General features: G+C 60.4%; 50 protein-coding genes, 1 tRNA gene and 2 pseudogenes (1 of these 53 running past the window's edge). 29 read left to right on the forward strand and 24 right to left on the reverse strand.

Annotation, left to right across the window (positions count from 1 at the left end; genetic code table 11):
- Both M2397_RS22020 and M2397_RS22025 read right to left on the reverse strand, forming a co-directional pair.
- A partial coding sequence (locus M2397_RS22020; protein WP_405046493.1) for a DUF6531 domain-containing protein occupies window positions 1-2,095 on the reverse strand: 2,095 nt, incomplete at its 3' end.
- A 199-nt stretch (window positions 2,096-2,294) separates the two neighbouring features.
- Window positions 2,295-2,909, reverse strand: a complete 615-nt coding sequence (locus M2397_RS22025; RefSeq protein ID WP_131699997.1) for a LysE family translocator — start codon at window positions 2,907-2,909, stop codon at window positions 2,295-2,297.
- A 144-nt stretch (window positions 2,910-3,053) separates the two neighbouring features.
- Here M2397_RS22025 and M2397_RS22030 point away from each other — a divergent pair, with 144 nt between their 5' ends.
- Entirely contained in the window at window positions 3,054-4,139 is a 1,086-nt protein-coding gene (locus tag M2397_RS22030) for a DUF1615 domain-containing protein (RefSeq protein WP_131699996.1), read from the forward strand.
- Here the strand turns inward: M2397_RS22030 and M2397_RS22035 are convergent, their stop codons facing one another.
- Window positions 4,140-4,934, reverse strand: a complete 795-nt coding sequence (locus tag M2397_RS22035) for a DUF4349 domain-containing protein (protein ID WP_145337092.1) — start codon at window positions 4,932-4,934, stop codon at window positions 4,140-4,142.
- A 157-nt stretch (window positions 4,935-5,091) separates the two neighbouring features.
- On the opposite strand from M2397_RS22035, the gene M2397_RS22040 reads away from it, so the two are divergent.
- Entirely contained in the window at window positions 5,092-5,511 is a 420-nt protein-coding gene (locus M2397_RS22040; RefSeq protein WP_167656649.1) for a PaaI family thioesterase, read from the forward strand.
- A gap of 102 nt (window positions 5,512-5,613) precedes the next feature.
- Here the strand turns inward: M2397_RS22040 and M2397_RS22045 are convergent, their stop codons facing one another.
- Genes M2397_RS22045 through M2397_RS22055 form a run of 3 tightly spaced genes read right to left on the reverse strand, consistent with a single transcriptional unit; the run spans window position 5,614 to window position 8,199 of the window.
- On the reverse strand, window positions 5,614-6,795 hold the full coding sequence (locus M2397_RS22045) for an acetyl-CoA C-acetyltransferase (protein ID WP_145337094.1): 1,182 nt from the start codon (window positions 6,793-6,795) through the stop codon (window positions 5,614-5,616).
- 11 nt (window positions 6,796-6,806) lie between these two features.
- Entirely contained in the window at window positions 6,807-7,466 is a 660-nt protein-coding gene (locus M2397_RS22050) for a CoA transferase subunit B (RefSeq protein ID WP_027603173.1), read from the reverse strand.
- 34 nt (window positions 7,467-7,500) lie between these two features.
- Window positions 7,501-8,199, reverse strand: a complete 699-nt coding sequence (locus M2397_RS22055) for a CoA transferase subunit A (RefSeq protein WP_131699992.1) — start codon at window positions 8,197-8,199, stop codon at window positions 7,501-7,503.
- 133 nt (window positions 8,200-8,332) lie between these two features.
- Between M2397_RS22055 and M2397_RS22060 the strand changes: the two genes are divergently transcribed.
- Complete coding sequence (locus M2397_RS22060; RefSeq protein WP_065942135.1) at window positions 8,333-9,238, forward strand: LysR family transcriptional regulator; 906 nt, start codon at window positions 8,333-8,335, stop codon at window positions 9,236-9,238.
- Window positions 9,239-9,300: 62 nt separating this feature from the next.
- On the opposite strand, the gene M2397_RS22065 is transcribed toward M2397_RS22060, so the two are convergent.
- From M2397_RS22065 to M2397_RS22090, 6 genes are all read right to left on the reverse strand, one after another.
- Entirely contained in the window at window positions 9,301-9,630 is a 330-nt protein-coding gene (locus M2397_RS22065) for a hypothetical protein (RefSeq protein WP_025854475.1), read from the reverse strand.
- Window positions 9,631-10,094: 464 nt separating this feature from the next.
- On the reverse strand, window positions 10,095-10,958 hold the full coding sequence (locus M2397_RS22070; protein ID WP_259244402.1) for an NAD-dependent protein deacetylase: 864 nt from the start codon (window positions 10,956-10,958) through the stop codon (window positions 10,095-10,097).
- A gap of 8 nt (window positions 10,959-10,966) precedes the next feature.
- A complete protein-coding gene (locus tag M2397_RS22075) occupies window positions 10,967-11,407 on the reverse strand; it encodes a CBS domain-containing protein (protein ID WP_131699988.1) in 441 nt (146 codons plus the stop codon).
- A gap of 133 nt (window positions 11,408-11,540) precedes the next feature.
- Complete coding sequence (locus M2397_RS22080; protein ID WP_131700066.1) at window positions 11,541-13,490, reverse strand: DNA topoisomerase III; 1,950 nt, start codon at window positions 13,488-13,490, stop codon at window positions 11,541-11,543.
- A 229-nt stretch (window positions 13,491-13,719) separates the two neighbouring features.
- Window positions 13,720-15,342, reverse strand: coding sequence for an MFS transporter (locus M2397_RS22085; protein ID WP_259244403.1), 1,623 nt, complete (start codon window positions 15,340-15,342; stop codon window positions 13,720-13,722).
- 65 nt (window positions 15,343-15,407) lie between these two features.
- On the reverse strand, window positions 15,408-17,054 hold the full coding sequence (locus M2397_RS22090; RefSeq protein ID WP_145337098.1) for a GMC family oxidoreductase: 1,647 nt from the start codon (window positions 17,052-17,054) through the stop codon (window positions 15,408-15,410).
- Between the two features lie 130 nt (window positions 17,055-17,184).
- Here M2397_RS22090 and M2397_RS22095 point away from each other — a divergent pair, with 130 nt between their 5' ends.
- Entirely contained in the window at window positions 17,185-18,081 is an 897-nt protein-coding gene (locus tag M2397_RS22095; protein ID WP_131699985.1) for a LysR family transcriptional regulator, read from the forward strand.
- A gap of 39 nt (window positions 18,082-18,120) precedes the next feature.
- Here the strand turns inward: M2397_RS22095 and M2397_RS22100 are convergent, their stop codons facing one another.
- The 3 genes from M2397_RS22100 to M2397_RS22110 are packed head-to-tail and all read right to left on the reverse strand — an operon-like array spanning window position 18,121 to window position 21,147.
- Window positions 18,121-19,218, reverse strand: coding sequence for a DNA alkylation repair protein (locus M2397_RS22100; RefSeq protein WP_259244404.1), 1,098 nt, complete (start codon window positions 19,216-19,218; stop codon window positions 18,121-18,123).
- Window positions 19,219-19,231: 13 nt separating this feature from the next.
- Window positions 19,232-20,578 (reverse strand): glutamine synthetase family protein, encoded by a 1,347-nt coding sequence (locus M2397_RS22105; protein WP_259244405.1) that lies wholly within the window; start codon window positions 20,576-20,578, stop codon window positions 19,232-19,234.
- An 11-nt stretch (window positions 20,579-20,589) separates the two neighbouring features.
- Window positions 20,590-21,147, reverse strand: a complete 558-nt coding sequence (locus tag M2397_RS22110) for a helix-turn-helix domain-containing protein (protein WP_131699982.1) — start codon at window positions 21,145-21,147, stop codon at window positions 20,590-20,592.
- Window positions 21,148-21,359: 212 nt separating this feature from the next.
- Here M2397_RS22110 and M2397_RS22115 point away from each other — a divergent pair, with 212 nt between their 5' ends.
- Both M2397_RS22115 and M2397_RS22120 read left to right on the forward strand, forming a co-directional pair.
- Complete coding sequence (locus M2397_RS22115) at window positions 21,360-21,668, forward strand: RcnB family protein (RefSeq protein WP_131699981.1); 309 nt, start codon at window positions 21,360-21,362, stop codon at window positions 21,666-21,668.
- A 76-nt stretch (window positions 21,669-21,744) separates the two neighbouring features.
- Window positions 21,745-22,938 carry an MFS transporter gene (locus M2397_RS22120; protein ID WP_259244406.1) on the forward strand — a complete coding sequence of 398 codons (1,194 nt, stop codon included), beginning with the start codon at window positions 21,745-21,747 and terminating at the stop codon, window positions 22,936-22,938.
- On the opposite strand, the gene M2397_RS22125 is transcribed toward M2397_RS22120, so the two are convergent.
- The 5 genes from M2397_RS22125 to M2397_RS22145 all read right to left on the reverse strand — a co-directional run bounded on the left by M2397_RS22125 (window position 22,901) and on the right by M2397_RS22145 (window position 27,661).
- Window positions 22,901-23,173 carry a DUF1652 domain-containing protein gene (locus tag M2397_RS22125; protein WP_131699979.1) on the reverse strand — a complete coding sequence of 91 codons (273 nt, stop codon included), beginning with the start codon at window positions 23,171-23,173 and terminating at the stop codon, window positions 22,901-22,903. The two genes, M2397_RS22120 and M2397_RS22125, sit on opposite strands and share 38 nt — an antisense overlap.
- A 131-nt stretch (window positions 23,174-23,304) precedes the next feature.
- A complete protein-coding gene (locus tag M2397_RS22130) occupies window positions 23,305-24,801 on the reverse strand; it encodes a PAS domain S-box protein (RefSeq protein WP_131699978.1) in 1,497 nt (498 codons plus the stop codon).
- 292 nt (window positions 24,802-25,093) lie between these two features.
- Complete coding sequence (locus tag M2397_RS22135) at window positions 25,094-26,263, reverse strand: hypothetical protein (RefSeq protein ID WP_259244407.1); 1,170 nt, start codon at window positions 26,261-26,263, stop codon at window positions 25,094-25,096.
- A gap of 14 nt (window positions 26,264-26,277) precedes the next feature.
- Complete coding sequence (locus M2397_RS22140; protein ID WP_131699976.1) at window positions 26,278-27,165, reverse strand: nitrilase family protein; 888 nt, start codon at window positions 27,163-27,165, stop codon at window positions 26,278-26,280.
- A gap of 250 nt (window positions 27,166-27,415) precedes the next feature.
- Window positions 27,416-27,661, reverse strand: a complete 246-nt coding sequence (locus M2397_RS22145) for a DUF6124 family protein (RefSeq protein ID WP_131699975.1) — start codon at window positions 27,659-27,661, stop codon at window positions 27,416-27,418.
- A 397-nt stretch (window positions 27,662-28,058) separates the two neighbouring features.
- On the opposite strand from M2397_RS22145, the gene M2397_RS22150 reads away from it, so the two are divergent.
- From M2397_RS22150 to M2397_RS22175, 6 genes are all read left to right on the forward strand, one after another.
- On the forward strand, window positions 28,059-28,403 hold the full coding sequence (locus tag M2397_RS22150) for an FKBP-type peptidyl-prolyl cis-trans isomerase (RefSeq protein WP_259244408.1): 345 nt from the start codon (window positions 28,059-28,061) through the stop codon (window positions 28,401-28,403).
- Between the two features lie 596 nt (window positions 28,404-28,999).
- Window positions 29,000-31,705 (forward strand): magnesium-translocating P-type ATPase, encoded by a 2,706-nt coding sequence (gene mgtA / locus M2397_RS22155; protein WP_259244409.1) that lies wholly within the window; start codon window positions 29,000-29,002, stop codon window positions 31,703-31,705.
- Window positions 31,706-31,721: 16 nt separating this feature from the next.
- A complete protein-coding gene (locus M2397_RS22160) occupies window positions 31,722-32,438 on the forward strand; it encodes an MgtC/SapB family protein (RefSeq protein ID WP_131699973.1) in 717 nt (238 codons plus the stop codon).
- Window positions 32,439-32,706: 268 nt separating this feature from the next.
- A complete protein-coding gene (locus M2397_RS22165) occupies window positions 32,707-33,336 on the forward strand; it encodes a response regulator transcription factor (RefSeq protein ID WP_131698893.1) in 630 nt (209 codons plus the stop codon).
- Window position 33,337: 1 nt separating this feature from the next.
- On the forward strand, window positions 33,338-36,952 hold the full coding sequence (locus M2397_RS22170; RefSeq protein WP_259244410.1) for a transporter substrate-binding domain-containing protein: 3,615 nt from the start codon (window positions 33,338-33,340) through the stop codon (window positions 36,950-36,952).
- Window positions 36,953-37,086: 134 nt separating this feature from the next.
- Window positions 37,087-37,509 carry a chemotaxis protein CheY gene (locus M2397_RS22175; protein ID WP_259244411.1) on the forward strand — a complete coding sequence of 141 codons (423 nt, stop codon included), beginning with the start codon at window positions 37,087-37,089 and terminating at the stop codon, window positions 37,507-37,509.
- Between the two features lie 164 nt (window positions 37,510-37,673).
- Here M2397_RS22175 and M2397_RS22180 read toward each other — a convergent pair whose 3' ends face one another.
- Window positions 37,674-38,750: a 3-deoxy-7-phosphoheptulonate synthase gene (locus tag M2397_RS22180; protein ID WP_167655030.1), complete on the reverse strand. Its 1,077-nt coding sequence runs from the start codon at window positions 38,748-38,750 to the stop codon at window positions 37,674-37,676.
- 624 nt (window positions 38,751-39,374) lie between these two features.
- Here M2397_RS22180 and M2397_RS22185 point away from each other — a divergent pair.
- Entirely contained in the window at window positions 39,375-40,124 is a 750-nt protein-coding gene (locus M2397_RS22185) for a carbon-nitrogen hydrolase family protein (protein ID WP_259244412.1), read from the forward strand.
- The gene (locus M2397_RS22190) at window positions 40,125-40,556 is read left to right on the forward strand and encodes a GNAT family N-acetyltransferase (RefSeq protein WP_131698888.1); all 432 of its coding nucleotides are present in this window, start codon (window positions 40,125-40,127) and stop codon (window positions 40,554-40,556) included. It begins immediately after the preceding gene.
- Window positions 40,557-40,591: 35 nt separating this feature from the next.
- On the opposite strand, the gene M2397_RS22195 is transcribed toward M2397_RS22190, so the two are convergent.
- Entirely contained in the window at window positions 40,592-40,828 is a 237-nt protein-coding gene (locus tag M2397_RS22195) for a DNA-binding protein (protein ID WP_131698887.1), read from the reverse strand.
- A gap of 82 nt (window positions 40,829-40,910) precedes the next feature.
- Here M2397_RS22195 and M2397_RS22200 point away from each other — a divergent pair, with 82 nt between their 5' ends.
- The 6 genes and pseudogenes from M2397_RS22200 to M2397_RS22225 all read left to right on the forward strand — a co-directional run.
- Complete coding sequence (locus M2397_RS22200; RefSeq protein WP_131698886.1) at window positions 40,911-41,276, forward strand: helix-turn-helix domain-containing protein; 366 nt, start codon at window positions 40,911-40,913, stop codon at window positions 41,274-41,276.
- A 150-nt stretch (window positions 41,277-41,426) separates the two neighbouring features.
- Entirely contained in the window at window positions 41,427-42,068 is a 642-nt protein-coding gene (gene uvrY / locus M2397_RS22205) for a UvrY/SirA/GacA family response regulator transcription factor (RefSeq protein WP_010566015.1), read from the forward strand.
- A gap of 1 nt (window position 42,069) precedes the next feature.
- Window positions 42,070-43,893: an excinuclease ABC subunit UvrC gene (gene uvrC, locus M2397_RS22210; RefSeq protein ID WP_131698885.1), complete on the forward strand. Its 1,824-nt coding sequence runs from the start codon at window positions 42,070-42,072 to the stop codon at window positions 43,891-43,893.
- Window positions 43,894-43,925: 32 nt separating this feature from the next.
- On the forward strand, window positions 43,926-44,486 hold the full coding sequence (gene pgsA / locus M2397_RS22215; protein WP_027603207.1) for a CDP-diacylglycerol--glycerol-3-phosphate 3-phosphatidyltransferase: 561 nt from the start codon (window positions 43,926-43,928) through the stop codon (window positions 44,484-44,486).
- 60 nt (window positions 44,487-44,546) lie between these two features.
- A tRNA-Gly gene (locus M2397_RS22220) sits at window positions 44,547-44,622 on the forward strand.
- Between the two features lie 235 nt (window positions 44,623-44,857).
- Window positions 44,858-46,094: pseudogene (locus M2397_RS22225) on the forward strand (tyrosine-type recombinase/integrase); the annotation flags it as partial.
- 161 nt (window positions 46,095-46,255) lie between these two features.
- On the opposite strand, the gene M2397_RS22230 reads toward M2397_RS22225, so the two are convergent.
- Entirely contained in the window at window positions 46,256-47,413 is a 1,158-nt protein-coding gene (locus M2397_RS22230) for a S9 family peptidase (protein WP_259244413.1), read from the reverse strand.
- A gap of 243 nt (window positions 47,414-47,656) precedes the next feature.
- On the opposite strand from M2397_RS22230, the gene M2397_RS22235 reads away from it, so the two are divergent.
- Complete coding sequence (locus M2397_RS22235; RefSeq protein ID WP_259244414.1) at window positions 47,657-48,163, forward strand: hypothetical protein; 507 nt, start codon at window positions 47,657-47,659, stop codon at window positions 48,161-48,163.
- A gap of 155 nt (window positions 48,164-48,318) precedes the next feature.
- A pseudogene (locus M2397_RS22240) lies at window positions 48,319-49,403 on the forward strand (methyl-accepting chemotaxis protein).
- A 24-nt stretch (window positions 49,404-49,427) separates the two neighbouring features.
- Here the strand turns inward: M2397_RS22240 and M2397_RS22245 are convergent.
- A complete protein-coding gene (locus tag M2397_RS22245; protein ID WP_045156204.1) occupies window positions 49,428-50,339 on the reverse strand; it encodes a LysR family transcriptional regulator in 912 nt (303 codons plus the stop codon).
- A gap of 326 nt (window positions 50,340-50,665) precedes the next feature.
- On the opposite strand from M2397_RS22245, the gene M2397_RS22250 reads away from it, so the two are divergent.
- The 7 genes from M2397_RS22250 to M2397_RS22280 form a co-directional block, all read left to right on the forward strand.
- Entirely contained in the window at window positions 50,666-51,604 is a 939-nt protein-coding gene (locus M2397_RS22250) for a VOC family protein (RefSeq protein WP_259244415.1), read from the forward strand.
- Window positions 51,605-51,619: 15 nt separating this feature from the next.
- The gene (locus M2397_RS22255) at window positions 51,620-51,982 is read left to right on the forward strand and encodes a Rieske 2Fe-2S domain-containing protein (protein ID WP_122810341.1); all 363 of its coding nucleotides are present in this window, start codon (window positions 51,620-51,622) and stop codon (window positions 51,980-51,982) included.
- A gap of 178 nt (window positions 51,983-52,160) precedes the next feature.
- Window positions 52,161-53,285: an FAD-dependent oxidoreductase gene (locus M2397_RS22260; protein ID WP_259244416.1), complete on the forward strand. Its 1,125-nt coding sequence runs from the start codon at window positions 52,161-52,163 to the stop codon at window positions 53,283-53,285.
- A gap of 128 nt (window positions 53,286-53,413) precedes the next feature.
- Window positions 53,414-55,093, forward strand: a complete 1,680-nt coding sequence (locus tag M2397_RS22265) for a DUF1302 domain-containing protein (protein ID WP_259244417.1) — start codon at window positions 53,414-53,416, stop codon at window positions 55,091-55,093.
- 12 nt (window positions 55,094-55,105) lie between these two features.
- Window positions 55,106-56,470 (forward strand): DUF1329 domain-containing protein, encoded by a 1,365-nt coding sequence (locus M2397_RS22270; RefSeq protein WP_259244418.1) that lies wholly within the window; start codon window positions 55,106-55,108, stop codon window positions 56,468-56,470.
- Between the two features lie 71 nt (window positions 56,471-56,541).
- Entirely contained in the window at window positions 56,542-57,645 is a 1,104-nt protein-coding gene (locus M2397_RS22275; protein WP_259244419.1) for a YCF48-related protein, read from the forward strand.
- Window positions 57,646-57,649: 4 nt separating this feature from the next.
- Window positions 57,650-57,671: the 5' portion of an RND family transporter gene (locus tag M2397_RS22280; protein WP_259244420.1), read on the forward strand. The gene runs 2,507 nt beyond the window's last position; the window shows 22 of its 2,529 coding nt (coding positions 1-22); the start codon lies at window positions 57,650-57,652; the stop codon falls past the right edge of the window.

A 57,671-nucleotide genomic window follows, 5' to 3' on the forward strand; every position in this document is an offset into this window, starting at 1 on the left:
CAATCCGCTGCACCAGCCGCGCCCGGTCGTCATGGACGTACACTTCCTGACTGCCATCGGCGTTGTGCACCGTGACGCGGCCGTCATCCCCCCAGGCATACCGCGTATCCATCTGCGAAAAACTGGCCCAATGCCGGACACATCGCGCAGCCTTGCCAGCCCGTTCCCATTCCCAGAAGAAACTCGCCCCACCGGCCAAGCTCCGCTCAAGAATCACGTGCTGATCGTCGTAGCGATAAACCTCGCTTTCGCCTACTGCATTGGTCGCCGAAACCAGCCGGCCAGCGTTGTCGTATGCGTAGGAAACAACGTTCTGCTCGGTCACCCACTCGAAGGGTTCATACCCCTTGGCGCGCTGAACCTGATAGTCCACCGCCACGATGTGGCCGAACGCATAGCGCAGAAACAGCGCACGCCCCACACCGTTATCCAACCGCTCGATGCGCCCAAGAAAATCCCGAGTAATCCGTAGCCGGTTGTCATACGCATCACTGATGGAGACCAACACACCGTCGCGAAAGTGATAAAACCGCGACGCCTGGGACAACACCAACTCATCCGGCGAAGCGCCCAAATAGATCGCCGCTTCGGCCAAGCTATTGGTGATCGCCGGGCGAGCAACGGTCGGCAATGGAAACGAAGTCATGCGATTCTCATGGTCCGTCCACACCACCGAATCGCCCGACACCACAAGCCGATGCGCCAGCGAATGACTCCAGCCAAACCCCAACCCGCAATCCACTTCCATCGCACTGGTGCGATACAACCGCGTCCACTCAAACGGCAAAATCCCGTCCAACGTGCCATCGGTCAGGGTCAGCAGTTCCTCCCCGGTAACCATCGACACGGGGCAGCCGTTGGTGACGGTCTTATCCGAAGAGGCCGCCGCATCGCCCTTCGGATTCGTCGATACAACAGGCACATCATCGACAGGCTCCTGCCTGACCAACACGGTCTGCTGTGTCTTGTTACGAACCGCCGGTACCGGGTTGGAAACCAACTGATCCCCAGCCTTCAATGGCGCAACCGGTACGGTCTTGATCGCTGTCGCCGGGCCACCGAGCAGCAAAGGCTTCACCGCTTCGACATGCGGCTCCAACCCCGGCTCTACAAGCTGCTTGGCCAGCAACTCCAACAACTCCCGCGCGCGCTTGGATTTAATCGCGCTCAGTACCTGGGGGCCCAGCCGCGCCGCCACCCCCATCGCACCCAATACACGAATCAACAGCAGATTGATCAGGACCTCGCCAGTGATCTCACCCCACAGTTCAGTCATCTGCGGCGGCGGCAGCATGCGCATCCAACTGACCATGGCCGACACGTAGATAAACAGCAGCGGCTCATCGCTGAGCACCAGCAAACCGTTGGCAATGGTGTCTTTGCCGAGCTTCAACAGTTCATCGAGTTCGGCCTGGGAGATGTAGGCCAGCAGCTTTTCGCTGTTGGCTTTGAGGTCCGCCAGCAAGTCATACAGCTGCGTAACGTTGTCCCACACATTGAAGAGGGCTTTTCCAAGGCCGCTGAAAAACGCTGCTTCCAGCATTCGGCGCCGATCGAGCGGCTTGGCTTCGGCATAGTCTTTCCACTGATCCTGGAAAGTTCCGGCCCACTCTTCACGCAGGCGAGCCTCCAACCCCAGGATCACCGACTGATAAGACCCATACAGCGCCTTGACGTGATCCTTGGAAACGTTGGGGTAGAAACTGATTCGGTACTGCTGGTTGCGATCACACTCGGTGATTTCGAGGATACCGCTGGGGCCGATGGTCTTGTGGATCGGCTCGCCCAACGGGCCGCCATTGGGATCGACGCGTTGCAGCATCACCGGCGTGTTGCCAATGGGCACGGACCGCGTGCTCTGGAACATATGCACCAGGGTCAGGGTGCCATTGGCGGAGCACGTGGCGACGGTGCTGCTGGGGGTGATTGAGCGATTGATCGGCGCGACCAGCGCCACCTCATCGCCGACCTTGAAGACCTGCTCGACCTCCAGTGCCGAGAAGCTCCAGAAGCTTTGCGCCCAGTCATCGAACGTATTCAGGCATTCGCGAAAGTCACGGAAGACGCTTTCAACGTCGACCGTTTTCACATCCATCGGGGTCAGGGCCAGCCTGCCAATGGCCGGGTTCAAGACGCAGCCCCATGAACCAGGGCTTTAACGAAAACAACCATCTGCAATCCCTCGCACTGTGTATTCAGGCGAGGGACTTTGCAGAGGTTTTCAGGCTGGGACTGTAGAGCTTATCTTGCCGTTACGTGGGATCTTTCAGCGGCTATCGTCCTATCAAAAGCCTTCAGCGCTGTGCAAACGCCAGGTTCAACCCCAGCCCCGCAAACGCCGCCGCAAAACTGCGGCGCAGCCAGTTCTGCACCCGTGGCGACTCGATCACCGCGCGGCGAAACCCGTTGGCCAGCAAGCCGTAGATCACAAACACCGCGAACGTCATCGCCATGAACACCGCGCTCAGCACCAGCATTTGCACGGCAGGTGCCGTGCTGCCTGGCGCCACGAACTGGGGCAGGAAAGCCAGGAAGAAAATGGTCAGCTTGGGGTTGAGAATATTCAGCAGGAAGCCGCGCAGCATCAAACTGCGCGCGGTGGCGACTGTCGGTGCGTCATTCATGGCGAAGGCCGAGCGATCACGCCAGGTGGCATACGCCAGATACAACAGATAGGCGACGCCAGCGTATTTCAGGACTTCGAAGGCCAGCGCGCTGGTATGCAGCAGTGCGGAAAGGCCGAGCACGGATGCCAGCAGATGCGGGAGGATACCGGCCGTACAACCCAGCGCGGCGAACACACTGGCGCGCTTGCCGGCGGTGAGGCCCGTGGACACGGTAAAGATCACGCCGGTACCGGGGATCAGTACGACAATCAGGCAGGTGACGAGGAAGTTCAGGCTGAGCATGGCATTCAAACTCCGTGTACGAATGAGGGATGACAGATCCTGTCACGTTCGGCCTGGGTTGGCGAGAAGGCGAGTTGGCGAACCCGCGTTAGACTTACCGGTCCATATCCGCAACGCCTGGCCCATCGTCCTCAAGGAAGCCCCATGTCCCCACGCTGCCTGATCCTCTGCCTTGCCTCCTTGCTGGTGCTGGCCGGCTGTTCCACGTCACGCGGCCCGCAGCAACCAGAGCGCAGCGAAGCCGAGGTGAAGGCCGAGATCGTGCGCCTGCTCCCGGCTAAGGTTCCAGACCGCAACGGCTGGGCCCAGGACATCTACACCGCCTTTGATACTCAAAAGATCTACCCCAGTACCGAGAATATCTGTGCCGTATTGGCGGTAACCGAGCAGGAATCCACCTTTCAGGTCGACCCGCCCGTACCCAACATGGGCAAGATCGCCCAGGATGAAATCCTGCGCCGTGCCGCCAAGGTGCATGTACCGGCGTTTGTGGTGCGCAGCGCCCTGCAACTGCGCTCGCCCACCGGCAAGTCCTACGCCGACCGCTTGAATGCCGCGCGCACGGAGAAGGACCTGAGCGGCATCTTCGATGACTTCATCAGCATGGTGCCCCTGGGCAACACCCTGTTTGGCGGCTTCAACCCGGTGCACACCGCCGGCCCCATGCAGGTCAGTATCGACTTCGCGCAGAAACAGGCGCGGGGTTATCCCTACACGGTGGATGGCACGATTCGTCGGGAAGTCTTCACCCGGCGCGGCGGCATGTACTTCGGTATCGCCCATTTGCTTGGTTACCCGGTGAGCTATGAACAGCCGCTGTACCGTTTTGCCGACTTCAATGCGGGGTGGTACGCCAGCCGTAATGCGGCGTTCCAGGCGGCGGTCAGCCGCGCGTCGGGCACTGAGTTGGCGCTGGATGGGGATCTGATTCGCTACGGCTCATTGCTGCCCGGTACCACCGAACTGGCGGTGCGCTCATTGGGTGCGAAGCTGGACATGCGCAACCCCAGCATTCGCAGCCAGCTGGAACAGGGCGAGCAGCTGGATTTTGAAGACACCACCCTCTACAAACGCGTGTTTGCGCTGGCCGATAAGGCCGCCGGCAAGCCGCTGCCCCGTGCGATCCTGCCGGGCATCGTGCTCAAAAGCCCGAAGATCACCCGCAACCTGACCACGGCGTGGTTTGCCAAGCGCGTAGATGAGCGGTACCAGCGCTGCATGAAGCGCTGATCAGCTGCGGCGCCTGACAAATTTGCGCCACAGCCACACCCACAACCACACCACCGGAAACGCCAGGATCACGAACGGCAGCACATAGCTTGCGCGCTCCAGGGCGTCTGCGGTGCCGTCCACCAGGTTAGTGCCCAGGTTGCTGAACATCCGGCTGAAGCGTGACGGTTGGTTGGCGCCGTCGGAAGAGCGGAAGTTGAGGGTGACGCGGTTGGTATCCAGGCGACGCTGCTGGCCGGCGGCAACCTGGGCGAGCTCCTGCAGTTCGTTTTCAATGCCCGCCTGCTCCTTGCTCAAGGCGATCAGGTCGCTGACGCTGATGTCCTTGCGCTTGGCCAGTTCATCGAGGCGCTGTTGCTGGGCTTGCAGGCGATCCTGGCGGCGGCGTACATCGGCGACCGCGTCGGCCAGGTCTTCGGCGGTGGTGATGCGCTGGCCGAGTTTGCCGCCTTCAGCGGCCATGGCGACCATTGGTTCGACGCCGGTGGGCGCGATCCGCAGGATGATCTCGCCGCCGTTGCTGTCCTCGGTGATGCCAAGGATATTGCACGCGCCAAACCGCGCCGATTCACAAGCCTCGCGGGTCGCCTGCATGCGCGGCGCGAGCAGGGCGCCGGGCAGGGCCAGGGTCAGTTCGTGCTCATAGGCCAGTTGCGCGCCGGCCCGGCCTTGTTCGCCATTGATCACCGTGGCGCGGGAGTGGTCCTTGGGTGAGCAGCCGACCAGGGCCAGACCGGCCAGCAGGATCAGCAGGGGCGCGCGAAGCGATTGAAGGTTGCCGTCCGGATGGCGCATTGCAGTTCCTTGAGGTGTGCGGGGGACATTGGCGGCGATTAAAGCGGGTCCGGCGAATTAACGCAAAGTATCGTGCAAGATTTGCAGGGCTGATGGTGATGGCTGCCGTTGGGCGTGTGGCGTACATCTCAAATCCGCCCCCCAAGGAAGACTCGCCATGATTGCTCACGCCGTGCCCGAAGGTTTTGTCCCGCTGCCGCGCAGCAGCCCGTTGCTGGATTTGCTTGGGCCGGCGTATTGCCGAGGTGACGGCCTGCAACTGGAGATCGGCCTGCGCGCCGACAATCGCCATGCCAATGGGCGTGGGACTGTGCACGGCGGGGTGTTGGCGACCCTGGCGGATGTCGGCATGGGCTATGCCATGGCGTTTTCCAGTGAGCCGCCGTTGCCGTTGATTACGGCGAGCATGACCGTGGATTACCTGGGGACGGTGCAGGTGGGGGAGTGGATTACGGTGCGCTTGGAACATCACAAGCGAGGGCGACAGATGGCGTTTGCCACGGTGAGCCTGCAGGTGGCGGAGAAGGTGGTGGCGCGGGCGAATGCGGTGTTTGCCGTGCCTCAAGCTGACAGGTAATGAAGATCTGATGTGGGAGGGGGCTGTGTTTCTTCAGGGAAACCGCATAAAGAAAAGGCCTGGCTTTTCGTGGAGCCGGGCCTTTTCCGTGTTGCTCTTTTATCAGTGGCGTTCGAGGGCGAGGGCTACGCCTTGGCCGCCACCGATGCACAGGGTCGCCAGGCCTTTCCTGGCATCGCGCTTGATCATTTCGTGCAGCAGGGTGACCAGCACGCGGCAGCCTGAGGCGCCGATGGGGTGGCCGATGGCGATGGCGCCGCCGTTGACGTTGACCTTGTCCGCATCCCACTCCAGCTCTTTACCTACCGCCAGGGATTGCGCGGCAAAGGCTTCGTTGGCTTCGATCAGGTCCAGGTCGCCCAGGCTCCAACCGGCTTTGTCCAGGCAGCGGCGGGTGGCCGAGACCGGGCCGATGCCCATGATCGCCGGATCGACACCCGCGTTGGCGTAGCTGGCGATACGCGCCAATACCGGCAAGCCCAGGGCCTTGGCCTTGTCGGCACTCATCAGCAGCACCGCAGCGGCGCCGTCATTCAGGCTGGAGGCGTTGCCGGCGGTGACGCTGCCGTCTTTCTTGAACGCAGGCTTGAGCTTGGCCAGGGATTCGGCGGTGGTGCCGGCGCGAGGCTGCTCATCCACGGCGAAGGCAATCGGGTCGCCCTTGCGCTGGGGAATCAGGATGGGTGTGATCTCGTCGACAAACCTGCCCGCTTCGATAGCGGCGGTGGCTTTTTGCTGGGAGGCGGCGGCGAAAGCATCCTGGGCTTCACGACTGATGCCGTATTTGTCCACGAGGTTCTCGGCGGTGATGCCCATGTGGTAGTCGTTGAATGCATCCCAGAGGCCGTCGGTGATCATGCTGTCGATCATCTTGGCATGGCCCATGCGCAAGCCCGTGCGCGCAGCAGGCAGTACGTAGGGTGCCAGGCTCATGTTCTCCATGCCGCCGGCGATGATGACCTCGGCGTCACCGCAACGGATGGCCTGGGCGCCCAGGTGCAGGGCTTTCAGGCCTGAGCCGCAGACCTTGTTGAGGGTCAGGCTCGGCACGGCGTGGGGCAGGCCGGCGAGGATCGAGGCCTGGCGTGCAGGGTTCTGGCCGGAACCCGCGGTGAGTACCTGGCCGAGGATGACTTCATCCACTTCGGCCGGGTCCAGACCGGTTTGCTCCAGCAGGCGACGGATCACGGCGGCGCCCAGCTCCGGTGCCGGAATGCTTGCCAGCGAACCTTGAAAGCTGCCCACGGCGGTGCGGGTGGCAGCAACAATCACGACGTCTTGCATGGAATCTGTCCTCACTGGAAGTGCATTTCTGGAACGTGGTCCGGGACGATCAGTTTACCGGCGGTCTTGCTCACAATCTCTTCAACGCTGACGCCAGGTGCGCGTTCCTTGAGGACAAAAGCGCCATTTTCGATTTCCAGGTACGCCAGGTCCGTCAGCACACGCTTGATGCAGTTGGCTCCGGTCAGCGGCAGGCTGCATTGGCTGAGCAACTTGGACTCACCGTCCTTGGAGGCGTGGGTCATGATCACGATGATGTTTTCCGCACCGGCCACCAGGTCCATGGCGCCGCCCATGCCCTTGACCAGTTTGCCGGGGATCATCCACGAGGCGATGTTGCCGTGTACGTCCACTTCAAAGGCACCGAGTACGGTGAGGTCGACGTGGCCGCCGCGAATCATCGCGAAGGATTCGGCGGAGGAGAAGATCGAGGCGCCGATGCGCGCCGTCACGGTTTGCTTGCCGGCGTTGATCATGTCGGCATCGATGGTGTCTTCGGTAGGAAACGGGCCCATGCCCAGCAGGCCGTTTTCCGATTGCAGCATCACTTCCATGCCTTCGGGAATGTAGTTGGCCACCAGGGTCGGAATGCCGATGCCCAGGTTGACGTAGAAACCATCCTGCATTTCGCGGGCGACGCGTTGAGCCATTTGTTCGCGGGTAAGAGCCATTTTAGGAGTCCTTATTGTTCGGGCTGGGGGCGGATTATTTGCGCACGGTGCGCTGTTCGATGCGCTTCTCGAACGTGCCGCAGATGATCCGGTCGACGTAGATGCCAGGGGTGTGGATCTGCGCCGGGTCCAGCTCGCCCGGTTCGACGATTTCCTCGACTTCGACCACGGTGATCTTGCCGGCGGTGGCGGCCAGCGGGTTGAAGTTCTGGGCGGTGTGGCGATAGATGACGTTGCCGAAGTGGTCGGCTTTCCAGCCTTTGACGATGGCGAAGTCGCCGGTAATGGATTCTTCCATCAGGTACGGTCGACCGTTGAATTCGCGGGTTTCCTTGCCTTCGGCGACCGGGGTGCCGACGCCGGTGGCGGTGAAGAAGGCCGGGATACCGGCGCCGCCTGCGCGCATTTTTTCCGCCAGGGTGCCTTGGGGGGTCAGCACCACTTCGATTTCGCCGCTGAGCAATTGCTTCTCGAACAGGGCGTTTTCACCGACGTAGGAGGCGATCACCTTGCTGATCTGCTTTTCTTCCAGCAGCACGCCGAGGCCAAAACCATCGACGCCGCAGTTATTGGAAACCACGGTGAGGTCACGGGTGCCTTTGCGCTTGATCTCGGCGATGAGGTTTTCCGGAATTCCGCACAGGCCGAAACCACCGGCGAGCACGGTCATGCCGTCTTCCAGGCCTGCCAGTGCTTCTTCGTAGGACGCCACGCGTTTATCGAAACCTGCCATATGCACCTCTTTTATTGTTTGTGGGCCAGCCAATGGATCGAGTGTTGCGCCGGCGGATTGATTTGTTAAGTTGTTTTTTAAGGTTGATTGATTTAGAAAACAGCATAGTCGACCCGCCGCCCGGAGTAGCGCCATGACCGTTAAACAGATGCGTGCCTTTCTTGCCGTGGCCCAAAGCCTGAGTTTTGCCGCTGCCTGTGAGCGTCTGCACCTTTCTCAATCGGCGCTGAGCCTGACCATCAAGGGCTTGGAAGAAGGGCTGGGCGGGCGCTTGTTCAGCCGTAATACGCGCAATGTGGCCCTCACGCCCGAGGGCGAATCCCTGCTGCCGCTGGCCCGTCGGCTGATGGCCGATTGGGACAATGCCGAGGACGAACTGCGTCAGCTGTTCACCCTGCAACGCGGGCGGGTCACCGTGGCGGCGATGCCGTCGTTTGCCGGCAACCTGCTGCCGCCGATCCTGAAGATATTCCGCGCGCGTTACCCCCAGGTGAACGTGACGGTGCATGACTTGATCAATGAGCAAGTGCTGGAGATGGTTCGCGACCGCCATGTGGAACTGGGCGTGGCGTTTGAACCCTCGGAGGGTTCGTCGCTGGCCTTTACGCCGTTGTACCTGGACCGTTTCATTGCGGTGGTGCCCGGTGATTCACGGCTGGCGCAGTGTGCCGAGGTCGACTGGAAAACCTTGCTGGAGCACCCGTTCATCACGTTACAGCGGCCTTCCACGGTGCGGGTGATGCTGGAAGAGCATCTGGGGGCCTTGAAGATGAAGTTGCCGGTGGCGTTGGAAAGCCATCAATTGGCAACCGTGGGCAAGATGGTCGCCAGCGGCCTGGGGGTCAGCGCCGTACCGGCCTTGTGTGCGCAGCAGATGCAGGAGGCGGGGGCGCACTGCATCACCTTGACCGATCCGGTGATCGAGCGGCCGATTGGCGTGTTGACCAAGCCCGGGCATGAACTGTCGGCGGCGGCGCAGGTGTTGTTTGATATTTTTCGGGATGAGGCGGGGAAGGGCAGGTTCCCGGCGGTGTTATAAAACAGGTATTAAAAAGCCCGCTCGAATAAACGAACGGGCTTAAATTTAAAGGTGCACTGTTATCAGCAGTATCTATCAATCACTTTAACTTGCGATTGGCCTTTGAGGTTCTGCCATTCGGTATTAAGTGTGTGGAACACTTGCTCGATAAAGTTGCGATCGGCCGCGGCTTTCTTACCGACATAACCCTGGCCACGGCGGTACATCTTCAGGCGCGCCGCCAGTTCACGGTTATTGCGGTCGAACTCGGCTTCTTCGGTATGGGGCGCCAGGCAGTCAATTTGCACTTCGCCCGATTTGCCAATCCACAGGATATGGTCGTCGAGTGTGTCTTTCTGCGCTGCGAACATCTCAGCCAATTCATCGATAGTTGGTTGGTTGTTCAGATTCATGTGTAAGCCCCTTGACCAGTTGGCGATCTATCAGTTGATTCCGTTAAAACTGCTTAGTTGTCTCCGGCTTGGAAAACCGGGCGTCAGTGACGGTCTGCCGAATACGGGCAGGGTCTTGAACCTGATGCATGTAGTCTTGCTGATGAACTGCTACGCAATGGTTTCATAACGAAGACAAGTCGCGTTTGAGCGCCTTGTACCGATCCTTGCGGGCCGGTCAGCTTCATCAATCTGCCTTGTGGGCAGTGCACATCCGGAAAAAACAGCTCGGCGGTCAGACGAGCTTGTTCAAAACGCTTGTTACCAACGCTCCCGATCCGGGAGACGTCTAGATCATGCAAGGACAAAAAGGTTACGTCAACGGTTATGTAGTGATTATTTTTGATCACTACATAATTCGCCGTGGGTATGGGGAGATACGGCAGGTGCGTGACTTGAGCGTCATTTTTTGCGCTGGACGGTCGCTATGGCTGAGGAGGAGTTGACTGCAGGCGGTCTGCCAGCAAGGGCAGAAGCTGCTCGCACGAGGTTTCGATCTTTACCTGCAACAACTCATCACCCCGGGTCTTGCCCAAGTTGATGGCGATCACCGGCTTGCCCTGTTCGACCATCGCCTTGCACAGGCGAAATGCGGAGTAAGCCATCAGCGACGAACCCACCACCAGCAACCCATCGGCATGCGCTACCGCCGCCATCGCCCTGGCAGCCGTCGCTGGCGCGACGTTCTCGCCAAAAAACACCACGTCCGGCTTCAGTCGTTCACCCTCGCAATGGGGGCAGCGGGGGACCTGGAAGCGCTCTTCAAACGCGGGGTCGAGCAAGGTGTCACCATCAGGTGCCTGTACCGCATGGACTTGCGCCAGGTACGGGTTATCGACTTCCATCTGCCGCTGGATCACATCGCGCGTGCTGTGCAGCTGGCAATCCAGGCACAGTACCCGGTGCAGGCTGCCGTGTAGTTCGATCACATCGTGGCTGCCGGCCTGGTCATGCAGGGTGTCGACGTTCTGCGTGATCAGGCCGGTGATGTGCTGGCGCTGTTGCAGGGTCGCCAGTGCCCGGTGAGCATTGTTCGGCTGCGCGATACGTACCCTCGGCCAGCCCAGCATCGCCCGTGCCCAATAGCGGCGCCGCGCCTGCGCGGTGGCGAGGAATTCCTGATACATCATCGGCGCCTTGCCCCGGCGCACGCCTTCGCTGTCGCGGTAGTCGGGGATCCCCGACGACGTGCTGATGCCTGCACCGGTCAACACCAGGAAGCGCCGTTCGGCCATGGCGCGGTGCAGGGTATCGAGGTGATCTTCCTGATGTTCCAGCGTGTCGAGCATGGTGTCTCCTATTCGCCGCGGATGTACTGCTCCAACTGCCTGATCAGGTCAGCCTGTTCGGCAATGGCTTCCTTGACCAGGTCACCGATGGACAGCAGGCCAAGCAGCTTGCCGTCTTCGACCACGGGCAGGTGGCGCAGGTGGCTGTCGGTCATGATGTTCATGCACTCTTCGACACTTTTGTGGGTATCGACGGTGATAACAGGGGAACTCATCACCTCGTGGACCTTTGTGGTGACCGACGACAGCCCCTTGAGCATGATTTTGCGTGCGTAATCGCGTTCGCTGATGATCCCCACGACCGCGCCTTCCTTGACCACCGGCAAGGCCCCGACGTTTTTCTCCGACATCCGGACCAGCGCTTCAAACACAGTGTGGTCCCATTGGATGGTGTGAACGTCCTGGTTTTTCTGGTCCTTGGCTTTGAGCAATTGTGCAACGGTCTTCATGGCGGCCACTCCGGTGTTGTTGTTAGGAAGTCAGCAAGTTCCCTACAGAATCCTAGACGGGCTGCGGCGCTGCAAGGACCAAAGCGGCGTTAAACCCGTCGAAAAACGTCATTCACAGGGTTTTTTTCACTTTTCATCCTGCATTCGCCGGCTTTTTGGCGCGTTTGGTCGTGCCGGCTGCCTTGCGGGGGGCGGCCTTGCGTTTCTTTTTCCACGGCGCAGCACCTCGACCCGCCGGGCTGGCCGGCCCGGTGATGGTCATGCGCATGCCGTTGCAACGCGCCACTTGCTTGCTCATCCACGCCGCCTGCTTGGCAACGAATTCTTCCAGGCTCATCTCGCCGCTTTGCACCATGTCCAGCGCCTGCTCCCAGATCGCGGTGGTGCCAGGGTCGGCGATGGCACGGGGCACCGCGTCGATCAGGCTGAAGGCTGCCGGGGTCGCCGACAGCGCCTTGCCGTTCTTCACCAGGTAACCGCGGTCGAGCAGGCCCTGGATAATCCCGGCGCGGGTGGCCTCGGTGCCGATGCCGGTGGTGTCCTTGAGCTTTTGCTTGAGCAGCGGGTCTTCCACCAGCTTGGCGACGTTTTTCATCGCCTTGATCAGGTCACCTTCGGTAAAGGGCTTGGGCGGTTGGGTCCACAGGTCCTTGAGGTTGACCTTGGCCACCGCGTAATCCTGGCCTTGCACCAGTGTCGGCAAGGCCTGGGGGGCCGGTGCTTCGCGGCCCTTTGCCGGTGCCAGGGCTTCGGGCAAGGCACGTTTCCAGCCCGGCTCGATCACCACTTTGCCCACCGCGCGCAACGCCTGGCCCGCACAGTCGAAGTCCGCCTGGGTGCGATCGTATTCATGGTTGGGCAGGAACTGCGCCAGGTAGCGCGCGCGAATCAGGGTGTAGACCGCACGGTGCTTGCCGGTGAGTTGGCCAACGTCCTTGCCGGCGCCGGTGGGAATGATGCCGTGGTGCGCGCTGACCTTGGCATCGTTCCAGGCCCGTGAGCGGCGCAGGGGATCGATATGCGGCATCAACTCATTGACTGCCGCATCCGCACGGCCCAATGCGGCGAGGATCTTCGGCGCCTCACTGTGCTGGCTCAACGGCAAGTAGCCACAGTCACTGCGCGGGTAGGTGATGACCTTGTGGGTTTCGTACAGGGACTGGGCGATATCCAGGGTTTCCTGGGCACCGAGGCCGAGCTTCTTCGAGCAGATTTCCTGCAGGGTGCCGAGGTCGAAGGGCAGGGGCGCCACCTCGCGCATGCGTTCGGTGCGCAGCTTGATCAGCCGCGCGCTGGCGGCGTTGGTCATGGCGTCGGCAGCGTCCCGGGCCAACTGCGGGTCAAGGCAGCGGCCCTGGTCGTCACAGGCATCCTCGGTCGCGCGCCATTGTGCGGTAAACGTCATGGATGGGTGGCGCAGGTCCACATCAATGGCCCAGTAAGCCACGGGTACGAAGTCGGCGATGCTGCGGTCCCGGTCCACCACCAGGCGCAAGGTCGGTGTTTGCACCCGGCCTACCGGCAGCACGCCCTGATACCCCGACTGACGTCCCAGCAGGGTAAACAGGCGACTCATGTTCATGCCGATCAGCCAGTCGGCGCGGGAGCGGCCCAGGGCCGAGTGGTACAGGCTGAAGGTTTCGGCGCCTGGCTTGAGTGCCGCCAGGGCCTTGCGGATGGAGGCATCGTCCAGTGCCGACAGCCATAACCGCTGGATCGGCCCGCGATAGCGGCAATGCTCGACCAGTTCGCGGGCGATCATCTCGCCCTCACGGTCGGCGTCGGTGGCAATCACCAGTTCCTGGGCTTCCCCCAGCAGGCGCTTGACGGCCTTGAACTGGCTGGCGGTCTTGGGCTTGACCAGCATCTTCCATTTTTCCGGGACGATCGGCAGGTCGGCCAGTACCCAGCGTTTGTATTTGGCGTCGTAGGCGTCGGGCGGGGCGGTTTCCAGCAGGTGGCCGATGCACCAGGTGACGGTGACCCCATTGCCCAACCAGCAACCGTCGCCGCGGCGACTGGCGCCGAGCACGGCCGCAATGTCCTTGGCCTGGGAGGGTTTTTCACAGAGGTACAGCCGCATGGTCATCACATCAGATCGGGTTGATGCTTTGCAGGATGCTCAGTCAGAGGGATTTGAGCAACTGTTATCTGTATGGATGTACAGCAATTCGTGTAAGCGTTGCCGGAATAAATGTGGGAAGGGGATTGCTCCCGATAGCGCCATATCAGTCAACGCAGCTGTGACTGAACCACCGCTATCGGGAGCAAGCCCCCTCCCACAAGGGATCTCCTGTGTTCAGGAGATCGGTTTAATTGTTGTCGAGATCCACATGCCGCGTTTCTTTAAGGCAGAACAATCCGACAATCAGGCTCACCCCCGTCACCACCACCGGGTACCACAAGCCATAGAAGATATCCCCGGTGTACACCACCAGCGCAAACGACACGGTCGGCAGGAACCCGCCAAACCAGCCGTTACCGATGTGGTAGGGCAGGGACATCGAGGTGTAGCGAATACGCGTCGGAAACAGCTCCACCATCAGTGCCGCCAGCGGGCCGTAGCACATGGCGGCGATCAGGATCAGCACCACGATCAGCACTACCACCATGACCTTGTTGACCTGGGCCACATCCGCAGAAGTCGGGTAGCCGGCCAGGGTCACTGCACCGCGCAGCGCGGCCTCGTCGAAGCCGTCGATGCGCACTTCACCCACGCTGACCTGCACCGGGCTGCCGGCCGGGGCGGCGGCGCTGCTGTACGGCAGGCCTTGCTTGACCAGGAAGGTCTTGACCTTGTCGCACGGGCTGTCAAATTTCGCCTTGCCTACCGGATCGAACTGGAAGGTACAGGTGGCCGGGTCGGCCAGCACGGTGATCGGTGCCTGGCGGCTGGCCTGGTCCATCGCCGGGTTGGTGTAGTGCGCCAGGCCCTTGAAGATCGGGAAGTACAGCGCGGTGGCCAGCAGCAGGCCGAGCATCAGCACCGGTTTGCGCCCGACCTTGTCCGACAGCCAGCCAAAGAAGACGAAGAACGGCGCGCCAATCACCACGCTGATGATCAGCAGCATATTGGCCAGGGCCGGGTCCATCTTCAGGAACTGCGTGAGGAAAAACAGCACATAGAACTGCGACGCGTAGAACGTCACCGCTTGCCCACCGTTGATGCTGAACAGCGCGATCAGCACCACCTTGAGGTTTTCCCATTTACCGAAGGACTCACGGATCGGCGCCTTGCTGGCCTTACCTTCCTCTTTCATTTTCAGGAATGCCGGCGACTCGTGCAGGCTCATGCGGATCCAGGTGGAAATACCCAGCAGCACAATGGAAAACAGGAACGGAATACGCCAGCCCCAGACTTCGAACTGATCGCCGGTGAAGTACCGGCATGCCAGCACCACCAGCAACGACAGCAGCAAACCGAGGGTCGCGGTGGATTGAATCCAGCTGGTGTTGAGGCCGCGTTTGCCGGCCGGTGCATGCTCGGCCACATAAGTGGCTGCGCCGCCGTATTCACCACCCAAGGCCAGGCCTTGCAGCATGCGCAGTACGATCAGGATGATCGGTGCCGCGATACCGATGCTGGCGTAGGTCGGCAACAGGCCGACGCAAAACGTCGCCACGCCCATCAAAATGATGGTCACCAGAAAGGTGTACTTGCGCCCGATCATGTCGCCCAGGCGGCCGAACACCAGCGCGCCGAACGGCCGCACCACAAAGCCGGCCGCAAAGGCCATCAAGGCAAAGATAAACGCCGTGGTGTCGTTGACCCCGGCAAAGAACTGTTTGCTGATCACCGCCGCCAGGGCGCCGTAGAGGAAAAAGTCATACCACTCGAACACCGTCCCCAGGGACGAGGCGAAGATGACTTTTCTTGATTCGTTACCGGTGCTCGCGTTGGTCGCCGAGCCCAGGGGTTGAGCATGTTCTGACATCGGGAAGCCCTCACAGTGATTATTTATTGTTGTTCCACTGTCGGCGCCAGGGTTGGCGCCGCTATTCAGATTGCATGAACCAGTTCTTTCTCCGGGGCGAGACTCCTTGTGTTCGGCGAAAGGATCAGCTGCGCGGCTTTTTCCGCGATCATCAGCGTGGGTGAACAGGTATTGCCGGAGGTAATGCGCGGCATGACCGAGGCATCGGCGATACGCAGGCCGGGCACGCCATGCACGCACAACTGGGCGTCGACCACCGCGTCTTTATCGCTGCCCATGCGGCAGGTGCCGACCGGATGGAAGATCGTCGTGCCGATACGCGCGGCGGCTTCATGCAGTTGCTCTTCGGTTTGCAGCGCGTCGCCGGGCAGGTATTCCACCGGTTTGAACTGGCTCAGGGCCGGTGCGGCGACGATGCGTCGGGTCAGGCGAATAGCGTCGGCGGCCACCCGCAAGTCTTCCGGATGGCTGAGGTAATTGGGCCGGATCAGCGGCGCATCCGCCGGGTTGGCCGAGCGGATATCGATGCGACCACGGCTTTGCGGGCGCAGGTCGCAGACCGAGGCGGTAAACGCCGGGAACCCGTGCAGCGGTTCGCCAAAGCGCTCCAGGGACAGCGGCTGCACGTGATATTCAAGGTTGGCCGAGGTCTGTTCCGGGCCCGAGCGGGCAAACGCGCCGAGCTGGCTGGGCGCCATCGACAGCGGGCCGCTGCGGTCGTACAGGTAGCGCAGGCCCATGCCCATCTTGCCCCATACGGTGCCGGCGATCTGGTTCAGGGTGCGGGCGTTTTCCAGCTTGTAGATCAGCCGCAATTGCAGATGATCCTGCAGGTTGCCGCCGACGCCCGGCAGTTCATGCAGCACATCGATGCCCAACGGCTTGAGCACGCTGGCCGGGCCGATCCCCGAGCGTTGCAGGATGCCCGGCGAGCCCACGGAGCCGGCGCACAGCACGATTTCCTTGCGCGCCTTCCAGCGCACTTGCTGGCCGTTTTGACGCCCGATCACGGCCGAGGCGCGGCCGTTTTCCAGCACCACGCGGTCCACCTCGACTTCGGTCAGCACGGTGAGATTGGGTCGCTGGCGGATCGGTTTGAGAAACGCCTTGGCCGCATTCCAGCGCACTCCAGCCTTTTGGTTGACCTGGAAGTAGCCGCAGCCTTCGTTATCGCCCTGGTTGAAGTCGCTGATCGTGGCAATGCCGCTTTGCGCTGCGGCGTCCCGAAAGGCGTCCAGGATCGGCCAATGCAGCCGTTGCTGCTCGACTCGCCATTCGCCGCCGTCATTGTGGAATTCCGAGCTGCCGGCAAAGTGGTTTTCGCTCTGCTTGAACAGCGGCAGCACGTCTTTCCAGGCCCAGCCATCGTTGCCTGCCGCCGCCCAGCCATCGTAGTCCTGGGCCTGGCCGCGCATGTAGATCATGCCGTTGATGGAGGAGCAGCCACCGAGCACCTTGCCCCGTGGGTAACTCAGCGCACGGCCTTGCAGGCCTTCCTGGGCTTCGGTCTTGAAGCACCAGTCGGTGCGTGGGTTACCGATGCAGAACAGGTAGCCGACGGGGATATGGATCCAGGGGTAGTTGTCGCGGCCACCGGCTTCGAGCAGCAGAACGCGGTGGGAAGGGTTGGCGGACAGTCGATTGGCGAGCAGGCAGCCTGCGGGGCCGGCGCCTACCACCACATAATCGTATTCAGCAGCTGCAATGGGCATCTGAGGTCTCGCTTGTTTTTCTTATTGGCTCCATCCTAGTTGTTAGTTTTCGTCTTAAAAATGTTAGTTTTTACCCAGCTGCTGTGCGTTTTTAAACAGCGCTGCCTGGGGCTCATGCAATGGAGGCGACATGTTCGACTGGAATGACCTGCGGTATTTTCTTGAGTTGCAGCGCAGCGGTCGCCTGCTCACCGCCGCGCAGCGCCTGAAAACCACGCATGCCACCGTGGCCCGGCATATCGAAGCCATCGAGAAGAGCCTCGGCACCGCGCTGTTCGTGCAGCACGCCCAGGGTTACGAACTGACCCCTGCCGGCGAAGCCCTGCTCAAACACGCCGAAGCCATGGAAAACGTCGCGCTGCTGGCCGAAGACGAACTGACCCACTCCGCTGCGCCCCTGGGCAAGATCCGCCTCGGGGTGGCCGAAGGGTTAGGGGTGATGTTCCTCGCCGGGCGCATGGGCGGGCTGTTCGACCGCTACCCCGGATTGGAAGTGGAACTGGTGGCGGTGCCGCGCTTCGTCAGCATCCTCAACCGCGAAGCGGAAATCAGCATTCACCTCGAACGCCCCAGCGTCGGTCAACTGGTTACACGCAAACTCACCGATTACCGCCTGGCGCTCTACGCCAGCCGTGCCTACCTGGCGCGAACCCCTCCGATTGAAAAACGCGAAGATCTCGCGGCCCATTCATGGATCGATTACGTCGACGACCTGCTGTTCAGCCAGGAATTGAAGTTCCTCAGCAGTTTCTGCCGTAACCCCAAGGTGGTGTTCCACAGCACCAGCGTCATCGCCCAACACCAGGCCGCGCGCTCCGGTTTGGGGATTGCGGTGTTGCCGTGCTTCATGGCGTCGGGCGACCCGGAGCTGGTGCCGTTGCTGCCGGGGGAGGGGATCCAGCGCAGTTACTGGATCAGCTCGCGCCGGGAACTGCACAAGTCGGTGCGATTGCGGGTGTTGTGGGATTACGTGGTGGAGTTGTGCGCGCGAGAGCAGCCACTGTTGCTCGGCGAATCCAACGGATAAAACCCTCCCACAGTGATCTGTGGTGTGGGTGACATCGGGTTAATCGCGCAATTCGAATTGCGCACTGCCCAATCGCTCCCCGTTCACCAACACATGCACCGTATGCCTGCCGGGATAGTGCTTGCGCGTGGTCAACGCGCGAATATGCTGCTCGCGGCGCAGGCTGTGCTGTTCACCTGCGCCGAGCGTAAACGCCTTGAGCTTGAACACCTTGGCCGCGCTGTGCCCGGCGCTTTTGACGTAGTCGATGGCGTAGTCCACCACCAGCTTTTGCGCAGTGGCAGCGGTGGATTCCAGGTTGAACGACAGGGTGATCCGCTCGCCCAGGGTGATCACCGCCGGGGTCACGCTCAGGTCATGGAGCTTCACCTCGGCCTTGGCGCCGGCGCCCATGATGGTCAGCGCGCGGGTGTTGCCCTGCTTGATCAGGCTGCGCAGCGCATGGCGGGCGATCCAGGCGGTGTGCGGGTTATCCAGGTTCCAGCCTTCGATCAGGCTGAGTACCCAATCCGGGTGGTCCTTGGTGATGTCATTGAGGTGGTTGGCCACGGATTTGCGTACGTAGAGGCTGTTGTCGGCCTTGAGGTTGTCGAGGATCGACGCACACAGCTCGGGGTTGGCCTGCACCGCGGCCAGGCGAAACGACCACGGCAGGCGCGGGCGCGAGCCTTCGCTGGCGAGGCGGCGCACGTGTTCGTTGTCATCCAGCGACCACGTTTGCATGACCGCCAAAGTGCGTTCGAAGTCGTGGAGCAAGAAGTGTCTTATGGCGAATTCAGCCGAGCCAAAGGTGGTGAAGTATTTGAGCGCGGCCATGGAGCGCTTGAAGTCATCCAGGCCGTAGCTCGCCACATAGTGCGGCAGGCATAGGCTGACAAACCCGCTGTTCAGGCGCGGTGCCAGGGCGTAAAGCAGCTTGAGGCTCTGGGCATAGTCCAGCGGGATCACCGCGTGCAGGCTTTCGCTGACCCGCGCCATACGCTGCATCACCGACAACTCGGCCAGCCCGGCCTTGGCATGCTTGAGAAACCCCTTAGCGTCGAACGCCGGGTACACCGCCGTCATTTCGCTGGCGATGTGTTGCAGGCGTTCGACGTTGAAGATTTCCTTGAGGGCCGGGGCGCTTTGTTCGGTCATCGTTATTCCAGGGTTAGAGAAACCAGCGGTATTCCCGCGCGTTGATCTCTTGTTGAAAGGCCAGGTGGTCCTGGCGTTTGTTTTCGCAGTACACGTCGATAAATTCAGCGCCCAGCTTATCGCGCAATACCGGCTGATGCTGCATGGCGCGCACGGCATCGAGCATTTCCACGGGAAAGTCGGTGCCGCTGCTGCGGTCCTCGTTCAGTGGCGCGATAGGTTCGCGCTTGGCTTCAAGGCCATGCTCAAGGCCGACCAGGATCGCCGCCAGCACCAGATACGGGTTGGCGTCGGCACTGGCCAGGCGATGTTCGATCCTCAGGTTGCGCGGGTCGGAATCGGGGATGCGCACGCACGCATCGCGGTCTTCAAACCCCCAACTGGCGCGGGTCGCGGCGTTGACCGTACCGCCCAGGCGACGGAAGGCGTTGTGGTTGGGCGAGAAGATCGGCATGCAATGGGGCAACAATTCCAGGCAACCGGCCACGGCGTGGCGCAGCGGTTGCTGCTGGTGCGCCGCGAGCACATTGTTGCCCGCGCCGTCATACAGGCTGACATGCACATGCATGCCGCTGCCGGGAAATTGCAGGTAAGGCTTGGCCATGAAACTGGCGCGGTAGCCGTGTTTCAGCGCCACGCCGCGGGTGCTGCGGCAGAACAGGGCCGCCCAGTCGGCGGCGCGCAGGCCGTCGTCTAGGTGACCGAAATTGATCTCGAACTGACCGGGGCCGAGTTCGGCGGTGATCACCGTGATGTCGATGCCCTGGTCCTTTGCGGTCTGCGCCATATCGTCCAGCACCTCGCTGAAGCGCGACAGCCGTTCGATATGCAGGTTGGGCTGGTCGTCGGTGTCATCGCCCAGCGGGTCACGGGCGAATTGCGGCAGGCCGTTGTCGAGTTTTTTGTCGAACAGGTAGAACTCCAGTTCGAAGGCCACCACCGGGTGAATGCCTTTGTGGTGAAGACGCTCCAGCACTTTGGCCAAGACTTCGCGAGGTTCGAATTCGATCGGCGCTTCGGTGCCGTCCGAGGTGATCAACATCTGCCCCAGCGGCTGCGACTCCCAGCTCACCGGCTTGAGCGTGCCGGGCACCAGGCGACGGTTGGCATCCGGGTCGCCGTCGTGGAAGCAGTAGTCGCCGATCTTGAACAGCCCGCCCTGAACCCCCAGCAGCACGGCGTTTTGCGGCAGCTTCAAGGGGCTGCCGGCGGCGACCTTTTCCAGCATCTCGATGGGGTAGCGCTTGCCGTAGAAATGCCCGGGGATGTCCAGGGCGATCAGGTCGACATAACGCACGTCGGGATGGTTCTGGCGAAAGGTCCGGACTTCGGCCAGTAACGTGGAGGCTTGGCTTTTCACGGGTGTTGCTCCTAGTTGTAAACCCACAGCACGCGGGCGGGCAGGTCGGTCAGGTTGGCGTAGCGGCAGTGGGCGAAACTGGCCAGGTGGAAGCTGTCACCGGGGCCGAGGGTGACCGAATCGGCCTCACCCTCTACCCACAGCGTCAATTCGCCTTCCAGTACAAATCCGGCCTGCTCGGCGCGGTCGCTCATGGTCTGTTCACCGCTGTTGGCACCGGGTGCCAGCAGGCTGTCGAGCATCGAGAAGGCACCCTTCATGCTGGGGGAAACCAGGATGTCGGTGATGCCGTTGGCGTAATACACCGTGCGACGTTCGTTGGGGCGGGTGACCCAACTCACGGCCTTGGGTTTGGACAGGCTGTAGAAATAGGTGGTGGGCACATCGAGGGCATGGCTGATGGCGGTGAGATCCGCCACGGTCGGACGCGACAAGCCGCGTTCCACCTGGGACAGGAAGCCCACCGAACGCTCGATCTTCTGTGCGAGTTGGGCGAGGGTGAGCTTCTTGTGCTTGCGCAGGTCGTGGATCAGGATCGCGAGGGCGTCGAGTTCTTCTTGCTGGTTCATGAAATTTATATCTAATAATTTCATGAAAAATTACAGGATTTATTTCATGGTGGCAATGGGCGGGGCGCGTAAGCCACAGGGAGATTTGTCAGGGGCTGAAAAGTTGTGAAGATACCGATGCTCATCACAGGGGATCAAGGTTCAGCAGGCTGAATGATTTCATGCGCCCGCGGTCGGAACCTGGGTACGCATCATTCATTGAAGGAGCACCCATGAAGTCCAAAACCCTAGCTGCCTGTGTCCTGGTCGCCGCCAGCCTGTCCACCGCCAGCTTTGTCGTGCAGGCCGGTGATACGCCGCAGGAAACCGTGCAGCCTTCGAACATCAACACCCGTGATTTGAAAGAAGGCGACCGCGCCCCGGACATCCTGATGCGCGAGGAGTCGGCGGTCAGCGACTGGAAGAAACGCGGTCTCAAGCAGCCTGAAGCCGACAGCCAGTGGGCCCGTGTGGGCGATAAGTTCGTGCTGCTCAAAACCACCAACGGCACCATCCTGGAGATCACGCCCGTCAAGAAATGACCCGCGTTTTTTTTCGGCTCTTGCGTTAAGGTAACCGGCCATCAAGACCGTGTTACCTTCAAAGAAAGAGAGCAGGATGCTTGCCACAATAAGAAACTACCCCCGCGCCGTGAACCTGTTGTTGTCCGCCACGTTGCTGCTGACGCTGGCCAAGGCCATTACCTTTCCTTACCTGGTGATCTACCTCACCCGCCACTTTGCCCTCGACATCACCCAGGTTGGGCTGGTGATCGGCAGCTCGTTGATCGTCGGCTCGCTGCTCAGCGTGTATGGCGGTTTTCTGGTCGACCGCATCAACAGTTATCGGTTGTTGCTGGGGTTGAGCGTGCTGTTTGGGCTGGGGTTTATCGGTACGGTGTTGGCGCAGAACATCTGGGCGTTCTACAGCTGTCTGATCCTGATCAACCTGGCCTACGCGGTCATCGATATTGCGGTAAAGGCCGGTTTTGCCAGCTTGCTGCCGGAGGATGCGCGCAGCGAAGTGTTTTCCATCAAGTACACACTGACCAATATCGGCTATGCCGCGGGGCCGTTCTTTGGGGCGATGGTGGCCAAGCTGGACATCAGCCTGCCGTTCATCTTGTCGGCGCTGTTGGGGGCGGGGTTTTTCCTGCTGTACTGGCGTTGGGGCGATCGCACCCTGGCGACCGTCGATGTCACGCAAAAGCCGGTGCCGTTCCTGGCCGTTGGTCGCGTGCTGCTGCGTGACCATCGCCTGGTGTGCTTCACCCTTGGGGGTGTGCTCAGCGCCGTGGTGTTCGGCCAGTTCACCGCCTACCTCTCGCAGTACCTGGTCACCACCACCAGTGCTGAATACACCTACACCATCATCAGCGCCGTGCTCACCACCAACGCCGTGCTGGTGATCGCCTTGCAGTACGTGATTGGCCGACGTATTTCCCACCGCTACCTCAGCCAATGGCTGATCGCAGGCCTGGGCATGTTCATGTTGGGCTTGATCGGTTTTGCACTGTCCACCAACGTGCTGTGGTGGGTGCTGGCGATGGCGGTATTTACCGTGGGGGAAATCATCGTGTTCCCGGCCGAATACATGTTTATCGACCGGATCGCCCCGGACCACTTACGCGGCATGTATTACGGGGCGCAGAACCTGTCCAACCTGGGGGCTGCGCTGGGGCCGGTGTTGTGCGGGCTGGTGCTGGCCAGCCTGCCGGCCCACTACATGTTCTACATGTTAGGCGCGTTCATCGTCGCGGGCGGGGTGTTCTATTTCATTGGTTCGTCGTTGAAGGCGCGTCTTCCAGCGTGACGTTGCCCATGTTGTTGCTTTGCAGTTCGTAGCGCAGTTCTTCCACCATCTTTTCCACGTCTTGCGGGGTCTGCAGCCGGTTGGTGCTGATCCCCGTCACCACCAGGTCCACCCGGCCGGTGTCGGCGTCGTAGACCTTGAGGGTCAGCGACGCATCCCGGCACAGGGTGAACTCGCATGTCAGCGGCGCGAGGCCTTCTTCGATGCAATTTCGCAGTTGAGAGAGTGTAAACATGTGGGTTCCTTCAAGGTGTCGTTTTACGACGGCACAGGTTAAAAGCCCTGTACTCACACCCTGAAGGTTAGGGATTGCGACTGCGCTGGATAAGGCGAATTCGCACTAACTGTACTAGTGCATTTGCACTTTTATCGGCTTTTCTTGACCCGCAGTTCACCGGCAAACAGTCCGCGTTCACGAGCCCAGACGATCGCTGCGCTACGGCTATGCACCCCCAGTTTCGAGTACACCGTAGCCACATGGTTACGCACGGTGTTGGGCGCCAATTTCAGGCGTGAGGCGATCTCCTTGTCGGCCAGGCCCTCGCAGATCAGGCCGAGTACATCACGCTCACGGGCGGTCAGGTCGGTGAAGGCCACGTTCGGCAGGTTGGGGCTGTTGACGCTCTTGGCATTGGCCAGTTTCTCGATCAGGGTCTGGCTGAACCAGGACGCGTCCTGCATCACTTCCTCGATGGCCGCCACCAACTCCAGTTCCGAGCGCTTGCGTTCGGTGATGTTCATCATCACCAGCAGATAGCAGGGCACATCTTGAATGATGACCGTGTCGGCCGAGACCACGCAGTCGATGACCTCGTTGCCTTTCTTGCGCACCCTGAGGTCCTGGCCATCGAGGTTGCCGGCTTTCTCCAGGGTGGCGAACAACTGGGCGGCTGTCTCCTGGCTGTCGATGAAGTTGATGTCTTCGATGGATTTACCGATCAGCTCTTCACTGGTGTACCCGGTCATGGCCATGAATGCTTCGTTGACATCCACCACCTGCCGATTGTCGGCGCTGCACACCAATGTGGGCACCGGCGTCAGGCGAAACGACTTGGCGAAGCGCTCTTCACTCTGGCGCAGGGCGATTTCGGCCTTGCGGCGTGGCTCCAGGTCGGTGAAGGAAAACAGCATGCAGTCTTCTTCGTTCATGTCCAGCGGCTGGCCGGCGACAATCACCAGTTTGCTGCCGCCTCCGGGCAGTTTCAGCTCGGCCTGCATCTGTGGGATGGTCGCGCCTTCACCGAGGCGCTGAACGGCCAGGTCCCTGCGCTCGGCATGCTCCAGCACGTCCAGCTCATACACTGAGCGGCCGATCACCTGGTCACGGTTGTAGCCGGTCATCTCCAGGAAGCCCTGGTTCACTTTGATATAGCGCAGGTCGCTGAGGCGGCAGATCACCGCCGGCGCCGGGTTGGCGTTGAAGGTTTTTTCGAAGCGCTGTTCGGCGCTGGCCCATTCGGTGGCGTCGCTGAGGATCAGCACCAGCAATTCAGGCGTGCCATGGGAGTCGCTGATGACCAGGCTGCGCAGGCGATGCACCCAGGTTTTTTCTTCATCGGAGGTGGGCATGACCTCCACCACCACGTCGCTGAATTCATCGCCTGCCGCCGCGCGGGCGAGGGGGTAATTCTCCAGGGGCAAGGGATGATTATTGCGATAGCGCAGGGCGAAGCGTTCGGCGTATTCCCGGGTATTGCTGCCCAGTGCCGCGACCTCATTCACCCCGTGCATGGTCAGCGCGGCTTCATTGGCCCAGAGGATGGTCTGGTCGACCTCGGCCAGGATTATCCCGTCGGACAGCCCGGAGATGATCTGCTGCAGTTGGCGGCGGTTGGTTTCTTTGGCAAGGACATCCTGGGTCATGATTTCTCCGGGTTTTAGGCGCATGGAAGTACGACAGCCCGGTGTCAGGATAGTGCGGAGCAATTGGCCGGCATGGGGTGCGAATGCATCAGATGGCGTAGTGCATTTGTGCGAGGACGAGGAGCTGAAGCCACAGGCCGAGCAGGGATCCCGTGAGGTGACGCCCAAGCAGCTGTCGCGTGCGGCGTTGAGTTTCTTTGTGGGTCGAGTGGCGCTGACGATGCGTCGGGTAACGTTGGCTTGATCGGTTGATGTGTTCAAAGGTGGTTAGGGGGGGCCCTAACCACACCTTTCAAGTTGCCAGCCAACCTATGATCGGCACAATCATCAACGTACTCAAGGCCATTGAAACTACATTGCCAATGTATGGATGAAAATGGGCAGGCAGTCTCGCTGCAATTGCACAGGCCAACGGCGGTGCGACCAGTGCGCCCAGCAATGCACTTGAAGTCACCACCATCCAACTGCCACCGTGGGTCAACACCGCTGCCGGTACCACAGATACCAACGGTACATAGGTGGGATACCAACCCCGCTTTATCCATTGATGGCGCCAGATCACTACGCCAAAAGCCGACGTCAGTGCCTGCGCTCCTACCATGTGCAAAAGCAGGCCGGAGCCATAAGCCGGGCTCATGGGGTTGAGGGCATAGGCAAGTAACACGCCTGCCAACAGTCCGAGACTGGCCAACTCATTTCCAAAAAAGGGGGCTTCGGAAAAGTCCGCCAGCACTCGGCGCAGGCTCCAGAACACTCCGTAACTGGGCGGGGTAACAGGTATCGGTCGGTCTGGAGCGATAGCGTCCGAACGCACCAGCGAGGGCACCCGACGACACAGTGCAAATGCGATGACGCTTCCGATAGCCATGCCCAGCACATTACCGACCACGGCTGGTAAACCCAGTGGCACACACACCAGATTGACGATCAACAAGCACAATGGAGTAACCAGCAATGCTCCCAGCACTGCACCATTGAGGGCGACCTTCCAACCGCTGCCAAACATGAGCACTATCGCTGCTGGCAATGAAACAAACGCCGCAAACGTAGGCTGCCAGGTTTCGGCGGTAACGCTCCAACCCCACAGCAGGTTGCTCAGCAACAGCCCGATCAACGAACTGATCACCACCCAAGGCCATAATCCGGTGCCATAGCAAATGGAAAAGCCCTGCCAGGCTTTGCCGCGCTTGCTCGCCCACCAAGCCAGATAGGCACCACTCAATAGGCCCAGTGACGCGAGTTCATGCTTGTAGAAGGCAACTTCGCTGATATCTCCCACTACCCACCGCAACCAGGCGGCGGGGTGGGGTAGGGCCGTCACCATCTCACTGTATCCTGGCCACGAACCCCGATGACTGGCTACAACCCATACCGCGAGCAAGGTTGCGACCAGTCCCAGTGCAACCACTGTGATATCCACCCGTGAGCAGATCGGTGTTTTCTTGGTAAATAACCTTTCCATAATGTGCCCTCCTCTCAGCGAGGCAGGGCAGGGTGTTGGGAATACCCGAGCATCTGATCATAAAGATCATTGCGACGGTCCCGCTGCAGATCATTGAGGCTGTTCCAGATCGGCGCGCTGCGGGCGCTGGTGATGTCAATGTCGGCGAACAGGATCTCTTGGCGATTGGCCGAAGCCACGGCGCCGATTGGCCAGCCATTTGTCCCTGCAATCAAGGAGCATCCGAGATAGCGGGCATCCCGCTCTTCACCAATGCGGCTCGCGGCCGCGATAAATACGTTGTTCACATGTGCAGCTGTCATCGTCAGGTACGACGCCATGCACTTTCCTGCCTCATCGAACAACGGTGGGGGTGTCCACACCCAATTGTTCAAGCTGCAAATGATATCGGCGCCTTGCTGGCTCAAAATGCGCGGTACCTCCGGAAACCAGATGTCCCAGCAGATCAGCAGGCCGATACGACCGATCGGCGTTTCAAACACTGGAAAACCAGAATTCCCCGGGGTGAACCAAAGCTTTTCCAGGTTCCATAAATGGGCTTTGCGGTATTTGCCTATGAACCCGTCGGGCCCCAGCAATACGGCTGTGTTGAACAGCTGCATACCATCGATTTCGCTAAGACCGGCGACCAGATACACCTGATGCTTGCAGGCAAAGTCGATCCATTCCCGCACACTCGGTCCGTTCGGCACTGCCTCTGCATGATCAAACGCGTCCTGGCGGCTGCTGAAGAAATAGCCGCAGTTGGAAAGCTCCGGCAGCACGATCAGATTGGCGCCGCCGTTTACTGCTTCAGTCGCCAGTAGAAGACTTTGACGCAGGTTGTCGCTTCGGTTGGCTATACCGACCTGTGGGTTGAACTGAATGACGGCGACGCGGGCAGGGCTTGTTGGTTCGTTCATGGGGGTGACCTCTTATTGTTATGCAACCAGGGTTGGTTGGATGTTTATAAGAGGTGACGAGATGTTCGAAGAGAAGTCGGACGGTTCCTGCTGCGTTGTAGTTAAGTTCTCTAACGCTGCGTTAGCTGTTTGTGCTGAAACACCATGCCGAGCAGTGGGGCCCTTAGGTTAGAGAGGTCGTTGCTAAGCAATGGGCTGCTGCGCAGCCCAGCGGGAGCAAGCTCCCTCGCCACAGAGACCCACTGTGCTTTTAGCGTGGCTGCACACACTCCAGTGACCGGTCAACCATCACACTGGCCATGTCCACCAGGTGCATGACCGACAGCACCAGCGTGCGTGAAGGGCCATCCAGTTGATCCCCCGCCGTCTGTGCGGCAACGGCGGCGCAACGTAGCACACTGCTGGCGTGGGCCAGGGCGTCTTCGAAGCTGAGGTCTGGGGTGGTGGTGAAGAATTGCAGTGCTGGGGCGGGTGGGGCGGGGACGAGTTTGTCCATGGGTTCAACTCCTAATCTAAATTGGAATGTCACCACCATCGCTACCAAACGATGTTTAGGGTGGTGACCGTACGCAGATTGGTAGACCGGTGATTAGGACCCGGTGCACCCGAAGGTGCCCTGCGCACGGCCACCATAACGCAGGGCCGAAAAAAAGCGCCTTGCAGAAGGGGGCGCTTAGCGCCTAATCACTCGTGGTCTACCAAACCCCGAGTCACTGAATTGGCAGTGACCGCCGAAGACTAGCCACGTGATTTGAGCGGCGCAAGCGCTTGGGATTCTCTCGGAAACGTCCTGCAAGTTAAAGGGAAATGTCACGGCTGCGACTGTTCCTACACTTGCCAAACACCACCGATTCTGGGAAAACCCCAGCCTTTACGCCTTCAGCGAGAACCCCATGAGCCCCGACGAACTCCAGATCACCGACACCCGCCCAGGCACCGGCAAAGCCGTGGTCAAGGGCGCGCTGATCACCACCCAATACACCGGCACCCTGGAAGACGGTACGGTCTTCGATTCGTCCTGGGAGCGGGGCAAGCCGTTCCAGTGTGTGATCGGCACCGGGCGGGTGATCAAGGGCTGGGACCAGGGTTTGATGGGCATGCAGGTCGGCGGGGTGCGCAGGTTGTTTGTGCCGGCGCACCTGGCCTATGGCGAACGGTCTATGGGCACGCATATCAAGCCCAACAGCAATCTGCGCTTTGAGATTGAGTTGTTGGAAGTGCTGACGCGGGATGATTAATCTCGCAAAAACTTGACCCACCGGCTCGTACGCAGTTGCCGAGCGCAAGCGAGGCTGCGTTCGCGGTGTGTCAGACGAACCGTTGACGCAGCCTCGCTTGCGCTCGGCAGCTACGGGATTTGGCGAACCTGCCACCTCACATTCAAGCATCGGCGGCTCCAAGATTGGGGTTCCTGAACCCTCCCTGAAGAATCTTCTTATTCACCATATGGAAACTTTCCTACGGTTTACTCTCCTTAAATCGGGGCGTAAGCTTCGCGCGTTTTCATCAATAGCGGAGACCCTCAGTGGGTACTTGTTCGAGTGACAGTTGTCGGCCGGTCTCGGTAACCGGCACATACTTGGCAAGATAACGCGCATTTTTTCGATGCCGTTGTCTCGCCACCTAGCGAGAAGCGGCATCCCGGCAGCGGCCAGTCCTGGCTGTTGTCCGATCCCTCTCATCGACGCTGACCAGCACCCGGTTAACCTCGGGATGCTACGGACGCGCCTGCCTTTTACGGCGGGCGGGCCGGGCTGACTGTGCCTATGAAACGGGCGCGGTGGGACAGGCAGTACCTGCACGACGGTTTTTCCTCGCGCAGGAGTAACACACCATGAACCTCACTCTGTTGAAAGAGTTCTTCGCCGGCTTCTTGCGGACCCGGCATATCGCCCGGCATTTCCGCCGCCTGGCGATGCTCGAAACCGTGACCGATGCCAGCGTCAGCCGCGAAGTGCCGCCCACTCTGGCGCAAACCCTGGTGGTCGCGGCCAATAGCAGTGCCGTGCAATTGCTCGGTACGTTGGGCAGCCATACCGAGGGCTTGAACAGCCTGGAAGCCGACGCCCTGCGCGTGCAATACGGCCTCAATGAAGTCGAGCACGAGCAGCCGCTGCCGTGGTGGGTGCACCTGTGGCACTGCTATAAAAATCCGTTCAACCTGCTGCTGACCTTGCTGGCGGTGATTTCCTGGCTGACCGAAGACATGAAAGCCGCCACGGTGATTTTCTCCATGGTGGTGCTCTCGACCCTGCTGCGCTTCTGGCAGGAGGCCAAGTCCAACAAGGCCGCCGATGCCTTGAAAGCCATGGTGAGCAACACCGCCACGGTACTGCGCCGGGATGATGCCAAGCGCGTCGAATTGCCGATCAAACAGCTGGTGCCAGGTGACCTGATCGTGCTCTCGGCCGGTGACATGATCCCCGCCGACTGCCGCGTGCTCAGTGCCAAGGACCTGTTCGTCAGCCAGGCGGCGATGACCGGTGAGTCGATGCCGGTGGAGAAGTTCGCCCAGCAGCAGGACGCCAGCACCCGCAACCCGCTGGACCTGGAGAACATCCTGTTCATGGGCACGAACGTGGTGTCCGGCGCCGCGACGGCGGTGATTTTGACCACCGGCAACAGCACCTATTTCGGTGCGCTGGCCCAACGCGTGACTGCCACCGACCGTGCAACCACCTCGTTCCAGCAGGGCGTCAACAAGGTCAGCTGGCTGCTGATCCGCTTTATGTTCGTGATGGCGCCGCTGGTGTTGTTCATCAACGGTTTCACCAAGGGCGACTGGACCGAAGCGCTGCTGTTCGCGCTGTCGATTGCCGTGGGCCTGACCCCGGAAATGCTGCCGATGATTGTCACATCCACGCTGGCCAAGGGCGCGGTATTCCTGTCGCGCAAGAAGGTTATCGTCAAGCGCCTGGATGCGATCCAGAACTTTGGCGCGATGGATGTGCTGTGCACCGACAAGACCGGCACCCTGACCCAGGACCGGATTTTCCTGGCGCGTCACGTGGACGTGTGGGGCGAAGAGTCTGACGATGTGCTGGAGATGGCTTACCTCAACAGCTACTACCAGACCGGCCTGAAAAACCTGCTGGATGTGGCGGTGCTGGAGCATGTGGAGGTGCATCGCGAGCTGAAGGTCGGCACCGCGTTCCAGAAGATCGATGAGATCCCGTTCGACTTCAACCGCCGTCGCATGTCGGTGGTGGTGGCGGAGCAGGGCCAACCGCATTTGCTGATCTGCAAAGGCGCGGTGGAGGAGATCCTCTCGGTGTGCAACAGCGTGCGCCATGGCGAGGTCAACGAAGCGCTGACCGACGACTTGCTGGCGCGCATTCGCCAGGTCACTGCCGCGTTCAACGAAGAAGGCCTGCGGGTGGTGGCGGTGGCCGCGCAACCCATGATGCCGGGGCGCGATACCTACAGCCTGGTGGATGAAAACAACCTCACGCTGATCGGCTACGTCGCCTTCCTCGATCCACCCAAGGAAAGCACCGCGCCCGCTCTCAAGGCGCTGAAAGCCCATGGTGTGGCGGTCAAGGTGCTGACCGGCGACAACGAGCTGGTCACCGCCAAAATCTGCCGCGAAGTGGGCCTGGAGCAACAGGGCCTGTTGATGGGCAACGACATCGAGGACATGACCGACGCCGAGCTGGCCAAGGCCGTGGAAACCACCAATGTGTTCGCCCGCCTGACGCCAAGCCACAAGGAGCGCATCGTGCGTCTGCTCAAGGCCAACGGGCATGTGGTGGGCTTTATGGGCGACGGCATCAATGACGCGCCGGCGCTGCGTACGGCCGACATTGGTATCTCGGTGGACAGCGCGGTGGACATCGCCAAGGAAGCCGCCGACATCATCCTGTTGGAAAAGAGCCTGATGATCCTGGAGGAGGGCGTGCTGGAGGGCCGGCGCACCTTCGCCAATATGCTGAAGTACATCAAGATGACGGCCAGCTCCAACTTCGGCAACGTGTTCTCGGTGTTGGTGGCCAGTGCGTTTATCCCGTTCCTGCCAATGCTGCCGATGCACCTGCTGGTGCAAAACCTGCTGTATGACATTTCGCAGATCGCGATCCCGTTCGATAACGTCGACGAGGACATGCTCGCCAAGCCACAACGCTGGCAGCCGGGGGACGTGGGGCGCTTCATGCTGTTTTTCGGGCCGATCAGTTCGATCTTCGACATCACCACGTTCGCACTCATGTGGTACGTCTTCGATGCCAATACGCCTGACCACCAGACCCTGTTCCAGTCCGGCTGGTTCGTGGTGGGCCTGCTGACCCAGACGTTGATCGTACACATGATCCGCACCCCGAAAATCCCCTTCCTGCAAAGTCGCGCGGCGATGCCGTTGATGGTGATGACCGGCGTGATCATGGCCGTGGGGATCTTCCTGCCGATGGGGCCGCTGGCGCATTACTTCAAATTGCAGGCGCTGCCGTCGCTGTACTTTGTGTTCCTGCCGGTGATCCTGCTGGCGTACATGGCGCTGACCCAGGCGGTGAAGGGCTACTACATCCGTAAATTTGGCTGGCAATGAACAGGGACGGTTTTCCATGCAAGCAATCAACAACATCAACCTCAACGCCCTGATCGACACCCTGGTCAGCCTTACCGCCGCGTTTATCCTCGGTGGCCTGATCGGCTTCGAACGCCAGTACCGCCAACGCACGGCGGGCCTGCGCACCAACGTACTGGTGGCGGTGGGGGCGGCGATTTTTGTCGACATGGCCAACCGCCTCGGCGGTGCGGAAGGCGCGGTGCGGGTGGTGGCGTATGTGGTGTCGGGCATCGGCTTTCTGGGGGCCGGTGTGATCATGCGCGAGGAAGGCAATGTGCGCGGTCTCAACACCGCCGCCACGCTCTGGGCGTCGGCGGCGGTGGGGGCATGCGCGGGGGCCGACCTGGTCCTCGAAGCGTTGCTGGGCACGCTGTTTGTGCTGGCGGCCAATACGCTGCTGCGGCCCATCGTCAATAACATCAACCGCCAACCGCTGGATGTGGTGTCGGCGGAGGTCACCAACATCCTCTATGTGATTGCCCGGCGTACCCAGCAAACCGCGGTATTGGCGTTGCTGGAAGCTGAACTGGCGCGCTGTAACTACCCGGCCAGCGATGTCGATGTACGACCGTTCGGCGCCGAGGAGGTTGAAATCGAAGCCACACTGGCAGTGACCTCGGTAGATGGTGACGAGTTGGACGCCCTGGTGGCGCGAATTTCCAGGTCGACCCTGGTGGTACAGGCCTTCTGGAGCCCCAGCACCACCGAGTAGCTCCTGGAGGACTCTGAGGAAAGGTCCTACATTTAGTCGAGATTATCCCTTCATTGGAAAAAACACGCGGTTGCTAAGGTTGCGCGCTTGCGCCTGTTCAGGAATCAAGGCGTGGCTGCACATGTTTACTGTGTTTTGCAAAAGGAGGGGCCTTACTGCCTGAGGTGTTGTACGGAGTATTCAGTACCGCTTGTCGGAACTGTTACTTTTCACAGGTAGTGAGGTCTCGCGTGATATGTAAGCGTACTGATCTTCCCAGGGGAGTCTTATGAGCAACAAAGCTTTAATCGTGGATGATCACCCTTTTATACGCGCCACCGTGAAGTATCTGTTGAAGCAGGAAGGCTTCGATACCATCTACGAAGCGGGTAATGGCGCTGACGCCATGCAGATTGCTCGCGAAGAACGTCCGGACCTGGTCGTTCTCGACCTGGCGATGCCCAAGCTCGGTGGGTTGGAGGTGATCAGCCGGATCAAGGCGCTGGAGTTGCCCTGCAGGATCCTGGTGCTGACCTCGTATCTGGCGGTGTTCTTTTCCACTCGTTGCATGCGCGCCGGGGCGATGGGGTTTGTCGCCAAGACCGGTGAACTGGATGAGCTGCAAAAGGCGATCAGGGCGATCAGGTCCGGCTACAGTTGCTTCCCCAGCCTGCCCACCAGTTCGGTGCGTCGCGACGACCTGCAATCGACCGAGCAGGAGTTGGTGGGGGCGCTATCCGATCGCGAATTGACCGTCCTGCAAAAGCTGGCCCTGGGCCTGGGCAACAAGGAAATTGCCGAGGACATGCTGTTGAGCCACAAGACCATCAGCACCTACAAGACGCGGCTCAAGGAGAAGTTGAGTATGTCGTCGGTGGTGCATCTGTCCAAGTTTGCCCAGCGCAATCATCTGATCTGAAATGATCACCTCCCGGCGGGTGAAATGCGCGGCCATCCTGCTGATGGGGCTGTTGCCCTGGGTGGTGATGGCCTTGGAGGAACCGCACGATCTGAAACTTCTGGGCCACTCCACCCTTGAGAACCCTTCCCTGGTATTGGACGAAGCCGACTGGCGCTGGTTGCGCGAGCGCCGCACGCTGTCGATGGGGGTGTCGGCTCCCGACTACGCGCCCTTTGACCTGAGCAACAACGAGGAGCTTGAAGGCATCACGGCAGATTATGCGGCGTTGGTCGCCCAGGCGCTGAATATCACGATCGACGTGAAGCGCTATGACACCCGCGATGAGGTAATCGATGCCCTCAAGGCCGGCGCAGTGGATTTTGTGGGGTCGGCCAATGGGTTTGAGGCAGCCGACCCGAAGCTGGTGCTGTCCCGTTCCTACGCCAATGACCAACCCGCGCTGGTGACGCGCGCAGGGGAGAACCATGCGCTGAAGGCTGACCTTGCGGGCAAGCGCGTGGCGATGCTCTATCACTACATGCAGCCCGAGGCTGTCCAGGCCTTTTACCCCGATGCGCAATTGCTCTTGTTTGCCTCGACCTTCGAAGCCATTGGTGCCGTTGCGTTCGGCCAGGCGGATGTGTACCTGGGTGACGCCATCAGCACCCGCTACCTGATCAACAAGAACCATCTCAATAACGTGCGTATGGCGAATTTTTCCGCGTTGGAGGTCAACCCGTTCGGGTTCGCATTCGCCAAGGACAATACCCGCCTGTTGGGCATCATCAATACCGCGCTGGCCGCCGTTCCGGCCAACCAGCAGATGGAAATCCTGCGCCGTTGGAGTGCCGGCGGCAGCGGATTTCTGGAGGCCGAGCAACTGCGTTTGAGCGAACGTGAGCAGCGCTGGCTGGAGAAGCACCCACGAGTGAAAGTGGCGGTGCTCGACAAGTTTGTGCCGTTGTCTTTTTTCAACGAACACGCGCAATTCGAAGGGTTGAGCTCCGAGGTGCTGTCGCGCATCAGTTTGCGCACAGGCTTGAAATTTGATGTGGAGCGGGGCAGTTCGCTGCCTCAGCAAATTGACCAGGCCAGTGTCGGTCGCGTGGACATGCTGGCGGTCGTCACCCCAAGTGACGAGCGGTCCGAAAAAATCCGGTTTACCCGACCTTATTTGTCCAGCCCCTACGTATTGGTGGTACGCGCCGACGATGAGCATCTGGTGACCCTGGAAGATATGCCAGGCAAGCGCATGGCGATTATTCGCGGCAACAGCCTGGCCGCGCAAATCAGCCGGGACTACCCAAACATCGGGTTTGTCGATGTGGAGAACCCAGAGCAGGCCATGGAATTGGTGGCCAAGGGCAGCGTCGATGCGACGGCGGTTTCACTGATCAGCGCGCGCTACATGATCGCCCGCAATTACCGCAAGCGCCTGCGCATCACCAGCACCGTCGGGAGTGAGCCAGCTCGCATTACCTTCGGGGTCAACCGCAGCCAACTGGAGCTGTACTCGATCCTCGACAAGGCCTTGTTGAGCATTACCCCTGAAGAAATGGACGAGCTGACCAACCATTGGCGCAGCGAGATCATCATCGAAGACAACTATTGGATGCGTCACCGCAACATCATCCTCCAGGGGTTTGGCTTGGCCGCGCTGCTGCTGCTGGTCACGCTGGGATGGGTGTTCTACCTGCGCAGCCTGATTCGCAAGCGCGCCCAGGCCGAGCGTGCCTTGAGCGACCAGATGCGTTTTATGAGCGTGCTGATCGATGGCACGCCGCACCCGATCTATGTGCGCGATCGCCTGGGCCGCCTGATGGCCTGCAATAACGCCTACCTGGATGTGTTCGGCTTCAAGTTGGAAGACGTTATCGGTAAGACCGTGGTGGAAACCGACACGGGTAACCCGCCCCAGGCCCAGTCGTTCCATGCCGATTATTTGCGTTTGATGGAGTTGGGCGAGCCGCAGGTTCATGACCGTGTGCTCAAGGCGCCCGGCGGCGAGGTGTTGACCATCTACCAATGGATGCTCCCGTACCGTGATAGCAATGGCAACGTTGTGGGTATGATCGCCGGCTGGGTGGATGTCAGCGAGCGCCAGCGCTTGCTGGGGCAGTTGCAGGAAGCCAAGGACGAGGCCGACGCCGCAAACCGTGCCAAGACCACCTTCCTGGCGACCATGAGCCACGAGATTCGCACTCCCATGAATGCGGTGATCGGCATGATCGAACTGGCCCTGAAGAATGCCGAGCAGGGCGTGGCTGACCGCGATGCGCTGGAGGTTGCGTCGGTGGCGTCCCGGAGCATGCTGGAGTTGATCGGCGATATTCTCGACATTGCGCGAATCGAATCCGGCCACCTGTCCCTGAGCCTGGAACCGGCCAATCTGTACGAACTGCTGGCCTCAGTGGCTCGGGTGTTCGAGGGGCTGGCGCGGGACAAGGGCCTGGTGTTGCAGGTGGAGCTCGACCCATTGATCGATCGGCCGGTGCTGGTTGATCCGCTGCGCTTCAAGCAGGTGGTGTCCAATGTGTTGGGTAACGCGATCAAGTTCACCACCTCCGGCCAGGTGCGCCTGGGTGCCCGGGGGGCGCCGGTGTTGACCGACGACCAGTTGCACCTGCGGTTGTGGGTGGAGGACACGGGTATTGGCATCAGTGCCGAAGATCAGCAGCGTTTGTTCAACCCGTTTATCCAGGGCAGCAACAACGAACAGCCAGCGCGAAGCGGATCGGGCCTGGGGTTGGTGATCAGTCGTAACCTGTGCGAGATGATGGGCGGTCAATTGCACTTGAGCAGTGTGCTGGGTAAGGGCACGCGGGTGGATGTGACATTGACGCTGGCGCTGACAACGGCGGCGCCGGTCAGTGTCCCGGTCCCGCACATTCCGCCAGCACGCGGGTTGAACATTCTGGTGGTGGATGACTACCCGGCCAACCGCTTGTTACTGGCGCGACAGCTGAGTTTCCTGGGGCATCGCATCACTTTGGCCGAGGACGGCGCCCAAGGATTTTCACTGTGGCAGGTCGGGCATTTTGACGGGGTGATCACCGATTGCAATATGCCCTTCAAAGACGGTTACGCGTTGGCGCGTGATATTCGCGCACAGGAACGCCAGCGTGGGCTGGCGCCGTGCCTGATCCTCGGGTTCACCGCCAATGCCTTGTCGCAGGAAGCCGAACGCTGCCGGCAAGCAGGCATGGACGGTTGCCTGTTCAAGCCGACCGGGCTTGAGGACCTGCGCCTGGCCCTGGCATCACGGACCGCTGGTGCGCTAACGGATGAAGTGGAAGTGGCGTTTGATTTAAGTTCACTGATCGTGCTGACGCAGGGCGATAAGGATGCCCTCAACGAGCTGCTGACGCCGTTGCTCAGTAGCCTCGAAGAAGACCGTGCGCTGTTGCCGCGCCTGAAATCGCCGGCTGATTTCGCCAGGCTCCATGACCTGGCTCATCGCGTCAAAGGGGGCGCGCGCATGGTCAAGGCCCAGGTGTTGATCACGTGCTGCGAAACATTGGAGAGCGTGTGTGAGCGGCGTGACAGCGATGCAGCGGGCGCTGCGGTAGAGGCGATGGGCGTGGCCATCGAACAGTTGCATCACAGCTTGAGCCGCTACGGCAATCAGGCTTGACTGAGGGAGCTGGCCATTCGGTTGATTTGGGAGAACTCCTACACGAAGGGGGAACATGCCTGATTTTGTCTTCGGGATATGTCTGGACAATGGGCCTCGCTCACTGACGAGCGCTGCCTGCCCAGGGGTTTGCCATGCCGAACAAAGCACTGACCATCCTGATTGCTGATGAACAACACCTGCAACGGTTGTACATCGAAAAAATGCTCAATCAGTTGGGGTACCACCGGATCGTGCCGGTGCAAACCTTCGAAGAAACCCAGATTCTCACCGCCATCCCGGCCGAACCCTTCGATGTGCTGATCATCAATGCGGGACTGACGGCCCATGCCTGTGGGCCTCAGCCCCAGGTGCGCCATGTATTGGTCTACGATCACCTGGATATCGGCGCACCCCCCGGCGTAACGCCGGCGGTGCTGGTGCGGCTGCCCGGAGTGCCGGACAACGTCAATCTCGAACATTTCATGGACATCATCGACCCACCCGCGGCCACTGCCGGCCTGCGGGTGTTGCCGTGGCTGCGCGAGTTATCCCGCGCACCGGTGGCCGGGGCTTAGTCCCACTTCCGCGCAATACCCTTGGGGCTGGTCGAGCGCTGGCCCCGCTCCGAAACACCGTCGAATCCGAAAAGGACTCTTGACTGCACGTCACGAATGGCCAGTGTGCCGGACGCTGTCATGAGGCGCCGTACCTGCGGCAGCAGCGCCTTGATCGATCAGCCTTAAGCGCGCAGGCGCTCGGCAGCCGCACGCAACAACTGCTCGGTGGCGGTCCAGCCCAGGCAGCCATCTGTCACCGACACGCCGTATTTCATCGACGGGCTCAACGGCTGGCAGCCTTCGAACAAATGGCTTTCGAGCATCATGCCGATCAGCGAGGTGTCACCCTGCAAGCGTTGCTCCAGCACATCGTTGAACACGGCCGGTTGGCGCAACGGGTCCTTGCCGCTGTTGGCATGGCTGCAGTCGACCATGATCCGAGGGGTGACCTTGGACTTGGCCAGGTCGTGTCTTACCCGCGCCACGCTCTGCGCATCGTAGTTCGGTCCACGGTGACCGCCACGCAGTACCAGGTGGGTGTCGGGGTTGCCTGGGGTCTGGATGATTGCCGGGTGGCCTTGGCTGTCGACGCCGAAGTGGCGGTGTGGGTGGGACGCCGAGCGCATGGCGTCACAGGCAATCGCGACACCGCCATCGGTGCCGTTCTTGAAGCCCACGGGCATGCCCAGGCCGCTGGCCATCTCGCGGTGGATCTGCGACTCCGTGGTGCGCGCGCCAATCGCCACCCAACTGAGCAGGTCATCGAAGTAGCCGGCGGCCATGGGTTGCAGCAGCTCGGTGGCGACCGGCAGGCCCAGGCGCAGCATTTCGCGCATCAGCTCGCGGGACAGCGTCAGGCCGGCGGCCATGTCATCGCTGCCATCCAGGCGGGGGTCGTAGGCCAGGCCTTTCCAACCGACAGTCGTGCGTGGTTTTTCGACGTAGGCGCGGATGACCAGCAGCATCTGGTCGCTGACTTCCAGAGCGAGCTTCTTCAGGTTACGGGCGTATTCCATGGCCGACTCCGGGTCATGGATGGAGCACGGACCGACAATGACCAGCAAGCGTGAATCTTCGCCATTGAGGATGGCGCGCACGGCTTGGCGATGGGCGTGGATCTGCTCGTTGAGGAACGGGCTGAGGGGCAACTGGTGCTTGAGCTCAAGTGAGCTGGGCAGGCGCTGGGTCAGGGCTTCATTGGCGCTGGCCAGGGCGCTGTTCAAGGCAGAGAGGGGCAGGGCGGCGACGGAGGAGTTCATATTCAAGGCTTCCTGGGCAAGCGGCGGGCTATTCCCGCACGCTTGGCCTACTGGGGTGTTCGACAATTCGCCGTATCGGCTACGTGTGTTGGTTTGCCACCGATAGGTGACCGATCGGAGGCGGCAGGCTGTCCCGAGCGGAGCTTGCTAAATCGCCATGCAGTGCAGGTGTCGTAGCGGTAATAGGTGGTGTAGTTCATGTCGTGATTCCTTTAAGTGTTCTTGATCAAGCTGAAAAGTTTATGGAGACCTGAAAAAACAAAACCCCCGGTCGGGGAGCCGACCGGGGGTTAGATTTCTCTGGAAGGCGACCCCTTGAGTAGTGGGCGCCGATTTCAGGTATCAGGCGCGCCAGTGGCTAAACCAATACCCAAAATAAAAGCTGGCCAGTGCGCTCGAACCGTTCACACGGGTAGCCGACACCGAGCGCTGGGCGCTGGCAGCAGGGCAAACCTGAGTGTGGGTGAGTTGCAACATGGTGTGTCTCCAAATGTATGGGGGGAGCTTACTCGAGCCACGCAGGGAGATTCAATCAGTAATTTCTATTGCGGTGGGGGACTTACGGCTATGGGGTGAGTGCCGATATGCTGTTTGCACTTTGATACTGATTGCTTGGACGCGACCATGACTGCCCTCACCCTTGCTGCTGCTCAATCCATTTCCATCGCGGGCGATGTCCCAGCCAATATTGAACGGCACCTCGCATTTATGCGCACGGCGGCGGAACAGGGTGTGCAATTACTGGTGTTCCCCGAGTTGTCGTTGACAGGGTATGAGCCGTCGCTGGCCGCTGAATTGGCGATTGCGCCAGAGGACAAGGTGCTGGCGCCCCTGCGCGAGATGGCGCGTGAGCTGCAACTGACGGCGGTGGTGGGAATGCCGATCCGACTGACGCCCGAGGCGGGTGTGCTGATCGGTGCGTTGGTGCTGGGAGCGGAGGGTTCCCTGGCGGTCTACACCAAGCAGCATCTGCATGCCGGCGAAGAGGCTGTGTTCGTTGCAGGGCAGGGCGGTGCGGCCCTTGAGTGGGGGGATGAGCGGGTTGCGCTGGCGGTGTGCGCAGACTTTTCCCATGCCAGTCATCCTCGTGCCGCGGCGCGAGCGGGCGCCACGGTGTATGCCGCCGGCGTGTTGATCAGTGAGCGCGGCTACGCCACAGACAGTGCGCTGCTCCAAGGTTATGCCGCTGAACATGGCCTGCTGGTGTTGATGGCCAACCATGGTGGTCCTTCGGGTGGCTGGGCCTGCGCCGGTCGCAGTGCGATCTGGGCCGCCGATGGCAGTTTGCTTGCCGCGGTACCTGGCGTGGGCGATGCGTTGCTGATTGCTCGCCGCGATGGCGGGCGTTGGGCTAGCCAAGTGATGGCTCTGTAAATGGCGTTTCACCTGCGCGCGGCAACGGACCAGGACCTTCCATTTGCCCGGAAGCTGACCCACGAGGCCATGGCTCGCTACTATGTGGAGTATGGGTTGTGGTGGTCTAACGAAGGTTTCGATACGGCCTGGGCCGGCCGGGAAAACTGGCTGATTTGCCGGGACGACAGCGTCTTCGGCTTTATCAGTCTGAGCCGCGACAGTCGGGCCCTCTATATTCGCGAGTTACATATGCTGGAGGCGTATCGCGGATCAGGCGCGGGTAGCTGGGTGTTGGAGCAGATGGCGCTCAAGGCGCAGGTGCTGGGACTGTTGCGTTTGACCGTATTCAAGACTAACCCGGCCAGAAGCCTCTATCAGCGCATGGGGTTCAGCATCGTTGGTGAAGACGACTGCTTCTGGCGTATGGAGCGTGTTTGTCGCTCAAGCTAAAACGTGCACCTATTTCTTATAAGCGCATACTGGTCTCAGTCGATTTCATGATCGTTGTTCAGGCCTGCAGTCTCAGCAAGGATGATCCCTTCTTTCATGCCCAAAAGGACCGCTACCTTATGGGCCTCCCCACGCCGTCCCTTTTTGCGCCCAGCGAGCACTTGATAGGTGGTTGCCGGATCAACGCCATGTTCACGGGCGAACGCTTGAACTGACTTTCCCTGATGTTCCAGCCAGGCCTTGGCTTGTGCAGCGGTACGGATTCCGGGCATAGTTCAAAACCGTTCAAGTTTGTTTAATAAAGAGATGAGCGTGTCACCTCTCGGGGTGTGCCAAATAGGATCATACATCCAAATGAGTGGAATCGGTTCGCGTTTAAGGCAAGAAAGAGAGCGGCTTGGCTTGTCGCAAAAAGTGTTTGGTGAGATCGGGGGTGTTGAAGCCAACGCACAAGGTAAATACGAAAGTGGAGGGCGTGCACCTAAGGCCGATTACTTGTCTCGTGTCGCCGAAAGAGGTGTGGATGTGCTGTACGTATTGACTGGCGCAGCCACGCCCATTCAATGGGAGAATTTGAGCCAGATCGAAGAGAAAGTTCTCGGGGACTATCGCGCAATGTTCAAGGAAGACCAGGCTGCAATCCGTCGCCTGACCTCAACGTTGGCTGAACACTCGATTGCGATGAATGGAAAAGCCAAGCCACAGCCCCAGGATTCCTGACGCCTTGCCCAGCAATTGAGCCATCCGCCGCTCGGCGGATGGCTATCGCTCAATCAATCTCTCTCTATATGACGCGTGCTATTAGGTCTGCGCCTTGGTTTTTTGCTAAGGTGTTCAGCAACCTATAAGACCATTTCGCGAGGTGTCTGCTTGATTAGGGTGCTAGTAGTCGATGACCATGATCTCGTTCGTACAGGTATTACACGAATGCTGGCTGACATCGATGGCCTGCAAGTAGTCGGTCAGGCCGAGTCAGGTGAGGAATCCCTGATCAAGGCCCGGGAGTTGAAACCCGATGTGGTGTTGATGGACGTCAAGATGCCTGGGATCGGCGGTCTTGGCGCTACGACCAAATTGCTACGCAGCCATCCGGACATCAAGGTCGTGGTGGTGACCGTGTGCGAGGAAGATCCGTTTCCGACACGCTTGCTGCAGGCCGGCGCTGCGGGATACCTCACCAAAGGTGCGGGCTTGGCGGAAATGGTGCAGGCCATTCGCCTGGTGTTTGCCGGCCAGCGCTATATCAGCCCGCAGATCGCCCAGCAATTGGCTATCAAGTCCTTCCAACCCACCAGCGACTCACCGTTTGATGCGCTGTCGGAGCGGGAAATCCAGATTGCCTTGATGATTGTCGGTTGCCAGAAGGTGCAGGCGATCTCCGACAAGCTGTGCCTGTCGCCCAAGACCGTCAACACCTACCGTTATCGCATTTTCGAGAAGCTCGCCATCAGCAGTGATGTCGAATTGACCTTGCTCGCGGTGCGCCACGGCATGGTGGACGCCAGCGCCTGACATGACCACACCGTTTGATCCGAGTGCCTTCCTCTCAACCTGCAGTGGCCGCCCTGGCGTGTACCGCATGTTCGACAGCGAGGCGCGCCTGCTTTACGTCGGTAAAGCCAAAAACCTCAAGAGTCGTCTGGCGAGTTACTTTCGCAAGACCGGTCTCGCGCCGAAAACCGCCGCCCTGGTGGCGCGTATCGCCCAGGTCGAAACCACCATCACCGCCAACGAAACCGAAGCGCTGCTGCTTGAGCAGACGCTGATCAAGGAATGGCGGCCGCCCTACAACATTCTGCTGCGTGACGATAAATCCTATCCCTATGTGTTTTTATCCGACGGTAACTTCCCACGCCTGAGCATTCACCGTGGGGCGAAGAAGGCGAAGGGCAAGTACTTCGGGCCTTATCCCAGCGCCGGGGCCATTCGTGAAAGCCTGAGCCTGCTGCAAAAAACCTTTTTTGTGCGCCAGTGCGAAGACAGTTTCTATAAGAACCGTACCCGGCCCTGCCTCCAGTACCAGATCAAGCGCTGCAAGGCGCCCTGTGTGGGGCTGGTTGAGCCGGCGGAGTACGCCGAGGATGTGCGCCATTCGGTGATGTTTCTCGAGGGACGCAGCAATGCGCTCACCGATGAGCTTTCCACAGCCATGGAGCAGGCGGCCAGTACCCTGGATTTTGAACGGGCCGCCGAGCTGCGCGACCAGATTTCGCTGCTGCGCCGTGTTCAGGACCAGCAAAGCATGGAAGGCGGCACCGGCGACGTCGATGTGATCGCGGCCTTCGTCAACCCCGGCGGTGCCTGTGTGCACCTGATCAGCGTGCGCGGTGGGCGGGTGCTGGGCAGCAAGAACTTCTTTCCGCAGACCGGTATCGACGAGGAAGTCGCCGAAGTCATGGCCGCTTTCCTCGGCCAGTACTATGTGAGCAGCCCCGAGCGCGACCTGCCGTCGGAGTTGATCGTCAATGTGGTGCACGAAGACTTCCCCGCGTTGATCGAAGCGATCCACGAACTGCGCGGCCGCGAGCTGGACATCAGCCACCGTGTACGCGGGACCCGCGCGCGCTGGCAGCAACTGGCGGTGACCAACGCCGAGCAAGCCCTGAGCGCGCGCCTGGCTAACCGGCAGCACGTCGCCGCCCGCTTTGACGCCCTGGCTGAAGTCCTTAACCTGGAAGAGCCGCCCCAGCGCCTGGAGTGCTACGACATCAGCCACTCCAGTGGCGAGGCCACGGTGGCGTCCTGCGTGGTGTTCGGACCGGAAGGGCCGATCAAGTCCGATTACCGGCGCTACAACATCGAAGGCGTCACCGCTGGCGATGACTACGCCGCCATGCACCAGGCCCTCACGCGCCGCTTCAGTAAGTTGAAGGACGGGGAGGGCAAGTTGCCGGATATCCTCCTGGTCGACGGCGGCAAGGGCCAGTTGTCGATGGCCCGTGATGTGCTCAACGAGCTGGCGGTGCCGGACCTGATCCTGCTGGGCGTGGCCAAGGGCGCGACGCGCAAGGCGGGTTTCGAGACGTTGTACTTGAATGATGCCGCCCATGAGTTCACTTTGAAGGGCGACTCACCCGCGTTGCATTTGATTCAACAGATTCGCGACGAAGCCCACCGTTTCGCCATTACCGGCCACCGCGCCCGTCGTGGCAAAACCCGGCGAACCTCAACCCTGGAAGGGGTGGCAGGGGTAGGGCCGACGCGGCGTCGCGACTTGCTTAAACATTTTGGTGGCTTGCAGGAGCTGTCCCGTGCCAGCATTGACGAGATAGCCAAAGCACCCGGTATCAGTAAAAAGCTCGCTGAGCTGATTTATGCGAATCTGCATAGCGAATAGAATGCCTTTCCACCTCGTAGCCAGTTGTGCCGATGAATATCCCTAATCTGATTACCGTTCTACGTGTCCTGCTCATCCCGATTTTCATTTTGTTGTTCTATTTACCGTACGAATGGAGTTATCTGGCCTCCAGTTCAGTGTTTGCCTTTGCGGCCGCCACCGACTGGCTCGACGGTTACTTGGCGCGCCGCCTGGAGCAGAGCACGCCCTTCGGCGCGTTCCTCGACCCTGTGGCTGACAAGCTGATGGTGGCCGTCGCCCTGGTCCTGCTGGTGCAGGAGCACGGGAACCTGTGGCTGACCCTGCCGGCCGCCGTGATCATCGGCCGCGAGATCGTCGTGTCGGCCCTGCGCGAATGGATGGCCGAAATCGGCGCCCGTGCCCACGTGGCCGTGTCCAACATGGGCAAATGGAAAACCGCCGCGCAAATGCTGGCGCTGGTCATCCTGCTGGCCAACCCATCGGATTTCTCGTTCTGGGTACTGACTGGCTATGCCTTGCTGCTGATCGCAGCGGGCCTGACCCTGTGGTCGATGCTCCAATATCTGCGCGCCGCCTGGCCGCATCTGCGCACTACCGTTGAAAAGAAATAAAACTTTTTTGAATCAAGGGGTTGACGGGTGCTGAGGATTCTATAGAATGCGCATCACCAAGCGGGAATAGCTCAGTTGGTAGAGCACGACCTTGCCAAGGTCGGGGTCGCGAGTTCGAGTCTCGTTTCCCGCTCCAAATATTGCGCTACAGAGTTCCACTGAATTCTGTAAGTGATTGAAATAAGGACCTTCGGGTCCTTTTTTCGTTTCTGCGGGAACCACTGAAATCCAGCTCCATCCAGTGCTTTTAAGTCCCGATTTAAGTCCCGAATGAGGATCTTGGATTTGGATGTGCACTGAATCGGTTTTTTGCTGGAGCAGCTTGGATAGCGAGATGAGCATCTAGCCCTGACTCTGTTCAGGAACTCGCGATGGCGCTCTCAGATACGAACGTTCGGCAAGCCCGAATTACCGCAATGACTACACGATAGGCGACACGGACGGGCTTGCGCTCAACGTGACGGCCCGCGGTGGGAAAATCTGGCGTTTCCGATATTACTGGGCGGGCGTGCAGAAGCGCATGTCTCTCGGTAGTTATCCGCAAATCAGCCTTAAAGAAGCCCGTGCCCGACGTGATGAGGCTCGCGCCTTGGTCGCCCAAGGCATCAATCCCTATGAGCACCGTAAACAGCAGCGTCGTGCTGTTCGTTTTGCGGCAGAGCACACCTTTGAGGCCGTGTTCAATCAGTGGGTAGAGTTCCGCAGGCTGAGCCTGAAGGAAGGGCGCCAGAGCACGCTCTCGCAGATCTTGCGAATCTTCAACAAAGACGTCTTGCCCGTACTGGGTGGACGGTCCATCTACGATATCAGTCGCCACGATCTGCTGGATTTACTGAGCAGGATCGAACAGCGCAAGGCCTTAACGACAGCCGAAAAATGCCGGACCTGGTTCAACCAGTTGTTCTGCTATGCGCTGGTGAATATTGAGGGGCTGGAACACAACCCCGCTTCAGGCCTCGACGTTGTCGCACTCCCCAAACCGCCTGTTACGCACAACCCATTTCTTCGTATGGACAAGCTTCCGGGATTGATGGTTGCTCTTCGAATTACGGCGGTGCCAACCAAACACGGCTTGGCCTTCGGTTGTTGTTGCTGACCAGTGTCCGCACGGGTGAGTTACGGTTGGCGACACCCGACCAGTTCGATCTGGAGAAGCGCTTGTGGGTCATACCGGCGGAAGTGGTAAAGCAGCTCCAGTTAGCGATGCGGAAGCCAGGTAAGCAGATTCAAAATGTACCGCCCTACATTGTCCCGCTGTCGGTTCAGGCGCTGGAGATTGTGCGTCACTTGCTGGACCAGGTTGTTCCCGCGCAGCGCTACTTGTTTGCGCATCGAAGCGACCTGAGCAAGCGTATCAGTGAGAACACGCTGAATGGTGCGTTACGCCGGATGGGGTACGCCGATCAACTCACGGGCCATGGGACGCGGGCGACGATCTCGACGGCGCTGAACGAGATCGGATATCCAAAGATATGGGTGGATGCACAGCTTTCTCATGCTGATCCGGATGAGGTAAGTGCGGCTTACAACCATGCGGAATATGTCGAGCAGCGCCGGACGATGATGCAGGACTGGGCGAATCGTCTGGATCTTTGGGGGCAGGGTCAGCCAGGGAAATATTATCTGGAAAAGGTTCACTTGCCATGTTGCCGGTCGAGTTGAGGTTTAAGCCCAGCGATCGGAGCTCACAAGATCCCACTAATGGAGAAGCAACCTCGCGAGTAGCGCCGGGCCAATACCAGCCGAGAGTCTAACAAGTTAAGCATCTGTCATTCCGTTCGACCGCCGAGCACTTCAGCCACCCAATCGGCGATATATTGTCCGGCATTGATACTGTTGTCGAAGCTCGAATGCTGCACGCCCCCCTCACGTTCGGTGAAAATTTTCAGCTCGCGTTTTGGACTGTTGACCAACTGTTCGTAGGTGCGGTGGGCCCACTTCAATGGAATCTGCGAATCCTTTTCACCGTGGGTGACCAGGAAGGGGACATTGATGCGGTCCAGGATGCCGTCCAGATGAACGTTCTCGGCGATGGTCATGAACTCGTCCGTGTCCTTGGCCCCCCAGACCCAAGACACATGCGACCAGTAATGCGGCACCGGGAAGCTGCCTTCCTTTTCCAGGCGACGTTTCTGTACATCACGCCAGTCATGGTTGGCGCCCCACACCACGCCGCAAGCGAAGCGCGGCTCGAAGGCTACCGCGCGCGGGCAGTAGTATCCGCCGAGCGACACACCTTCCAGGCCAATGCGTTTGGCGTCGACATCGTCGCGGGTTTCCAGCCAATCCACCACGCGGCTGGCCCAATGTTCGCTGTCGAAGCGCGCGGTCAGGTTGTGTAGGCGCAATGCTTCGCCGGTGCCGGGTTGGTCGATGATTAAAGAAGAAACGCCACGTTTGGCCAGCCAGGCGGGCAGACCGACGCGGTATTTCATTTCTTTGGTGGAATCCAGACCATTTACCTGCACCAGGATCGGCGCTGGGCCGCTGACACCTTCGGCACGGACCAGCAGACCGGAAATGTGTTTGCCTTCGTAAGGGATTTCAACGCGCTCGCAGTTTTCTCGTGCCAGTTCGATACCGCGTTGGAACGTGTTCAGAAAGCGCTGGTATAGCTCCGTGCGGCCAGGGGCACCGTGGGCCTGCAGGCGTTCGCAGCTCAAGTAATAGGTCGCAGCGCGGTTGTATTTTTCACCGGCGGACAACATGCGACCCTTGCTTTCGTCTTCTTCAGCCAGGCCGCACAGCTTGTCGGCCATGTTCGCCCAGGTCTCACGAAAAGCCTTACTGCCGGCGGCGTCCGGTTGCTTGGCGGCTTCCTGCAGCGGCGCGCACATTTCTTCGATTTCGCCGATACGGGCGCCCATTTCAATGGCCAGATCGACGGAAAGATTCCACACGTAGTTGGTCGGGAAGTAGCGAAACATGATTGTTATTGTCCTTGTGCAAGCAAAGCGGGCGACCAGGTCCGGAGCGGGGATCACCAGACCTGACGGTTCGAAGCAGGCTAAGGGGAGGAGGATTGTTTGGCCAATCGCGAGTCGGGATGGTAGGTATTGCGAACGCAGATAGAGCCATGTGTACCGTTGGTCTAAGGGTTTTCTAATCACCGTTCAAGCAGCAAATCTGGATACCTACCTCTGGGGGGGGCGGCCACTGCTTTTCGTTCCTTGGGTGTATTGCAGGAGCGCGGTGAGCTGTCGCGCCAGGAGTCATCGATCCAGGCCCTGATCCTGAATGCCCGTATTGCCGAGAAGGCATTCGCCCTGGATCTGGCTCCGCAGCGCCTGGAACAGGTACGCGAGACGATTGGCAAACTGAATCAGCAACTCGATGATCACCCGACCAATAGCGCAGCGCGCGCCACCATCCGTACGGTCGCCGGCACTTATCTGGAACAGTTTCTCGGCTATGCCGATTCGTTGCGTCGGGCTCGCGAAGCGCGCCTGCGCATGCAGGTACGGGCGCAGACGGCTGGCGACAGTTCTATCCTGCTGTTTCTGGACCAACTGGATGCGCTTAACGTTCGGTTGGGGCAGGGGACGCCGCCGAGCAGCGATCAGATGGTATTGCTTGAGCAGACGGCGCGTTGCGGGACAAGCTCGCCAAGCTGCGTGATAGCGAGCTGTACTACTCGCTCGATGGCGAGGAGCGATACCGCAGCGATTGGGAAATGAGCATGAGTGACCTGCTGGCCGCTATGCAGGCGCTCGTGCTTGGCGAGCAGCAAGGCGAGTCGCTGCAGGAGGCGAACACTGCCCTGGGCGACTACCGCAAGGCTTTCCTCGAGTTCGTCGACAGCCGTGAGCAAAGTGCGCAAAGTAGTGCGGCAATGAGTTCTCAAACCGAGCAGGTAAGCAAGCTGCTGGCCCAGGCCGATGAACAGCAAAGGCAGGCGGTCCTGGACGATAATCGCGATGCCGATCGCCAATTGGGTTTGATCACCGTTCTGGCGCTCGCCTTGGGCATTGGCGCTAGCCTGCTGATCCGTCACTTGATTGTGCAGCCGTTGCGCCACGCTGTGCAGTTGGTCCAGCGCGTAGCGGCGGGGGACTTGAGCGGTCCGCCGGCAGACAGTGGCCGTCGCGATGAGCTGGGCAGCCTGCGTGGACTGGTCGGGCGCATCGACCGCGGTGTTGGCTCGCTCAACGGCATGGCTGGCAGCCTGGCCGAAGTGACCCTGAGCAACAGCCGTGGTGTCGAACACCAACGCCAAGAAACCGAGCTGGCCGCCACCGCCATGCAACAGATGGCCGCCACAGCGCAGGAAGTCGCGCGCAACGCGGGTCAAGCCAGCGAAGCGGTGGCGCATGCCGACCAACAGGCGCATGAGGGAGATGAGTTGGTGCGTCAGGCGAGTGACAAGATTGACCATTTGGCTGTGGAAATGGGCGGTTGCGCTGAAGCCATGCGGTCGCTATTGGTGGAGAGCGCGGCGATTGGAGGCGTGCTCGATGTGATCAAGGCGGTGGCCGAGCAGACCAACCTGTTGGCGCTCAACGCCGCCATCGAGGCCGCGCGGGCAGGCGAACAGGGGCGTGGCGGCGTACACAGCGTTCGACCACGGAAATCGAAGGGTTGATCGTTCGTCTGAGCGCTGTGGCTCAACACGCCGCCGAGCGCTTGCAAGGCAGCCATGTGCTGAGCGATGAAACGGTGGTGCTTGCGGCGCAAGCTTCCCAGGCACTGGCGCGGATAACCCGGGCGGTGTCCAGCATCGAGCACATGAACCAGCAGATCGCCGCGGCCGCCGAACAGCAGAGCGTGGTGGCCGAGCAAGTCAGCCAGAGTATGACGCGGGTGCGGGAAGTGGCCGAAGGCAGCGCCAGGGAAAGCCTGAAATTGCAAGGCTCAACGGCCGACCTGCAACGGGTTGGCGGCGAGCTCAAAGCAGCCGTCGGGCACTTCCGTACCTGACTCGCCTCCAGGCTACGGCAGCCATTACTGCTCCAGCTCGTTAATGATCTGACTGATTTTCGCCCGCAGCCAACGGTGCATCGGATCCCCCTCCATGGTCCGATGCCAGAGCATGAACTCACGCATCACCGGGATTTTCACCGGTGGTTGTACGATGCGCAGCGGCAGGTAGTTGGCGTAGAGCCTGGCCATGCGCTGGAGCATGGTGGCGACGCGTTGGGTGCCGACGATCAACTGTGGCAGGGTGTTGAAGTCATGGGTCACCACTTCCATGCGGCGCGTGAAACCATACTGGCTCATCAGCCATTCTTCGACGCTCAGTTGCCGGTTGCGGCCAAAAATCACCGAGACATGGCCCATCTCGATGTACTGATCGAGGCTGATGCTGTCGCCCACCAAAGTGTTGCCGTCCCACACGACGCAGACATGCTCTTCTTCAAACAGTAGCTGCGAGGGGTGGCCTTCGATCAGATAGTGCTCAGGCACGATCATCATGTCGGCCTCACCGCGCATCAGCATTTCGGTGGACGTGTCGCCGGGGCCGAGTAGTTCGAAGGTGATGTGCGGGGCTTCCAGGGAGATTTTCTGGATCACCCGGGCAAACAGGACGCTGATCAGATAGTCCGACGTGATCAGGCGAAAATGGCGCTTGCTGGTGGCGGGGTCGAACACCGGTTTGGCGGTGATCGAGGACTGGATCGTCAGCAGCACCTGGCGCACCGGTGCCGCCAGTTCACGGGCATAAGGCGTGGGCTGCATCTTGCGTCCTACCTGCGCCAGCAGCTCATCTTCGAAGTAGAGGCGCAGCCTGCCCAGTACACCGCTGGTGGCGGATTGGGTCATGTGCAGGCGTTCGGCGGCGCGGGTGATGTTCTGCTCTTCCAGCAACACATCCAGCGCCACCAGGAGGTTGAGATCCAAGTGGTTAAAACGCATGGCGGTCTCGATTTTTGTATTTATTTTGTAAATACCTTCCGGCGTTCCTATCACGGCGTCAAGTCCCTTGAGGGGGTGGATTGGCCGACGGGTATTCGAGCTCCCCCGTCGTTGGCTCGGTGCAGCCAGGTATCGCATTTGCCGATAGGTTGCATCCCGACAAGCGATTAGTCAGTGAGTTTGTACCCCTTCAGTATCAGCCCACAGTCGGTTGGCCGTGACGCTTTATCGACTCCAAGACCCGCCTCGGCAGCGCTCCGCCTGGCACGGTTCCCGTAGCAGGGGTGCTGGCCTGCGCTGAATAATTACAATGGAGTGGTAACTCAATGAACATCATTGGCCTTGATGCCTTGATTTTTGGTGTCGACGATATTCAAGCCTGTACCCATTGCCTGCGTGACTACGGCCTGCATCCTGTCGATGTCGACAGCGAGGGCGGTCGTTTTGAAGCCCTCGACGGCACCGCCGTGATTATCCGTCGGGCAGACGATACCAGCCTGCCACCGGCCATCGGGCCGGCTCCTTCCATACGTGAAACCCTTTATGGCGTAGCCAGCGTGGCTGATCTTGAGGCCATCGCCGATGAGTTGGAGCGCGATCGCCCGGTGACCCGTGGCGCCGATGGCTCCGTGCACAGCGTGGACGATATGGGGTTTGCCATTGGTTTCCAGATCAGCGTGCGGCGTGCGTACAGCGCGCCAGCCGACCTGACCAATGCCCCGGGCCATGCCCCTCAACGGCCGGTCAACCAACCTGGTATCAACCCCGACATGCAGGCCTTGCCGCGGACTCTGTCCCATGTGGTGTATTTCGTGCCGGATGCGACCAAGGCCGAGGCTTTTTACAAGCGCCTGGGCTTCGTGACCACCGACACCTTTGTCGGCGCCGGCCCGTTCATGCGTCCGGCCGGTTCCGATGACCATCACTGCCTGTTCATGATCCAGACGCCACCGCACATGAAGGGCTGCGAGCACTTCACCTTTCACATGGGCAGCGGCACGGAAGTGCTGCTGGCCGGGCGCCGCTTCGAGCAGCAAGGCTGGACCAGTTTCTGGGGGCCGGGCCGTCACCTCTTCGGTTCCAACTGGTTCTGGTACTTCAACAGCCCGCTGGGCTGTCACATCGAATACGACGCTGACATGGACAAGCACGATGACGCTTGGCAAGCGCGCCAGGCGCCGTTGTCGGCGGACAACTCACAATTGTTCCTGTTCACATCCAGGGAAAAATGGTTTCCGAGCGGCCCGCCGCCCAAGCAGGCCTGAATGCGGATGTCGTCCATGAGTCACGACGCGATTGTGCTCTGTCGCCTGGATGAGTTGGTCGAAGGGCTGGCCCGCGGGTTCGATCCCCTGGGCACGGGGAAGGACAGTGTGTTCGCCCTTCGCCATGACGGCGAAGTGCGGGTCTATCGCAACAGCTGCCCGCACCTGGAGGTGCGCCTGGAGTACCGCAAGGATCGTTTCCTCAGCGTCGATGGCCGCCAGATCGTCTGTTACGCCCATGGTGCCCGGTTCCTTCCGGAGAGTGGCCTATGCGTCTACGGACCGTGCCTGGGGGAAAGCCTGAGTGCGCTGCAATGGCATGCAGAGGCCGAATGGCTGGTGCTCGAAGCGGGTCAGTTGGAGCTGTATGCAACTTGATTAACGTATCGCAGTTGCTGATACATCGTATCCCTACATGCGATTAGTCAAACGCCTGCTTTGCCGAGAAAGTGAACACAACGCGGTACCGAATGCGTGCAAACACAGCCGGTGTTAAAGCCTGGGATCGCTCCGGCAGAACGCTGGCGTGAATAACAAGAATAAGAGTGAGACGAGCATGAGCGCAGTGAAAAGGGTACTTATCGTCGGCGGTGGTATCGGTGGTCTATGCGCCGCAATCGCTTTGCGGCGCCAGGAAATCGAAGTCGATCTTGTCGAGCTCAAGGCGCAGTGGACAGTCTACGGCGTCGGTATCATCCAACAGAGTAACGTCGTGCGTGAGATGGCCAAGCTGGGTGTGCTGGATGGCTACCTGGACGCCGCCTACGCGTTCGAAGATGTGACCATCAATACCACTGCTGGTGAACAGCTGGCGCGAATTCCTGGCCAGCGCCTGGCCGGCCCCGAGTATCCAGCCAACGTCGGCATCTCGCGCCTGGCCCTGCATCAAGTCCTCAGCGATACCACCATGGCCTTGGGTGCCTCGATTCGTCTGGGCCTGAGTGTCGAGGCGCTGGAGCAGGTGGGCGAGGGCGTTGATGTGCTGTTCACCGATGGTAGTCGCGGTCGTTACGACCTGGTCGTGGGTGCCGATGGCCTGTATTCGAAAATGCGCGGCTTGCTGTTCGGCGAGCAGTACTCGCCGCGCTTCACCGGCCAATCGGTGTGGCGCTACAACCTTCCACGCGCCGCTGGAATCGATCATCTGGCCACCTTCCAGGGACCCGCCGGCAATGCCGGGCTGGTGCCGCTGGGAAATGACCAGATGTATCTGTTCATGACCTCCCATGAGCCCGTCAACCCCAGGATGGAGGCCGCCACGCTGGCCACCCAGATGCGCCAACGCCTGAGTGGTTTCACCGGGCTGATCGGCGAGCTGCGCGAGCAAATAACCAACAGCGACCAGGTGGTCTACAAGCCGCTGGAGGTGGTGTTCGTCAGCGAGCCCTGGTACCGCGGCCGTGTTGTGCTGATTGGCGATGCGGTGCACGCCACGACGCCGCATCTGGGTCAGGGTGCCGGCATGGCCATCGAGGATGCCGTGGTGCTTGGCGAAGAGTTAGTCGCCGGCGGCAGCGTCGAACAGCAGCTCGAACGCTTTATGGCGCGCCGTTATGAACGCTGCAAATTCATCAGCGAAAGCTCAGTGCTGGCCGGTGACAAGGAAATGGCCCACGACCGCTGCTTCGACCGGATTGGTCTGGTCAGGCGGATGCTCGAGGTCACGGCAGAGCCTATCTGAGGCGCCGACAAAACCAAATTCGCTTTCCCATGGAAGTTTCATGCCTGTGCAGGCTTGGCCCGGATGGAGTGCGGGCGCGGTTTCACCAGAAGATCTGACATACAACAATAATAAAGAGGGTTACTTCGATGGCTACTCGCAACTTAGCTGCGTCGCGGCGCGTCCCCTTCACCCTGACCCTTGCGGCCAGCCTGGGGCTTGGCGCTTCGGCAGCCCAGGCGTTTCAGATCGACACCGGCAATCCCGATCTCAGCTTACGCTGGGACAACACGCTGAAGTACAGCGCGGCCTGGCGCCTGAAGGAGCCCAGCAGCAAACTCAGCGAGGGGCAGACGGCGTTGAACCAGAATGACGGTGATCACAACTTCGGCAAGGGGCTGATCTCCAATCGCCTGGATATCCTTTCTGAACTGGACATCGGTTATCACAACTTCGGTGCCCGGGTGAGCGGTGCCGCCTGGTATGACACCGTCTACCAGGAACGCAACGACAATCACGACGCGGCCAGTGCCAACCAGCGTTCGGTGGGCTTTGACGAATTCACCAGCGATACTCGTCAATTGCACGGTGGTGACGGTGAACTGCTGGATGCCTTTGTCTACTGGAACGGTGAGCTGGCCGACCGTGCCTTATCGGTTCGCGCGGGGCGCCACGGCCTGATCTGGGGCGAGAGCCTGTTCTTCGGCGGCAACGGCATTGCCGGGGCCATGGCGCCGGTGGACGTGGTCAAGGCGCAATCGGTGCCCAACACCCAGTTCAAGGAAATCACCCGGCCGGTCAACCAGCTCTCGACCGCCTACCAACTGACCGACGATGTGTCATTGGGCGCCTTCTATCAGTTGGAGTGGGAAGCCACCCGCTTGCCGGGCGCCGGCAGCTATTTCTCCACCAGCGATACTATCGGTGATGGGAATGAAAGGCTGATCACCGGCGCGCCGTTCCCGGATTTCCTTGGCGGTAACGCCAATAGCCCGGCTGCGTTTTTCCATGGCAAGGACAAAAAAGCCAGGAACTCCGGCCAGGGCGGCCTTCAACTCAAGTACAACACCGGGACGACGGATTACGGGCTTTATGCGCTGCAGTATCACGAGAAAACGCCCTCGTTGTATTTGAAACCGAATGCCGCCGGGCCGAACTTCAGTACCGGGCAAGTCGGCGAATATTCCTGGGTCTACCCCGAAGATATCCGGGTCCTCGGGGCCAGTTTCGCGACCTCCGTGAACGAGTACAGCTTTGCCGGCGAGGCATCGATGCGCTGGAACATGCCGCTGGTATCCAACGCCCAGACCGTCCTGGCGGGCGTCGACGCGGACAACAACGATGACGCCTTGTACGCCGTCGGCCGAACGGCTCACGTCAACCTCAACGTCCTGGCATCGCTGGGGCCTTCCTTCGTCGCTAATGAAGCCAGCCTGGTCGGGGAGGTCGCCTGGAACCGTCTGCTGGCCGTGACCAGAAATCGCGCGGCCCTGGACCCTAACGCCACCGATGACGGCCTGGGCTTGAAGCTGGTGTACACGCCCACCTATCGCCAGTTTTTCCCGGGCGTGGATATCAGTGTGCCGGTGGGCATCAGCTACTTCCCCATGGGCAAGTCGGCGGTGATCAGCGGGTTCGGCCCCGATAGAGGAGGCGACATGAACATTGGCGTCTCCGCCACCTACCTGGACCAAGTGACCGTGGGGCTGACCTACACCCACTTCTATGGTCCCGAGGACACCAGCCTCAACGCCGCCAACCAATTCAATTACAAGCAGTCGTTGAAGGACCGGGACTACCTGGCTTTCTCCGTCAAGACCACGTTCTAAGAGGATTTGCGCATGACCATTCAGTTCACTCTAAAGGCCTTGTGCTTAACCCTGCTGGTCGCCGCCGCGCCGATGGCCGTGGCCGCCAGCGCCGAACAAGCGGCCGCGCTGGGCAAGACCCTGACGCCCTTCGGTGCCGAGAAAGCCGGCAATGCCGACGGCAGCATTCCGGCCTGGGACGGTGGCTATACCAAGGTCGATCCGGCCTATGTTCCGGGCGGCAAGCGCGGCGATCCGTTTGCCGCGGACAAACCCTTGTTCAGCATCACCGCCCAGAACGTGGCCAAGTACGCCGACAAGCTCAGCGACGGCACCAAGGAGCTGTTCAAGCGTTTTCCGGACACCTATCGCATCGATGTCTATCCGACCCGGCGCACGGCGGCCGCGCCGCAGTGGGTCTATGACAACACGTTCAAGAATGCGACCCGCGCCAAACTGGTCGACAGCAGCGCCGGCCTGATCCCCGACGGCGCCTATGGTGGGATCCCCTTTCCCATTCCACAAAACGGTACCGAAGCGATCTGGAACCACCTGCTGAACTGGCGCGGCACCTCGGTGGCGGGGCATTTTCGCCATTATCTGATGACTGCCGACGGTAACCAGGTGATGACCAGCGACGGCCTGCTGACCCAGGAGATGCCCTACTACTTCAAGGAGGGCGGCCCTGAAAACTACTCGGGCGACTACTGGCAGGTGCACTTTGTCAATTCCGGCCCGGCGATTCGTGCCGGTGAGCAGATCCTGGGGCGTGAGAACATCAACGGCGACAAATCCCAGGCGCATGTCTATCTGGCCGGTCAACGCCGGGTGCGCACGTTGCCCAATGCCTGCTGCGATACACCAACGCCGTCCACCGCTGGGGTCATGTCCTTCGACGAACTGTTCGTGTGGGGCGGGCGCACCGACCGGTTCGACTGGAAACTGGTGGGCAAGCAGGAGATGTATGTTCCCTACAACACCAACAAGGCGCAGAACGCGGCCCAGCCGCAGGACCTGTTAGGCAAGCACCATCTGAACCCGGATTACGTGCGTTGGGAGTTGCACCGCGTCTGGGTGGTCGAGTCGACGTTGGCCGCCGGCAAGCGCCACCAGTTGCCCAAAGGCCGTTATTACCTCGACGAGGACACGTGGCAAGCCCTGCTCGGCGACCGTTGGGATGCCAGCGGCCAGTTGGCCAAGACCCTCTGGTCGCTGCCTTCCGTACTGCCCGACCTGCCAGGCCTGGTGCAACTGTCTGCCGGTTTCTATGACCTGACCTCCGGCGCATGGTTTATCCAGAACCTCTATGCCGGATTGCCGGAACAGTATCACGCGGTTGATCGCTACAAGGCCTCGGAGTTCTCGCCAGCAGCGATGGCGGGGCGCGGCGTGCGCTAGATCTGAGCCGAGAGTGAAGGGCAGGCCTGTCGGTCTGCCCTTGGGATACGAGTATTTGTCCGAGGTAGGTTATGAACAGAATCCGTCAGGCGAGCGCGTTGCTCTTGGTCCTGTATTTGCCCTTCGCCACGAGCGAATGCCTGGCCGGCTCGGCTGCGGTGGGCGTGCCGCTCAATACCCCGGCCATGCGGGTACCGGCTGCGCAGAACGCCGTATTGATCGATCTGGCACGGGCCGGCAAACGTCTGGTGGCCGTGGGCGAGCGCGGCCTGGTGCTGCTCTCCGACGACAATGGGCAAAGCTGGCATCAGGCTTCGGTACCGGTTTCGGTCAGCCTGACGGCGGTGCGGTTCGTGGATGCGCAAAAGGGGTGGGCGGTCGGTCATGCGGGCGTGGTGCTGGCGACTCTGGATGGTGGTGAGCACTGGACGCTGCAACTCGATGGCGTGCGTGTTGCACAGTTGGAACTGGACGCCGCCAAGGCGGACCAGATCACCGCAGCCGACCCGGATGCCGCCCTGATACGGGTACAAAATGCTGAGCGTCTGGTCGCCGATGGTCCAGACAAACCCTTTCTGGCGCTGGAGTTCGTCGATGCACGCCGCGGGTTGATCGTCGGTGCCTACGGTTTGGCGCTGCAGACCACCGATGGTGGCGCCACCTGGCAGTCGCTAATGGGGCATATCGCCAACCCGAACGGGATGCATTTGTACGCTATCAGTCGGCAGGGCGGGCGTTGGTTCCTGGCTGGCGAGCAGGGCTACCTGGCGCGCTCGGACGACGATGCGCTGTCGTTCAATCAGTTGGAAAGCCCTTACGAAGGCAGTTTCTTCACACTGCAGAGTCGTGTCGATGGCGCGCTGGTGGTCGCCGGCCTGAAGGGTAATGCCTTTATCTCCGAAGACGCTGGCGCAAGTTTCCAGCGTCTGTCGGTGCCCGCCCCCATCACGTTCAACGACGCCACCCGCCTGGCCGACGGCCAACTGCTGCTGGTCAACCAGGGTGGCACGCTGTTTCGCAACAGCGAGCAGACCGGGGCGGCGCTGCTGCCACTGGGCAACTCCTTGGACAAGCCTGTTTCAAGTGTGATCGAGGCCGCCGATGGCAGCCTGATCGTTGCCGGTTTCACCGGGCTGCAGCGTCTTGCGCAGCCAGCCACTGCCGCTTCGGAGTGAGGTTATGACGTCCCCTGGTAAGTTTT

This window comes from Pseudomonas sp. BIGb0381 (assembly GCF_024809815.1).
Taxonomy (GTDB): domain Bacteria; phylum Pseudomonadota; class Gammaproteobacteria; order Pseudomonadales; family Pseudomonadaceae; genus Aquipseudomonas.

Bases quoted from the DNA above. Each gene is read 5' to 3' on its own strand.
- M2397_RS22025 (WP_131699997.1), bottom strand. From the start codon at position 2,909: ATGCTCAGCCTGAACTTCCTCGTCACCTGCCTGATTGTCGTACTGATC.
- M2397_RS22030 (WP_131699996.1), top strand. From the start codon at position 3,054: ATGTCCCCACGCTGCCTGATCCTCTGCCTTGCCTCCTTGCTGGTGCTG.
- M2397_RS22035 (WP_145337092.1), bottom strand. From the start codon at position 4,934: ATGCGCCATCCGGACGGCAACCTTCAATCGCTTCGCGCGCCCCTGCTG.
- M2397_RS22040 (WP_167656649.1), top strand. From the start codon at position 5,092: ATGATTGCTCACGCCGTGCCCGAAGGTTTTGTCCCGCTGCCGCGCAGC.
- M2397_RS22045 (WP_145337094.1), bottom strand. From the start codon at position 6,795: ATGCAAGACGTCGTGATTGTTGCTGCCACCCGCACCGCCGTGGGCAGC.
- M2397_RS22050 (WP_027603173.1), bottom strand. From the start codon at position 7,466: ATGGCTCTTACCCGCGAACAAATGGCTCAACGCGTCGCCCGCGAAATG.
- M2397_RS22055 (WP_131699992.1), bottom strand. From the start codon at position 8,199: ATGGCAGGTTTCGATAAACGCGTGGCGTCCTACGAAGAAGCACTGGCA.
- M2397_RS22060 (WP_065942135.1), top strand. From the start codon at position 8,333: ATGACCGTTAAACAGATGCGTGCCTTTCTTGCCGTGGCCCAAAGCCTG.
- M2397_RS22065 (WP_025854475.1), bottom strand. From the start codon at position 9,630: ATGAATCTGAACAACCAACCAACTATCGATGAATTGGCTGAGATGTTC.
- M2397_RS22070 (WP_259244402.1), bottom strand. From the start codon at position 10,958: ATGCTCGACACGCTGGAACATCAGGAAGATCACCTCGATACCCTGCAC.
- M2397_RS22075 (WP_131699988.1), bottom strand. From the start codon at position 11,407: ATGAAGACCGTTGCACAATTGCTCAAAGCCAAGGACCAGAAAAACCAG.
- M2397_RS22080 (WP_131700066.1), bottom strand. From the start codon at position 13,490: ATGCGGCTGTACCTCTGTGAAAAACCCTCCCAGGCCAAGGACATTGCG.
- M2397_RS22085 (WP_259244403.1), bottom strand. From the start codon at position 15,342: ATGTCAGAACATGCTCAACCCCTGGGCTCGGCGACCAACGCGAGCACC.
- M2397_RS22090 (WP_145337098.1), bottom strand. From the start codon at position 17,054: ATGCCCATTGCAGCTGCTGAATACGATTATGTGGTGGTAGGCGCCGGC.
- M2397_RS22095 (WP_131699985.1), top strand. From the start codon at position 17,185: ATGTTCGACTGGAATGACCTGCGGTATTTTCTTGAGTTGCAGCGCAGC.
- M2397_RS22100 (WP_259244404.1), bottom strand. From the start codon at position 19,218: ATGACCGAACAAAGCGCCCCGGCCCTCAAGGAAATCTTCAACGTCGAA.
- M2397_RS22110 (WP_131699982.1), bottom strand. From the start codon at position 21,147: ATGAACCAGCAAGAAGAACTCGACGCCCTCGCGATCCTGATCCACGAC.
- M2397_RS22115 (WP_131699981.1), top strand. From the start codon at position 21,360: ATGAAGTCCAAAACCCTAGCTGCCTGTGTCCTGGTCGCCGCCAGCCTG.
- M2397_RS22120 (WP_259244406.1), top strand. From the start codon at position 21,745: ATGCTTGCCACAATAAGAAACTACCCCCGCGCCGTGAACCTGTTGTTG.
- M2397_RS22125 (WP_131699979.1), bottom strand. From the start codon at position 23,173: ATGTTTACACTCTCTCAACTGCGAAATTGCATCGAAGAAGGCCTCGCG.
- M2397_RS22130 (WP_131699978.1), bottom strand. From the start codon at position 24,801: ATGACCCAGGATGTCCTTGCCAAAGAAACCAACCGCCGCCAACTGCAG.
- M2397_RS22135 (WP_259244407.1), bottom strand. From the start codon at position 26,263: ATGGAAAGGTTATTTACCAAGAAAACACCGATCTGCTCACGGGTGGAT.
- M2397_RS22140 (WP_131699976.1), bottom strand. From the start codon at position 27,165: ATGAACGAACCAACAAGCCCTGCCCGCGTCGCCGTCATTCAGTTCAAC.
- M2397_RS22145 (WP_131699975.1), bottom strand. From the start codon at position 27,661: ATGGACAAACTCGTCCCCGCCCCACCCGCCCCAGCACTGCAATTCTTC.
- M2397_RS22150 (WP_259244408.1), top strand. From the start codon at position 28,059: ATGAGCCCCGACGAACTCCAGATCACCGACACCCGCCCAGGCACCGGC.
- mgtA (WP_259244409.1), top strand. From the start codon at position 29,000: ATGAACCTCACTCTGTTGAAAGAGTTCTTCGCCGGCTTCTTGCGGACC.
- M2397_RS22160 (WP_131699973.1), top strand. From the start codon at position 31,722: ATGCAAGCAATCAACAACATCAACCTCAACGCCCTGATCGACACCCTG.
- M2397_RS22165 (WP_131698893.1), top strand. From the start codon at position 32,707: ATGAGCAACAAAGCTTTAATCGTGGATGATCACCCTTTTATACGCGCC.
- M2397_RS22170 (WP_259244410.1), top strand. From the start codon at position 33,338: ATGATCACCTCCCGGCGGGTGAAATGCGCGGCCATCCTGCTGATGGGG.
- M2397_RS22175 (WP_259244411.1), top strand. From the start codon at position 37,087: ATGCCGAACAAAGCACTGACCATCCTGATTGCTGATGAACAACACCTG.
- M2397_RS22180 (WP_167655030.1), bottom strand. From the start codon at position 38,750: ATGAACTCCTCCGTCGCCGCCCTGCCCCTCTCTGCCTTGAACAGCGCC.
- M2397_RS22185 (WP_259244412.1), top strand. From the start codon at position 39,375: ATGACTGCCCTCACCCTTGCTGCTGCTCAATCCATTTCCATCGCGGGC.
- M2397_RS22190 (WP_131698888.1), top strand. From the start codon at position 40,125: ATGGCGTTTCACCTGCGCGCGGCAACGGACCAGGACCTTCCATTTGCC.
- M2397_RS22195 (WP_131698887.1), bottom strand. From the start codon at position 40,828: ATGCCCGGAATCCGTACCGCTGCACAAGCCAAGGCCTGGCTGGAACAT.
- M2397_RS22200 (WP_131698886.1), top strand. From the start codon at position 40,911: ATGAGTGGAATCGGTTCGCGTTTAAGGCAAGAAAGAGAGCGGCTTGGC.
- uvrC (WP_131698885.1), top strand. From the start codon at position 42,070: ATGACCACACCGTTTGATCCGAGTGCCTTCCTCTCAACCTGCAGTGGC.
- pgsA (WP_027603207.1), top strand. From the start codon at position 43,926: ATGAATATCCCTAATCTGATTACCGTTCTACGTGTCCTGCTCATCCCG.
- M2397_RS22230 (WP_259244413.1), bottom strand. From the start codon at position 47,413: ATGTTTCGCTACTTCCCGACCAACTACGTGTGGAATCTTTCCGTCGAT.
- M2397_RS22245 (WP_045156204.1), bottom strand. From the start codon at position 50,339: ATGCGTTTTAACCACTTGGATCTCAACCTCCTGGTGGCGCTGGATGTG.
- M2397_RS22250 (WP_259244415.1), top strand. From the start codon at position 50,666: ATGAACATCATTGGCCTTGATGCCTTGATTTTTGGTGTCGACGATATT.
- M2397_RS22255 (WP_122810341.1), top strand. From the start codon at position 51,620: ATGAGTCACGACGCGATTGTGCTCTGTCGCCTGGATGAGTTGGTCGAA.
- M2397_RS22260 (WP_259244416.1), top strand. From the start codon at position 52,161: ATGAGCGCAGTGAAAAGGGTACTTATCGTCGGCGGTGGTATCGGTGGT.
- M2397_RS22265 (WP_259244417.1), top strand. From the start codon at position 53,414: ATGGCTACTCGCAACTTAGCTGCGTCGCGGCGCGTCCCCTTCACCCTG.
- M2397_RS22270 (WP_259244418.1), top strand. From the start codon at position 55,106: ATGACCATTCAGTTCACTCTAAAGGCCTTGTGCTTAACCCTGCTGGTC.
- M2397_RS22275 (WP_259244419.1), top strand. From the start codon at position 56,542: ATGAACAGAATCCGTCAGGCGAGCGCGTTGCTCTTGGTCCTGTATTTG.